We start from the raw sequence: 57,671 nt of genomic DNA, 5'->3' as shown, positions 1-57,671 counted from the left end.
AGATACTGACATCACGATTAAAGCTACCGAAGGTCAAGGTTTTGAGATTTTAGATATTTTGCCAAGTCAGAAAATTGATGGTTGTACGGACCCAATGTCTTGCAGTTATAATCCTGAAGCGACACTAGACGATGGCTCTTGTACGTATTTAGAATCGCAAGCCATAGTAGGTAATACCAACAGCTCGTTTTTACAAACAGAAACGTACACCTATAATATTGCTCAAGAATCAAGTGCAAATTGGCAAGTTGAAGGAGGTGAGATTTTAAGCGGACAAGGCACTAACGAAATTACCGTAACATGGGGAATTTTTGAAAGTGGTTCCGTTTCGGTTTTAGAATCCGATGCGGAATGTTCTGGTCTTTCAGTTTCAATAGATGTTGCTTTAGGTGTGGAAGATATACCAGAAGATATTTCTATTGCCAGACTCTGGAATGAAGCGCTATTATTCGCCATAAGAAACGATTTTGCAAGGCCAACCATTCATGCCAGAAACCTATTTCATACGAGTGTAGCCATGTATGATATTTGGGCAATTCATGATGAAGCGGCAAAACCTTATTTAATAGGTAATACGGTTGATAATTTTACCAGTGAAGTTGAAGATTTTATACCCATTGAAACCAGAACAGAATCTCAAAAACGAGCCATAAGTTATGCGATGTACAGACTACTAACACATCGTTTTCAAAATTCGCCAGGAGTAGAAGTTTCTCAGGCAAAGTTTGATTTAATCATGGAGAAATTAGGATATGATATTAACGTATCGTCCTTATTATATCAATTTGGAAATGCTGCGGCTTTAGGCAATTACGTAGGTCAGACTATTATTGATTTCGGATTGCAAGATGGCTCTAGAGAAGCCACAGGTTATGATAATGCTTATTATGAACCTGTTAATGTACCATATGCACTCGATGCTAACGCAGGTGTAAATCCGCCAATAAACAATCTCAATCGCTGGCAACCGCTAGCTTTAAACATCTTTATAGACCAAGGAGGTAATATTGTTGATGAGGATACTCCACCTTTTTTAAGTCCAGAATGGGGAAATGTCTCTGCTTTTGCACTTACTGATGAAGATAAAGTCACTTACCAAAGAGATGGTAATGATTACCATGTGTTTTTAGATCCCTCAGATCCACCTTATATCAGTCTCACTGAAAATAACAGTATGAGTGATGCTTATAAATGGGGATTTTCCATGGTGTCGGTTTGGCAATCTCATTTAGATAGTAATGATGGTGTCCTCTGGGATATTTCTCCAAATTCCATAGGAAATGTAGATATCAGTACCTTTCCAACAAACTATGAAGACTATCCAAGTTTCTATGATTTTTTTGAAGGAGGAGGCAGCAGTAATGGTCATACCTTAAATCCTGTAACACAAGCTCCTTACGACGTTAATTTGGTGCCTCGTGGAGATTACACGAGAGTATTGGCTGAGTTTTGGGCAGATGGACCAGATTCCGAAACTCCACCAGGCCATTGGTTTACGTTATTAAATTATGTGAGTGATCATCCACAGTTTGAAAAACGTTTTCAAGGCGAAGGAGATGTATTGCTTCCGTTAGAATGGGATGTAAAATCATATTTCGTTTTAGGAGGTGGTATGCACGATGCAGCGATTTCCGCTTGGAGCGTAAAAGGTTGGTACGATTATATAAGACCAATATCTGCATTACGTGGTATGGCAGCACTAGGGCAAAGTACAGACCCATCCTTAGACAATTACCATCTTGGTGGAATTCCATTAATTGAAAATTATATAGAAGTGGTAATACCTGGAGATCCTTTAGCAGGTTTTGCAGGTCAACATTTGGGTAAGATTAAACTCTACACTTGGAAAGGTCATGATTTTATTGGTGATACCGAGACCGATCAAGCTGGTGTGGACTGGATTTTAGCCGAAAATTGGTACCCTTACCAAAGACCAACCTTCGTAACTCCACCATTTGCAGGATATGTTTCCGGACATTCAACATACTCCAGAACCGCAGCAGAATTATTAACCATGATGACTGGCAGTGAGTTTTTTCCAGGCGGACTTGGTGAATTTGTCGCTAAAAAGAATGAGTTCTTAGTATTTGAAGAAGGCCCTTCTGTTGATGTGGTTTTGCAATGGGCAACTTACAGAGACGCGTCTGACCAAACCAGTTTAAGCCGAATTTGGGGAGGCATCCATCCACCAGCAGATGATATTCCGGGTCGTTTTATTGGGCAAGCTGTTGCAGAAAAAACATTCAGTTTTGCAGTGCCTTATTTTAATAATAATGCATCTGTAATACCACTTTTAGAAGAACAGAAAATTTATCCCAATCCAACAGTGAATAGAGAACTGTTTATAACCAATTCAGCAGCTACAGACCTTATTGAAGTATTTGATATTAGAGGACGAAAAATAGAAATTACCAATAGACGTTTTAACGATCAAAGTAATACAACGTCAATAGAACTCAATGCAGCAGCTATAGGTTTGTATATGTTGAAGGTGAATAATAATAGTTCGGTGATTGTGGTTAAGGATTAAAAATCGTGTTTAGTAAAATCAATTTTTATTGAGTTAACAGTTAACCCTTCTATAGTTATAGCTTTCTTTTTTATTATGGCTTTTAAACTATCTGTCCTCTCTATGTTGTTAGTTTTTAATTTATAAGTGAAATTAATGTGTGATGTAGAATCATTTATAATTTCTATGTTGCCCAGCTGTTTTAAATCCTTTATGGTTATGGTACTTGGATTTTGTTCACTATTCAAAACTATATTCTGGGTAATTATAGAACTTATTTTTGCAGATGATTCAAAATCTTCATTTTTTTCTAAGAAGTAAACTAAATCATAAGTTTCTTGAAGTTTTTCTTCTATAACATTTAATTCGCTATAATTGGGTTTGTTAAAGTCAAATTCAATAGGAGACGAATCGTCTGTAGATATAGTTTCCATTTCGGAAAGTTCAGTTGTATTGTTACAGCTAAATACTATTAGAATTAATAGGAATAGGTATCTTTTCATTCTACAATAAATTTTAGTTTTACAATTTTACCATCAACATAAGATTTACTTAGAATTTTCATCTGTTTTAAGCTTTTAGTTGGTATTGTAAGCTTATTTATAAATTCGTCTTTTGTATATAATTCAATTCCTAAATTATTTGGATACACTTGGAAGATAACAGCATTACTAGCAAAAATAAAGTCAAGATTTTTTCTGTGTTCTTTCCAATTAATGAGTTTTTTATTAGAATAGTAATCGAGCATCAGAGCATAATCGTCTGTGCTTAATTTTACGGTACCATTGTTAAGGTTGTTAATAGATTTTATAACAGTATCTGTTTTATGGTAGGGAGATTGTACAACAAACGTAACGTAATCTTTCTTTGTTTTATAAGTAATACAACCATTACTGTCAGATTTTAAATAAATAGGTGTTTCATTGCCATTGATAATTTTCACATCCAACGTTATGTTTTTTATGGGTAAACCATTAATGTCATTTACAAAGCAAAAATTATAAGTGTTAGATTTGTTTAGCGTCCAAAAAGTAATTACAGAAACAATTAATAATATAGGTAATGCATAAAACAACAAAGACTTTGATTTTTGATTGTTTTTCTGAGTTGAAGACAGCTTAAATTCAGACCAATTCTCAAATCCAACATATTGACTTAATAAGTTGAGCATATCAACTCGAGGTAATTTTTCGGCTTCATTTTTAAAGTAGGTGTAAAACCATTTTTCACTAACACGCGTTTTTACTTTATCTAATAAATCTTCTTGAAATAATACAATATCATCACCAGTCCATTGCTTAACATCTTTAGAAACCTTATTGGTTTCTGAGAATGTTTTAACAACAGATGCTTTCAGCAGGTTTAAATAATATAAGTCGTTAGACTCCAAATAAGAATGGTTTTTAATGGTTTTGAGACTTGTAAAGGATATACAATTGTTTTACAAAAGCTTTACAGTCGGTTTTTTCTATTCACTTATAGATTTGATTAAAATCTTAAAAATAGAAAATTATGAAACGTAAATCATTAAAAATTGTCTTAAACTTATTTTTAGCCGCTTTAGTGTTAGTTGCTTGTAATCAATCCGAAATGTCCGAAAAACTTGCGGTAGAAAGTGTTGATGTAACTACAAATTTTAAAGCGATTGAAACAGATGACATTTTAGACAAAAAGCCAAGGGAAGAATTTAAAAACTTAAAAATCATCAAATCTGCAAATGTAAGGTATAAGGTAACAGATGTGAAACAAGCAATGGCAAAGATAAAACGCATCTCTAGAAACTACAGTTCTTATATTTCGGATTTAAGATTTGAAAATAATCTTTATAAAAAAGAAAATAGATTCACTTTAAAAGTACCTTCAAAAGATTTTGACGAGATTATGGATTCCATAAGTACTGTTGCTGAATTTATTGAGTATGAAAATATGACTACTAAAGATGTGACTTCAGAATTTATTGATGTAGAGGCTAGAATGAAAACCAAATTAGAGGTTAAAGAACGATATGAATCCATTCTTAGAGCTAAAGCAAAAAGTGTAGACGAGTTATTGAATGTTGAAGAAAAATTACAGCATATTCAAGAAGAGATTGAAGCCAGTCAAGGACAATTAAAGTATCTTTCAAATAAAGTTGCTTTTAGTACTATTCAAATCGATTTATATGAAACTGTTGCTTTCAAAGAAGAACCTAACACATATGAAAAATCATTTTTTTCTGAACTTAAAGAAGGTTTTGTTTCTGGGTGGGATATTTTAAAAGTAGTTTTTATTGGTCTGGTTTATATTTGGCCATTTATAATCATTGGAATAGTAGGTTTTGTTATCATCAAAAAAAGAATTAAAAAATAAGGATTTATCCCTTATTTTTGTTTTGATGCAAACACCACTTCTAAACTTCATTCCTATTTCGGCAAAACCAATGATTACTACTCTTTTAGCTGTGGATGGTTTAACGGTTAAAGTCAAAAATGAACGCAAAACGCGTCATGGTGATTATAGAGCTTTACCAAATGGGAAACATCAAATTACCGTGAATTCTAATTTGAATTGTTATCGATTTCTTATCACACTAATTCATGAAATCGCGCATTTTGAAGCTTATAAAACTTACGGAAGATTCATTAAGCCGCACGGAAAAGAGTGGAAGCAAACCTTTCAGCATTTAATGTTACCGTTTTTAAGTCCAGATATATTTCCAACAGAATTATTGCCTTTATTAGCCAATCATTTTAAGAATCCAAAAGCGTCTAGCGATACAGACACGCAACTCGCCTTTGCCTTAAAGCAATTCGACGAAAGTAATGATAAGACCTATGTGTTTGAAGTATCTTTGAATCAAACTTTTAAACTCTATAATGGTAGAATTTTTAAAAGAGGAAACAAAAGAAGAAAACGTTACGAATGTGTTGAGGTTAATTCAGGTAAATTATATTTGTTTAACCCAAATGCAGAAGTGGAGGTTTTAGATAAAAACATAAATTGATGGATAGCAAAAACAAAAATTATTACGCCATATTAATGGCAGGAGGTGTAGGTTCAAGATTTTGGCCAGTAAGTACACAAGATTTCCCGAAGCAATTTCACGATATGTTAGGAACAGGAGATACCCTGATTCAGAAAACATTTCATCGTTTGGCACAATTAATTCCCGAAGAAAATATATTCATATTAACCAATGAGCGTTATAATGATTTGGTTTTTGAACAATTACCGATGGTCACAAAACGCCAAGTCGTTTTAGAGCCAGCGATGCGAAACACAGCACCTTGTATTTTGTATGCGTCTTTAAAAATTCAGAAGGAAAATGAAGATGCACTTATGATTGTAGCACCTAGTGATCACTGGATTGAAGATGAACACGCATTCTCAAATAACGTAAAAACAGCCTTTGATTATTGTGAAGCTAATGATGCATTAATGACTTTAGGCATCACACCTACATTTGCAAATACAGGTTATGGCTATATCGAATATGATAAAGAGCGGTCACTGAGCGTAGCCGAAGTGAAAGCAGTCAACCAGTTTAGAGAAAAACCAGATTACGAAACGGCAAAAACATTTTTAAATCAAGGTAATTTTTTATGGAATGCCGGAATTTTTATGTGGAGTGTGAAATCAGTGATTAAAGCATTTAAAAATAATCAACCCGAATTATTTCAACTGTTTGAATCTGGCATAAGCGTCTACAATACAGAATTTGAAGACGACTTTATTAAAGAAAATTATGGCAAGTCGGAGAACATCTCGGTAGATTATGCACTCATGGAAAAGAGTGAGAATATATATGTAATTCCGGCAACATTCGATTGGAATGACTTAGGAACTTGGGGAAGTCTTTACGATAAATTAGATAAAGATGACAATAGTAATGCTGTGGTAAATTCTAAGGTATTACTAGAAGATTCTAGCGGAAATATGATTCGTTCCAAAGAAGGGAAAGTCGTCGTTGTCGATGGACTAAAAGATTACATAATTGTTGATAAAGACGAAGTTTTACTTATCTTTCCTAAAGCTAAAGAGCAAGACATAAAAAAAGCACTTCAGAATGTGAAAGCTAAATTTGGAGCATCTTACGGCTAGCCTTGCAGGATTTTAGAACCATAACCTCTTTGATGTCAATTTTCAAATTATGGAATTTGGGATTTAAAAATTGGAATTTTTTAAAATTATGAGTGACGAAAGTAAATTTAATTTTTCTGAAGAAGAAGAGCAGCAACAGCAAATCAATAAAGATAAAGCTGTTGAAGAGAAAAAAGACGCTGTAAAAAAAGATGCTCAAGGTTTATTTGCGAGTATAAAAACCTTTATGAGTGAACTTCTTGATTTTAGGGATGACACTGATAGAGACGCGACAATTACAGCGATAAAAGCTGATATTCCTTTTAAAGGAGCAACCGCTTGGATTTTGGTGTGTTCTATTTTTGTGGCCTCTATAGGTCTTAATGCAAATTCTACAGCAGTCGTTATTGGTGCCATGTTAATTTCGCCTTTAATGGGACCTATTTTAGGTGTTGGTATGTCACTAGCCATTAATGATATTGATACTTTAAGAAAGTCATTAGTGAACTTAGCAACGATGATTGTGTTGAGTTTACTAACTGCTTTTCTATTCTTTTGGTTATTCCCGTTGAGTGAAGAAACTTCAGAACTTCTGGGAAGAACACGTCCAGATATTAGAGATGTACTCATTGCCTTTTTCGGTGGTTTAGCTTTAATTATTGCCCGAACCAAAAAAGGAACTATTGCCTCAGTAATTTTTGGTGTTGCTATTGCCACAGCATTAATGCCACCATTGTGTACAGCAGGTTATGGTCTAGCAGAAGGGAATTGGAGTTATTTTGGTGGAGCTATGTATTTGTTTACCATCAATACGATATTTATTGCCTTGGCGACATTTTTAGTATTAAAGATTTTGCGTTTTCCTATGCTTAAATATGCAAATTCAGCAAAGCGTAAACGTATTTCTAGAGTGGCAACACTTGTGGCCATAATTGTAATGGTTCCTGCAATTTGGACGTTTTTATCAGTTCTAAAAGAAAGTACTTATAAAAGAGACTTTGAGAATTTTGTTAAAAACAATATTGAGAATAATGACAATCTCTGGTTACAGCGAAAAAAGGATGATTTAGATCCTGATACAAAAACCATTCGTTTGCATTTTAATGGTGACGTTAGTGATGAAATGGTTTCAGCTTTGCAAAATCATAAGTTGCAATATGAAAGCATTAAGGATTTTGAATTAATTATTAATGCGAACAAAACCAGAAGTGCAGATCGTTTAAGTCAATCTCTTGATCGCGCGTATGCTGATTTAGATCGAAAAGATAATGTCATTGATGGGCTTCAAAAACAAATAACACAATTAGAAACTAATATTTCTAATCTCAATAAAGTTATAGAATCTAAAAACACCAACCAGAATGCGGTGTCATTTAGTGCTTTGTCTCGCGATGCAAAAGTAAGATTCAATGATCTTGAGTTTTTTGGCTATGCTAAGATGTTAGAATCTAAAGATTTTATAAATATTGATACAGTAGCTGTGGCTAATGTGAGATGGAAAGTCGCCTTGTCTGATAGTATGGTTGTTATAAAAGAACGCGATTTACAGAAATGGTTAAAGAACGAACTTAAAGTAGATACGGTATTAATCCGAAGAAACTAAATTATGCGTTTTCTTCCAGATACATTTTGCGTACTTTTTTAAATAAATTAGAAGAATAAACAAAGTCGGTTACCACTTCATTATCGGTTCTAAAGATGGTTTCATTAGACCCTTCCCAAGCTTTTAAACCATCTTTAAGAAAGACGATTTTTTCACCAATTTCCATAACAGAATTCATATCATGAGAATTGATAACGGTTGTAATACTAAATTCGTCTGTAATTTCCTGAATAAGGTTATCAATAACAATGGCTGTTTTTGGATCTAAACCAGAATTAGGCTCATCACAGAATAAATATTTTGGTCGGTTAACAATGGCTCTCGCAATCGCCACACGTTTTTGCATACCACCAGACGCTTCACTCGGCATCTTGTGATGTGCATTATCTAAGTTAACACGTTTTAAAACTTCATTGACCCGATCTTCCATTTCGCTTTTACTCTGTTTGGTAAACATACGCAACGGAAACATGATATTTTCGGCAATGGTCATAGAATCAAACAAAGCACTGCCCTGAAAAACCATGCCTATTTCGGCACGTAAAGCACGTCTTTCGTTAGGACTTAAATTCTTAAAAATTTTTCCATCATAAGATATAGAACCTGCTTCGTATTCAAATAAACCCAATAAGCATTTTAAAAACACTGTTTTTCCCGAACCACTTTGACCGATAATTAAGTTGGTCTTACCTTTTTCAAAAGACGTGGTGATGCCTTTCAAAATATGAGCATCTCCAAACGATTTTTGTAAATCCGTAACTTGTATCATAATTAGCCGAGCAATAAACTGGTTAGTAAAAAGTTGGTAAGTATAATCATTACACTCGTCCAAACGAATGATGTGGTACTTGCTTTTCCAACTTCTAAAGCACCACCTTTCATAAAATAACCGTAGTAAGAAGGTATGGTTGCTAATAAGAAGGCAAAGATAAACGTCTTTAAAAATGCATAGATAAAATGAAAGGGTATAAAGTCCATTTTCACACCTTCAATATAATCTTCCATGGTGCCATAGCCACCGTAAATACAAGCAATAAGACCACCAACAACGCCTAAAAACATGGCGATAGAGATCACAAAAGGATAAAGAATTAATGCAATAAATTTAGGAAACACCAGGTAGTTTATCGCATTAATGCCCATCACTTCGAGCGCATCAATTTGTTCTGTAACACGCATGGTACCAATACTAGATGTAATAAAAGAGCCCATTTTACCAGCCATAATTACAGAGATAAACGTAGGAGCAAATTCTAAGATGATGGATTGTCTCGTTGCAAAACCAACTAAGGATTTTGGCATTAGAGGACTCGTCATATTCAATGACGTTTGTATGGCAACAACGCTACCAACAAAAAATGAAATAAAAGCTACAATACCTAAAGATCCAATAATTAAATCATCAATGTCTTTTAAAATTAAAGGTTTCATCACAGACCATTTGGTAGGTCTACGAAATATATCCTTAATCATTATAAAGTAAGTGCCTATATTATGAAGGTAAGTTGTTGGGTATTTCATTACTGTAAAAATATAAAAAATGATTAGGATATTGCCTTAAAATAAAATTAAGATGATTTAAAAATTGTATTTTTGAAATGAAAATTAATACCCTATTTAAATGAAAAAGAGCCTTGTCTTAATTGTATTTTCACTTTTATTAATGTGTTGTAATGCACAAAATACAGCAGTTGATTCCGTAGATAAATCGGAGATTTTAGAAACCAACGCGAGGCCAAAATTAGTAGTAGGTATCGTAGTAGACCAAATGCGTTACGATTATTTAACAAGATTTGACGCTAAGTTTGGTGATGGAGGTTTTAAACGTATGATGAGTGAAGGGTTTAATTGTAAAAACAATCACTTTAATTATATACCAACGTATACAGGTCCTGGCCATGCATCGGTTTACACAGGTACCACACCAAAATATCACGGTATTATAGGGAATAATTGGTACGATAAGGACACTAAAGAGATGGTGTATTGTGCAGGTGATGATAGCGTAGCATCTATAGGTACCGAAGATAAAGCAGGCAAAATGTCGCCACGCAGAATGCAAACCACTACTTTTGGTGATGAAAACAGGTTGTTTACACAAATGCAAGGTAAAACGATTGGTATATCTTTAAAAGATCGTGGTGCAATTTTACCTGCAGGCCATGCCGCTAATGCTGCTTATTGGTTTCATGGTAGAGACGAAGGATCTTGGATTTCGAGTTCATTTTATATGACGGATTTGCCACAATGGGTTAAAGATTTTAATACGTCGGAAGCTGCCGAATCCTATTTAAAAGAATGGAACACCGTTTACGATATTATGACCTATACAGAAAGTGGTCCTGACGAAAACACCTTTGAAGGCGGTTTTAGAGGAAAAGAAAAAGCGACTTTCCCTTATGATTTAAAAGCCTTGAGTGCCGACAATCGAGGTTTCGACATTCTTAAGGCGACACCTTACGGCAATAGTTTAACAGCAGATTTCGCCATGGCAGCGATTAAAGCTGAAAATTTAGGACAAGACGCCATCACAGATGTGTTAACCGTGAGTTTTAGTAGTACGGATTATGTAGGTCATAATTTTGGTGTGAATTCTAAAGAGATTGAAGATACCTACATTCGTTTAGATAAAGATTTAGAACGTTTCTTTAAATACTTAGACACAACAGTTGGAAAAGGAGAATATACTGTATTCTTAACCGCAGATCATGGAGCTGTAGATGTACCTAATTATTTAACATCTGTTAAAATTCCAGCAGGTTATTTAGATAATAGGGCCAGAAAGGAAAAATTTAATCTATTTTTAAAGGCTACTTATGGTACGGAAGAGATCGTAGAAAATATTAGCAATGATCAAATATTTTTAAATCGTGAAAAAGTAAAAGCTTTAGGCTTAAATCTAATTGATGTACAAAATGAAATTGCTTTAGAACAATTGAGTTATGAGAGTGTGTCTAAAGTGTATACAGCAACTACAATGAGTACCACGAGTTTTTCCACCGGAATTGAAGCGCTATTGCAAAATGGCTTTAGCCAAAAACGCTCAGGTGATATTATTTTAGTGAACGATTCTGCTTTTATTTCTTACGGCAAAACGGGCTCTACACATGGTAGTGGTTTAAATTATGATACACACGTACCCTTATTGTTTTTTGGAAAAGGGATTAAGCATGGCGAAACTTATGATAAAACGGTAATTCCCGATATTGCGCCAACCATCTCTGCGCTTTTAGGTATTAGTTTTCCTAATGGAGCTACAGGTAGTGTTTTGGGGTTTGTTATTGATTAAAATAAGGCCACCTATTTTGTATAGGTAGGCCTTATTAATGGAAGTATTAGCAAATGTATTCAAGTGCCCAACACCCACTATTACTACCATCATCATTTGAACGATCTGGAAAACCAGGCTCATCAGGACATTCTTCAAGATATACCTGACTATAACATGCTCCACCATCTGCTTTGGTTAGCCTGTTTGGACCAAACCCTCCAAAAACTTGCTTTTGTTCAGCTTTGTTTAAAGCCTTTCCGAAATTCATTAAATTTTTCATAATTAAACTGTTTAAAAATTAAATTAATCTTGGTCATTTAAAGACACCCAAGAGTTGTGTCTATTTCTTGGGTGTAATTATCTTTATTGAAGATTATAAATTTATTTTCTAATTTTTCAATAAAAAGAGTTTGACCTCATCCTTCTTAAATATTATGCCGTACAAAATCCAGAACTACTACCGCCCGTAAAGCAGGTCATTTGAACTTGTTCTGAGGTATAACCGCAACTACCAAATTGCCAACCAGGTGGGCAATCTGCTGGAACTTGAATAGTAGCCATTCCACAATCTGCATCCGAGGTGCAATATCCACTACCTGGAATCCCAGCGCCACCACCTCCGCCTCCGCAGTTTGGATCGATGTTGGTATTACAAGGCTCGGAATATTGAGTTAATTTGTTATTCCCTCCAAAAATTTGTTTTTGTTCAGCTTTATTTAAAGCTTTTCCTAAATTCAATAAATGTTTCATAATTAAACTATTTAAAAATTAAATTAATCTTGGTCATTTAAAGACACCCAAGGCTTATGTCTATTCCTCGCGAGAGAATATCTTTAATGCTTAAAAATATTTTTGAGCTGATAAAAGAAGCGCTCTATTAGCCTTAAGTCTTCAGTGATAATTTGTGCCTGTCCGCGCATTTCATATTTAAAATCAATATTTTTATTATAAGAGGTTGTCAATTTAGATGGGAGAGATACAGTTACTAAATAGAACCCATGTTCATCTGTAAAAAGGGATATAGATTCAATTTTACCCTTAAGTGTACCGAATTCATTATCTGGATAATTTTCGAGTTTAATATTTACAACTTGTCCTCTTTTTATTTTTCCAGAGTTTTGAGCTGGTGTTTTCAGTTTGGCTATAAAAGCCGAATTTTCTTTTGGAATTAAGGTAAACAATAAATCATTTTGATTAATGGTTTGGTTTTCTGTCCAAAGTTTTGAAAACGCTACTTTTCCGTCTATATCCGCAATAATGGCATATTTCATTTCCCAGTCTTTCAAGGCTCTTTTTAGTTGATTAAAGGATTGAATTACATTTTTAAGAAGACTTATATCTTCTCTTGTTTTTTTTATTGAAGTATTTACAGAATTTGTGTTTGCGTTGTTGATAGACTCCTTTAGTTGAGAAATTGAAGCATCTATATTAGCAAAATTTCGTTCGGCTTGGAGATAGTTTAGTTCCTTAGACTCTAAAGTTTGCTTTGCAATCACCCCTTTTTTAAACAGATGCCGTTGTCTTTCCAAGTCTTTTTTCTGAAATACTATTTCAGATTGGTTAATTCTTTTTTGAGATTTAAGTGTTTTGAGTCTTGAGTAGAGTTGACCTTTTGCAAACATATTGCCACTTTGTTCATTAGCAAATGGATCTAGGGTTTTATTTAATTGGTATTGGATATAGCTATTTTCGAATATCGCATATTGCGCATCTATATCACCTAAGAATAGAATAGGTAATTCGTCTAAAGGAAATTCAAAGTTAGTATTATCGACTTTAATGGTGTCAACAACAGATTTTAGTAAAAGGATGTGTTCAAAATTGGCAGTGTTTTCAATTATCGCTAGAATATTTCCTTCATTTACAGAATCATTGTCTTCCATTAATAGAGCGTCTAATTTGCCATTAACTTGGGCGTATTTTTTTTGAGGAGGTAGTTTAGTTGTAATTTGCGCTTCTGCGGCAATAACATCTGGATATTTTATAAACCACGATAAGAATAGAAACATCATAATAAATGCTAGTATGAGTACATTTCCATAACGGATCATCCAATTAGGAACTGCTTCTAAAAGTTCTTGCACATGTTCGCTTCTTAAGTCCACATGTGTGCTGTTAGCTTGTATATTTTCCATATTATTCACCGAGTTCTAATTGATTTTTTACGAGGTTATAATAGCTGGCTTTGTTTTCTGTCAACTCTTTATGATTTCCTATTTCTACAATCTTTCCATCATCCAGTACAACGATTTGATGTGCGTTTTTTACTGTGCTTAATCTATGCGCAATGACTACGGCTGTTTTATCTTTTAAAAACTTATTAAGTTTTTCCATAATAACTTTTTCATTATTTGCGTCTAAAGCAGAGGTAGCTTCATCAAAAAATAAAAGTTGTGGATTTTTATATACGGATCTAGCGATGAGTAAACGTTGCTTTTGCCCAGTACTCAGACCATTACCTTCACTACCGATTTTTGTGTTATAGTGTAGTGGGAGTTGTTCTATGTAGTCTGATATATTTGCAACATCAATCGCATATTTTAATCGTTCAGTGTCAATATAATCTTCTCCAACTGCAATGTTTTGGGCAATAGTGTCATTAAAAATATAACCTTCTTGCATCACCACACCACAATTTGAGCGCCATGCGCGTTGGGATATGTTATTTAAGTTAAAGTTTCCAATTGAGATTTCACCACTATCAATATCATAGAAACGAAGGAGAAGTTTCATGAGTGTTGTTTTTCCACTCCCACTGGTACCTACTATAGCAGTAGTTTTATTTGGTGGGATAGTTAATGATAGATTTTTTATAACGGGATCTAGTTCTCCTTGATATTTAAAAGAGATATTATTTAACTTTATATCTTCGAGTTTGGGTATTTCTGTGATTTTATGATCTTCTGGTTTTTCTTCATCATCCATATTTTGTATTTCACCTAGTCTTTCAATTGAGATTTTTGCATCTTGTAGTTGACGCAAAAAACCAATGAGTTGTACAATAGGACCATTTAACTGCCCAACCATATAGCTTATAGCCATCATCATCCCTAGAGTGATTTCTCCTTTAACCACTAAAGTAGCAGAGAGTACCGTAATAATCATATTTTTAAGCTGATTTATCAAACTAGATCCAACACTTTGGGTTTGTTCTAAAGCCAAGCTTTTGGTAGCAATTTTAAAGAGTTTGGCTTGCACGTATTCCCAGTTCCAGCGCATACGTCGTTCTGCATTGTGTAGCTTAATTTCTTGCATACCATTAATAAGTTCAATGACTTTACTTTGTGAGTCACTGACTTGCGCAAAACGTTTGTAATCAAGTTCTTTTCGTCTTTTAAAGAAGAATAGAACCCAAATAATATATATGCAACTACCAATTAAGAAAACACTAAGAATTTGTACACTATAGTGCGCCAAGATAAAAGCGAAAATGATAAAATTGAAGAAAGAAAAAATAATGGTAAGTGAGGATGTTGTGAGTATACTTTCTATTCGACTATGGTCTCCAATGCGTTGCATTAAGTCTCCTGTCATCCTAACATCAAAATAGGAAATGGGAAGTTTCATAAGCTTTATAAAGAAGTCTGAGATTAAAGAGATATTAATACGAGTGCTTAAATGCAATGAAATCCAGCTTCTTACAATCTGAAGAGATGCACCTCCTACAAATAATGCTAATTGTGCAAAAAGGATGAGATAAATAAAATCGAGATCTTGATTCTGAATACCAATATCTACAATACTTTGTGTTAAAAAAGGTGTAACAAGTTGCAGTAAGCTCCCTGCAATTAAACCAATGATTAATTGAACTATAAATTTTTTGTATTTAAAAAGATATTTAAACATAAAACGGAATCCAAATTCTTCATCTTTATCAAATTCTGTTTGATAAAAATTTGGCGTGGGCTCAATTATGAGCGCTATTCCTTCTTCCGTATTTTCATCTGCATTTTCTCCTATCCAAGATTTAATGAACTCTTTTTTTTTGTAGGTTATTAATCCATAAGCCGGATCAGAGATATAAATTTTACCATTCTTTATTTTATATAAAACAACGTAGTGGTCATTATTCCAATGTAATATGCATGGTAGAGGTGCTTCCGTTAATTTGCTATAGGCTAATTTAATTCCTAATGATCTAAAACCTATAGATTCTGCAGCATCGCTTAAGCTCATTAAGTTGCTTCCTAAACGTGTAGTTTCGCTTAATAGTCTAAGCTCTTGCGTATTAATTGTTTTTCCATAATGTTTAGCGATTATTTTAATACACGTAGGGCCGCAGTCTTTTGATTCGGTTTGTAGATATGTAGGAAACTTATTTTTCAAATCGGATGTATTTTATGTGTTTCAGACTATAGTTATAGCGATAAGTGAGCATACTAAATTCGTTGTGTCTATTATTCGCGAGAGAATTATTCAATATAAAGCTCTTTTTTAAGGGCTTTATTTGTCAAACTTCATGTTTTTCGACAAAAGGAGTGCTGAAGTTATTGGTTTCAAACTGCTCTATTAAATCTTCTATAAAGTGTATAAGCTCTCTACGGTCATACATTTTTGGATACGATTGTCCGTTGATTAGAATTTCTGGGGTAAAAGTGATATTGTTTTCTGAACACCAAGAATACTCATTTTGTAGAATTGATAAATATTCTTTTTGCTCAGAACACTCTTTCCATTTTTTTAACCAACCTTCTGTGGAGTAATCGCCATAGATATCGTTCATAGCTTGTAAACTCATCTTAGTATTTTGAGAATGGTGTATTTCTAGAAGTCTTGTCGTTACTTTAACGGCTGAGTTTAGAGGATCTTTGGGGTTTACGTTAAACCTTATGGATAGCTTTACCGAGTTAGAATAGTGTTTTAAAATTTCGTTTACTAATTGATGTACAGCTTTACAATGACCACACATTGGATTTGAAATCATAACAATATGGAAATAGCTATTAATATTCCCAAAAACCATTTCTTTAGTATCAGTTAAGTTAGTATTAATAATTTTTGATTTACTGAATTGATTATTAAACAGTTCAAAGTTTCTTTTAAATTTAAAATACTCAAGTTTTACAGTATTTAAAGCTTTATTTTCTCTTTGGAATTTTGATATTACTAACCAAAGTATACCTATACTAACTAATGATAACATTGTAATTAATATAGGTGTAAACTGATAGTTGGGCGAGAATTTAACTACAGAAAGAGCCGCTTGAGACCACATTAAAGTAACAACGCACAAACAGAGAAAGCACCATTTTTTAATAACAATAGCCTGGTAGTAGATAGAATATAATGTGATCGGTAGAGCAATAAGGCTAATTATTTTTGGGATAAAAATAGAGGTATTGCTCAGGGTTAAAATAATGGTTGCCGCAGTTAGCCCAGTGAAGTAGATAAAGCTTAAATCACTCAATTTTATATCTTTATATAGGGTTGCACCTTTAGAAGACAATACGGCATTACAGTTCTTTTTTTCAGTAGGGTTTGAGCAAAATGTACTCCCAAGCATTGTTGATTTGCCTTGCTCTTGTTTAAGGATAGTTGCTGTGATATAAATTCCAAATACAGCTAAAACAATAAAGAGGTAGTTTGTTAATTCAGCCTTAGAATTAATTAAGAGTAAAATCATTAAAATTACTGAGGTAATTGTAAGGCCTTTAATTAAATTGGATGTTGATTTTGAATTATTAATTTTGAAATTAGATTCAGCCTTGTCAACAGCTAATACAATACCAGTAAATTGTTCCAAAAATTCGGATTCTGATACCGATTGTTTATTTGTTTTATTAAAGATAAGAGAATATTGATTTTTGGCTTTAGTAACAACAACAAACTGCTTTGTTGAGCCTTTTTTAATTTGGGCTAAAAACGAATTGGGAAGTTGGACTAAAGTTTCATTAGTTTTTGGTACATCTAGCGCTATATTTTCTATGCTGAAATGATCTAAGACTCCAGTAACAGCATGTAAGCTTGGATAGGTAGGGTGTGTTTGGATTTGAAAGCTTAACTCATCAAAGTCTATTGTGAGCTTATTTTCTTTTAAGAGTTGTTGAACTTGGTAACTTAGTGCGTCTTTCACAGTAGTAAGATTTTTAATTCAACCTACTGTTCAGTAAAGATTAATTTGTTACCCTATTTTTTTAGTTTTTTTATAAATAGTATTAAAAGTGTAACTAATATTAAGAATCCGATAATTGTCCATTGCAAAGTAGATAAACCATTGTCTAAATCAATGCTACTTGTATCACCTATTAATACAAAAGAAGCCCAATAATATGGTGAAGTTTCAGAAAGAGAATGTGTTTCTAAATATTTCAGTTTTGCCATTTGGAGAGCTTTTGATTTGGTTTGACCTTTTTTTAAATTCTTATAAAATTCTTCAATAATAAAAGTGGTAGATTTATCATTTGCTGTCCATAGTGTGCTGGCAACACTATTAGCTCCAGAGTGAAAAAATCCTCTAGCAAGACTAAAAACACCTTCACCTTCCTTAATTTGACCAATAGCTGTATTGCAAGCACTGAGTGTTACAAGTTGAGCATTGTTTTGCGTATTGTATAATTCATTTAAAAATATTTTTTCATTCTTGAAGGCAATCCATGGCGAAATAGAATCGTTAGCATTTGAATGTGTAGCTAAATGAATAATTTTTGAGTTATAAATACCGTCTATAAAGTGTTTTTTCGTAGCTAAACTATCTAAATAGTAATTTCCGCTAATTAATTTTTTAAGTGTATTGATTTCAATAGTTGTATGGTTAAGACTTGTGAGTCCATTATTAAAATTAATGGGTGCAAAACCAACAATATCCAACTCACTAGTTCTCTTTACTTTACTATTTTGGTTTAAAAAACTTAATGAGTATGCATACGATATTTCACAATTATTTATAAGAAAATCCTTTGATTTGTTATTAGGTTTTAATGCTTCAAACGAAAGTACTTGTAAGTTGTAATCTGGTATAATTATAAGTTTTTTAGTTTCGTCGACAGTTTTAGGTATAAGTATATTGTGAAGTTCAATTGCTAAAATATTATAAAGTTGTTTGTCTTTATTTGTGCTAAAAGGGCTTGATGTAAGTTGGTTAAAACGACTAATTTTTTCTATTAAATCTTTAGTGTTTTTAAGGTGAAATAATTCAACATTATCCTGAGTAATACTTAATACATAACTATCTGTTTTATTCATCACATATTCCAAAATCTGGGTATGGCTGTCTAATGTTTTTTGTATGTCCTCAAGGCTGATTATTTCGCTAGGCATTTTAGAATCGTAATAATCTTTATATTCAGTTTGAAGTGCCTTTAAAAAGTTGGTATGTTTAATCTTTAAACTATTAAGTGCGCTGCTTAAAGAATCAACATTGTTTGTTTTAGCATTATATAAATTGTTTTCTATTGAAGAAATGGCTTTTTTAATTGATAATTCTTTTTCAATAATACTGTCTGGTAAATTGATGTTTTCTCGTAACTCTTTGTCTGAGAGGTTTTCTAATAACAATACAGCTTTCTTTTTCTCCATAAAATAAAAAGCTTTATTTATATCATTTAGTAAATAGCAGGTATGTATTGCCATCATATAAACATGAGATGCCTCTTGTTGCCAAAATAATCTAGTTTGGGTAACGCTACTCTCTTTTTTTACTTCATCAATTAATTGATCCGCCAGCATTAAGATGTTATGTGAAATATTCAAATCTCTCCTCTTTTCGTGTTTTTTATATTTTTTAAGATGGTAGAGTGCTTTATTTCTTAAGGTAAAAATGGTATGTATTTTATCTTGAGATAAGGATAGTGCGTCAAAACTAGGGATATATTCATAATTTGTATCACTAGTATGAGGTAATAAAAGAGATAATTCTTTGTTGACATATTTAATTGCTTCATCGAAATCGCTTTTGTTGTTGTAGTATTCTCCGAGATTGTTATACAGTTTAACTAAAATGGGATCATCAGCCTTTGCAAACATGATTCCTTTAGTAGCATATATAAGGCTGCTATCATTTTGTATTAAATTATACAAATAGCTTAAGTTATTATTAATTTTAACTATGCTAAAAGTGTCCTTAATTTCTAAGGCTTTTGTTAAGGCTTTTTTAAAGTGATATCGTGCTTTTTTAACATCTAAAACCTCTTCATTGCTATAATAATTTCCAAAATCAATTTCATTGTCTATGACGCCGAAATCATTTCCTACAATAAAATCATTTAGAGAATCTACGCGATGTAGAAGTTTTAATTTTTTCTTTAAAAAATTAGCTATATTAGTGTCGTAAGTATCATAAAAATCTGATAGGTTCGTATAGTTTATGACCAATTCCTTGTTAGAAAAATATTTGGGTTGAGAAACTCCCTTTTCAAAATAGATTAGTGCTTGGTGAAAATCTCCGAGTTTCTGATAACTTCTTCCTAGCTCGCAATATGATTGCAATGTCTTTTTGTCTAAATTAAAACTGTCTATTACTTTTTGATAAGCTTCAATAGCTTGGTAATAATTACCATTTCTGTAATAAAATAAACCCAAATTAAATATGGCATTTTTGTAAGCTAAACTATCTAATACTTTAAGACCAATGTCAACTTCTTTCTTTGCGAATTTTATTGCGCTTAAATAGTCTTTTTTACGATAGAAATCAATAGACATCTTATGATAAAAATCAACTAAACTATCTAGCTGTTTTTCTTTTATTAGTTCACTTGTAATACTATCACTAAATTTTACATCTGTTGGCTTTACCTGAGCGTTTAACTCAGGTAAAGCAACAGATATAAGACAAAAGGCAAATATGGTTTTTGTTATACCAAACTTAAAAATTAAACTTTTATTCACAGTGGATACCAAATCTATAATGTGCGATGTAAGGAATACCAGTCATAGATTCTATAGCAGGATCAAGATCTTTACCAGAAGACCCACTGCCTCTTCCTGTCCCTTCTATTATAAAGTTCTGGGTAAAGCTCATAACAATAATATGAGGACTATTAGGGCACGTAAAATAATTTACTGGGTTTATAATATTTAATGCATCATTAATTTCTTGTTGTGTTGTGCCAATATTAAATGTTACGGTTATAAAGTTTGTGGTATTTGTTGTGTTTATACTATTTGTCGTGTTCAGATCTGTTGTATTTATACCACGATTGTCCAATGGGTCGTTATTTACTAAAGAGTTATTGGTGCGATCATCAGAGTTTAGCTCCTCATTTGGCGTCTTTGCTTCACTAGGCGCAATAATTTTAGTAGAAATTTCAGTTTCCAAATTGTTTTCATTCAAAGATTCTTCAACAGAACAGCTGAACGCGAGAACCATAATAATGAGGCCTAAAAATCTAAATTGTAGTGTTTTCATAATTCTTAATAATTTTAAAGTTTATAACATCCTGTTCATTCAAAACAAATTTGTTACCCTATAAATATAAAAGTTTATTTTTGTAATTCAAGATAAAAGCAGACGATTGACAGATGATTCTCATTATTTAAACGCCTTACTAAATAACGATGCTAAAGTTATTAAAGCGATTTATAAAGATAACTTTTACAAAGTAAGGTTGTTTGTATGCAGTAATAAAGGACAACAAGAAGATGCCGAAGATATCTTTCAAAAAGCCTTGATGCAACTCGCGGTAAGGTATAAAAAGGAAAAATTTGTTATAAAGTCTAGTTTTGAAGCCTATTTGTTTACCGTGTGCAAAAACCTTTGGCGTAGAGAATTAAATAAATCTAAAATTAAGGTAACAAAAGATGCCATTATAGAACTAAAGGATGACAACCATGATATGGCCTTGGCAGTTTTAGAACAAAAACGATGGGAATTATTTACAGAAACTCTAGAATTAATTTCCGAGAATTGTAAACAAATATTGAAATTATATTTTGCTAAGACATCTTATGCAGAGATGATGGTGAAGTTTAATTATAACTCAGAAACTGTGGTCAGACAGCGCGTTTTTAAATGTAAAAACAGCCTAAAAGAACATGTTAAAAAGGATAATCGATTTAAAAATCTGATAGAATTGTAATGGAAGACGCTATTTTAATAGATAACTATCTAAAAGGATTACTATCTGAGAATGACCAAAAAGCATTTTTAGAACGCTTAAAATCTGATGCGCTTTTTCGTGAAAATTTTAAATTAGAAGCAGAACTTTTTAATGCTTTAGATGACAATAGTTGGAATTTTGTAAAGGCCGAAAATGACGAAGTAAAGGATTACGTAGAGCTTCTGGAAGCAGACGACCTAAAAAATTTGAAAAAAACCTTAGAGCAAACTAATACTGAATTCAACAACGAGAAAAAGGAGACTTCAAAACGTTTGTTTTACTATCTAGCCGCAGCATCGGTTGTTTTGTTTTTAGGATTCCAATTGTTGTTTAATAATAGTGTAACGAATCAAGATTTGTATAACGACTATGTAATGTTTAGTGATTTACCATCTTTCGTGTCGCGAAGTGATGACGCAAATGTGCTCATTGAAGCGGAGCGTTTGTTTGAAAACAAGAATTATTCAGAAGCGTTAGTCTTATTTAATAGCGTTAAGGCTACTCAGAAATATGATGGTACATTGATGATTTACACAGGACTTTCTGAACTTGAGTTGGGTAATTATGAAGCAGCGCTATTTACTTTTGATTATCTTACGGATAGTGATTTTTTAGATGCTGAAAAAGGCTATTGGTATAAAGCGTTAGCGCTTTTAAAGTACGATCAAAGTGAAGAAGCCAAAGTGTTATTAGATTATATTGTATCCAATAACCTGTTTAAAACTAAAGAGGCTACAACACTTCTAGACCAACTGTAATTTTGAAAAGAAAACCATTATACACCATCATAGCTGTTATCATTCTCATTGGTATTTTTGGCTACGAAATTTTTTTAAATAGTGAGGAAAAAACAGGACTCGTAAAAGAAGGCGAAACCGTCAAAGAAAACACCAATACGTTTTACCTGCCAACCAGTACGACCAATCAAATTGTGCATCATCAAAATTATTCGTTATCGTATAGTGAGTCTCACGAGCAAGCTGAATGGGTGGCTTACGAATTGAAAGCGTCACATATAAGTTCTACAAACCATAAACGACCTTATTTTGAAATTGATAAAGCCGTAAAAACTGGTGCAGCACATTGGCGGAATTATAAAAATTCGGGTTACGATAGAGGGCATTTAATTCCCGCAGCTGACAGACGATTTACAAAAGCAGCGCATGACGAAACTTTTTTAACCAGTAATATTAGTCCACAGGAACACGAATTTAACGCTGGTGTTTGGAACCGATTAGAGCAGAAAGTACGCTATTGGGCAAAAAAGAATAACGGTATTTTTGTTGTAACAGGTGGTATTTTAAAAGATGATCTAAAAACCATTGGCGATGAGAATGTCGCTGTACCCAATCAGTTTTATAAAGTGATACTAGACCACACTAATGGTCACTATAAAATGTTAGCGTTTTTATTAGATCATAAAGATTCTGACTTGCCCTTGTATAAATTTGTGGTTTCCGTAGATGAGGTAGAAGCCTTAACAGGCATTGATTTCTTTCCAGAATTAGATGATAGCATAGAAGATAAATTAGAAGCGTCTCGCAGTTATAAGCGTTGGAGTTTCTAACCAAATTCCTGAGAACGCAGGAATCTCAAAGTTGAAACGCAATAACTCAGTGAAAAGCCTTAGAATTTAGAATTTTATCTTTGGAATTTGGTTTTTATCCCGTTCCAACGCAACTCCCGAATAAATTTCCCCTCATCCTCAGACACCAAAAATTCAACTTTATCAGATTTAGCCTTATAATAACCAGCCATATAATCTCTAAACAATCGCAAACTTCCTTTTTTGTAAGCTAATTTTAAAGCAGAAATAAAAGTAATCCGAAAGCCATAACGCATTTTGTACATGGCTTCGCCTTGCAGATATTTAGAAGCCTTATTATAAGATTGTCCTGTGGGTTTCAGATGCTTTACATGAAGTGTTTCATCAGTTAGAATTTCCCAACCATGAAATTTAGCCAGCAACTCATCAACCGTATCCCAACCCATCGCTGGTTTTAGTTGTCCTATTTGGTTAAAGCAGTCTTTTCTGTAAGCTTTTAAAGCGCCTCTAATATGATCTTTGTTAGTGAGGTTTTCTAAAACCCAATTGCCATTTTTTTCAATATAACAGAAACCAGAAGCCATGCCTAATGTTGTATTAGCTTGGAAATGATTTGAGATTTGTTCTAAATAATTTGACGTAAAAATAAGATCTGCATCAAACTTGCAGATGATATCGTAGGCATCATCAAGCGCGTCTAAACCTTTATTAAAAGCATTTATAATTTTAGAACCAGGTAAATGGGTGTCTGACGACGTGCAATTCACAACGGAAACCCAGTGATATTTTGCAGCATAATCTTCAGCAATCTGTTGTGTATGGTCTGTAGAATTATCATTTACCACAACTACAGCCTTGGGTAGCAAAGTTTGTTGCACCAAAGATTCTAAAGTTTTACCAATATACGCTTGTTCGTTGTGCGCTGGTATGATGATGTAAAAATTCAAGATTCTAAATTTAGAATTTAAAGTTAAGCTATAAATATAGCTTTAGATACGTTGTAGCATCTCAATTTGTAATTTAGGAATTGGAGGTGGTTATCTTTTCCGCATAAACAATATAATAGCGCGGAGTAAAGAGACGAAGTAAAGGCCTAATTCCAATTTTTTTCACAGGATTTGTCCATTGTTGTCTGTCTTTTATAACCCAACCTGTTTTTTCTAAGAGCCAATTGAGTTGCCAAGCTTCAAACTCGTGGTAATGTCTATCGAGCATATCGGTTTTACTTCTATAAGCAGAAGAAAACCATAATTTTAAAGGCACACTAATGATAAGTTTATTCCCTTTTATTGATTTTAAAACTTCATAAGGAGACAATAAATGTTCGAAAATTTCAAAAGCAGTAACGACTTCTGCCGATGAATTTGTTATTGTCGATCTGTCTTCATCTAAATCTTCACCTGATGTATTCTTTACCTGATAACCTTCAGAAATCATAATGTCTGAAAATGGGTTTTTAACACCTAAATCTAAAATAGATTCTGTGGGTTTGATGTGTTTTTTTAGAAACTGAAGGCTGAGTTTAAAGCGTTTGTTTGGATATGTTTTTTCGTACATTAGGTTTTGAGAATCAATCAATACTGATAAACAATAGCATTAATATTCATACCAGCACCGACACTTGCAAACATAATAATGTCTCCTTTGTTGATGTCGTGATCTGTTAATTCACCTTTTAAAATCATATCAAATAAGGTCGGTACGGTAGCAACACTAGAATTACCAAGTGTATTAATACTCATTGGCATAATCCCTTCTGGCATCTCCATATTGTATAGTTTGTAAAACCTCTCTACGATGGCTTCATCCATTTTTTCATTGGCCTGATGGATCAATATTTTTTTGATATCAGTAATAGATTTGCCACTTTTTTCAAGACAAGATTTTAGAGCTGTTGGCACGTTGGTTAGGGCAAATTCGTATATTTTACGACCATACATTTTAATATATTTGCGTTTCTCTGTAATTTCAGGATGATTGGTTTCTCCAAAGAAAATAAAATGAGCTTCATCTAAAGCATAAGTAGCCGTTTCGTGTGCTAAAATACCACCTGCTTCGTCACTTTCTTCTACAATAACAGCGCCTGCACCATCACTATAAATCATAGAGTCTCTATCGTGTTTATCAACAACTCTTGATAAGGTTTCCGAGCCAATAACTAAACAGCGTTTGGCAATACCTGAAGCGATAAATGCTTTGGCCTGTATAACACCTTCGATCCAGCCAGGACAACCAAATAATAAGTCATAACCGACACATTTAGGGCTTTTAATTTGCAATAAATGCTTCACTCGCGATGCAATACTTGGTACGGTATCACTTTGTTCTTCATTGTGTTTTACATCACCATAATTGTGAGCAACGATAATATAATCGAGACTTTCTTTATCGATTTTTGCATCTTCAATTGCCTTTCCTGCAGCATAAAATGCAATGTCAGAATTTAATAAGGCTGCTTTGATATAGCGTCTTTCTTGAATACCAGTAATTGCTTTAAACTTTTTTACAATAACTTCATTCGGACTATTAATAGCAGAGCCATCAGCATTTAAAAATTGATGATTATAGAAATCTTCATTTTTTTCAACAATGCTTGGTATATAACTTCCTGTGCCTGTTATTCTAATCGTCATGGTTATTTAGTTTCAAGTATACGAAATTAACTAATATTATAGAGTTTTCAATAATTTACGGTTTTAAAGCTTCAATTTTTAATGAATTCTTAATAATTGGTATTTTTAATTTATAAAACACAAAAAAAGTATTCGAAATGAATACTTTTTTTAATGTTTATAGATAAGGTAGGTTATGCTTCCATATATTCTTCAATAGGAGCACAGCTACAAATTAAATTACGATCACCATAGGCATCATCGACGCGTCTTACACTTGGCCAGAATTTATTGTCTCTAACAAAGTCTAACGGAAATGCAGCATGCTCTCGACTGTATGGCAATAACCATTCGTCTGACGTTAGCATGGCTAAAGTATGTGGTGCGTTTTTCAAGGTATTGTTCGGTTCGTCCTTAGAGGCTAAGTCAATTTCTTTTCTAATAGAAATCATAGCATCACAAAAACGATCCATTTCAGCTTTATTTTCGCTTTCGGTTGGCTCAATCATCATAGTGCCTGCAACAGGGAATGACACTGTTGGTGCATGAAAACCGTAATCCATTAAACGTTTAGCGATATCTGTAACTTCAATACCATTGGCTTTAAAATCACGACAATCAATAATCATTTCATGAGCTGCTCTACCATTTTCACCTGAATATAAAGTAGGGTAGTAACCTTCTAAACGTTCTTTAATGTAATTTGTATTTAATATGGCAACTTCAGTGGCTTTTTTAAGTCCTCTATAGCCCAACATTTTAATATAACCGTATGAAATTAAACAAGCTAAAGACGACCCAAAAGGGGCTCCAGAAATTGCAGAAATCGCTTGGTGTCCTCCTGTTTTTATAATTGGATTACCAGGTAGAAACGGTACCAATTGTTTGGCTACGCAAATTGGGCCAACACCAGGTCCACCGCCTCCATGAGGAATAGCGAAGGTTTTGTGTAAGTTAAGATGACAAACATCTGCACCAATATTACCAGGATTAGTTAAACCAACCTGAGCATTCATGTTTGCTCCATCCATGTAAACTTGTCCTCCATTATCGTGGATGAGCTGTGTGATTTCTTTAATTGCCGATTCAAAAACACCATGTGTTGAAGGATAAGTGACCATTAAAGCAGCCAAATTATCTTTGTGTAATTCGGCTTTTTCTCTTAAATCATCAACATCAATATTTCCGTTTTCTGAAGCTTTGGTTACCACTACTTTCATACCAGCCATAACTGCACTTGCTGGATTTGTACCATGAGCAGAAGATGGAATTAAACAGATTTTTCTGTGATGATCGCCACGAGATTCGTGATAGGCTTTAATAACCATTAACCCAGCAAATTCACCTTGCGCACCAGAATTAGGTTGTAAGGACGTTGCTGAAAACCCAGTAATTTCTGTTAATTGATTTTCTAATGCATTCAGCATTAATTTATAACCAATAGGCTGATCTAGTGGTACAAATGGATGCATATTTCCCCAACTGCTCCAACTTAGTGGTAACATTTCGGAAGCTGCATTTAATTTCATCGTACAAGAACCAAGAGAAATCATAGAGTGGTTTAAAGCCAAGTCTTTACGCTCTAAACGTTTAATGTAACGCATCAATTCGGTTTCGGAATGGTACTTATTGAAGACCTCGAAACTTAAAAAATCAGATTGACGTTCTAAGGATTCAGGAATGGTATTACTGTTGGAAATAGATTTAATTTTATCAGTCGTTTCTCCTGTGACACTTTCAAAAATTGAAATGATCTCATTTAGATCTTCAATATTTGTGGTTTCATTAATTGAAATGGTTACAGTATTGGTATCTGGATAATGAAAATTAACTTCACTTTTTTCAGCTTCATATTTTACCTTAACCGCATCTGCTTTTATTTGAAGCGTATCAAAGTAATGAGAATTTACTTGTTCTAAACCTAAGTTTTTTAAGGCATTGGCAAGCGTAGAAGTTGCATTATTTACTTTGTTAGCAATAAAAGCTAAACCTTTTGGGCCATGATAAACGGCATACATACCTGCCATAACCGCTAAAAGTACTTGGGCGGTACAAATATTAGATGTGGCTTTATCGCGCTTAATGTGTTGCTCTCTCGTCTGCAGTGCCATACGCAAAGCTCTGTTGCCATTGGTATCTTTGGTAACACCAATAATACGGCCAGGAACATCACGCTTGTAAGCTTCTTTAGTGGCGAAAAAAGCGGCATGTGGTCCACCATAACCCATCGGAATTCCGAAACGCTGTGTGGTACCAACCACTACATCTGCACCAAATTTCCCTGGTGCTTCCAGTTTAATTAAACTTAAAATATCCGCAGCAACAGCGACTTTAATATGCTCAGCGTTTGCTTTTTCTATAAATGATTTTATATCAGTAATCTGTCCGTTTTTACCAGGATATTGTAATAAGGCACCGAAGTACTCTTCAGAAAGATTGTATTCTGCTTCATTTCCAATGATTAATTCAATACCAATAGGATTTGCTCTCGTTTCTAATAAGGCAATGGTTTGTGGTAATACTAAATCAGAAACAAAAAACTTATTGACATTCGCTTTTTTCTGAGCACGATCTCTCACTGCAAATAATAAGCCCATAGCTTCTGCCGCAGCAGTACTTTCATCTAAAAGCGATGCGTTAGCAATTTCCATACCTGTTAAATCGATAACCATAGTCTGGAAATTTAACAAAGCTTCTAATCTGCCTTGGGCAATTTCAGCTTGGTAAGGTGTGTATGCCGTATACCAACCTGGATTTTCTAAAATATTACGCTGAATAACTGCTGGTAAATTAGTGGGATGATAACCTAAACCGATATAAGATTTATAAACTTTATTGAGTTTAGATAAATCGTAAATATGATTTAAGTAGTCTTGTTCGCTCATTGCAGCATCCAAGTTTAAATCTTCTTTTAAGCGAATACCATCAGGTATCGTCTCAGCAACTAATTGTTCAATACTTGTAACACCGATAGTGTTTAACATGGCTTTTTGTTCGTCTGAATTTGGGCCAATATGTCTAAGTGCAAATGAGGTCGTATCCATTAAAAAATAGCGTTTAAGTTTTATCGAAATCTTTAAAACAATTTCTGTGCAAAAATAAGGATTTAGCCTTTCTTTTTAGTTAAGGAAAACTAAAGTTTTTAACCGAAACTAGAGGTTATTAACACAATGCCTATTTTTGTTTTATGCAAGTGTTAAAACGCCTTTTCAATTTTTATTTAAATAGCAGTATCCATGTCGCATTTGCAGCATCGGCTTTGGTTTGGGTTACGTTGATTAAATTGGGAATTAGGTTCGATAAAAATCTCGTATGGTTTGTGTTTTTTGCAACCATAACAGGCTATAATTTTGTAAAGTATTTTGGAATGGTAAAGTTTCATCATCGCAGTTTAACGGGTTGGTTAAAAGCCATTCAGGTATTTTCTTTCGCAGCCTTTTTAGCCCTTTGTTATTTTGCGTTTTATCTTGAAGTTGAAACACTATTGTTGATCAGTATTTTAGGACTTGTGACGTTTTTTTATGCGATTCCTGTGATGATTCCGAAGCGTTATTTGTTTGATGATTACAAAAATTTAAGACAAATAGGTGGCTTAAAAGTGTATGTGATCGCTTTGGTTTGGATGTTTACGACGGTTGTTTTACCTCTCGTAAATAATGACATGAACATGAATCTCAATATGGTAATTATCAGTATTCAGCGTTTTTGTTTTGTGTTGGTATTAATGCTACCGTTTGAGATTAGAGATCTGAACTATGACAGTTTGAAACTTGCCACCATTCCGCAGAAAATAGGCATAAAAAAAACCAAGATTATTGGTGTTTTGCTGTTGATGCTTTTTTGGATGTTAGAATTTCTTAAAGATGAATTGAGTGAAAATGCGATTATTTCAACTCTAATGATCACGTTCGTTACCACCTTTTTTATGGTATTTTCAAACAAAAATCAATCTAAATATTACAGTGCTTTTTGGGTAGAGAGTTTGCCAATTATTTGGCTGTTAATTTTGTTGTTCTTTAGCTAATTCTGCTTTAAATTGTTCTTCTAATTTATTTCGTTCTTCAGTTTTAAGACAATTTATGTCAACTTTATCTAATGCTTCTGATAGCTTGTAGTTTCTGCTGGAGTAGCTTTGAGTGATGCGGCAATAAGATAGGCGTATTTTTAACTTTATGATTTCCCATGCTGACGCTTCATCATATTGCGATTTATCACAAAGATGTTTGGCTTCTTCACAGCTAATAAATAAAAAACTTTTTTTCATTTTTTGATATGCTATTACAATGATAACGTCTTAATTAAACCAATTATCTTCCATGCACTCTGCAAGAGAGGTTCTGGCTCTATGTATGATTACCCAAAGGTTAGACGCAGTGATATCTAATTCATTACAAATTGTTTCTGTGTCGTAGCCTAAAATGGTTTTCATTTTAAAAACATCCGCTTGTTTTTCGGGTAATTTGGCTAAACAATCAAAAATAGCATTACCCAATTCTGAATTTACCAAAGTGTCTTCAGCCGTTTTATCAAAAGGATCTGCGACGCGTTCTTCTAGCCAATCTCCTTCAGAATCTTCACTATGGTTATAACTCATTCTAACTTCGGCTTTACCTTTATTAGAATTAATTTTACGGTAATGATCTATAATTTTACGTTTTAATATTGAAATTAACCACGTGCGTTCACTCGCTTCACCTTTAAAATTCTTCATAGACTTAAGACCAGCCAAAAAGGTTTCTGATATTAAATCTTGTGCAATATCTCTATCATTTACACGCGTGATGGTATAATTGAAGAGGTAATCTGAATATGAAGTCACCCAATTATTTGGGTCTATTTGATGCTTAGGCATTTTTGTTTTTCATTGCTGACTCAAAAATAGTCTAAAATTATGAGAATTAAATCACGATTTTAGAAGTGCGTTTAAAGCAGCTTCAATTTTTACATATTTAAATTCGAAACCTTTGTTTGTTAATTGTTCGGGAATCACATTTCGGCTTTTTAATACCAGTTCAGGTTCTGTACCGATGATTTTTGCACCAAATTTGAGTAACCATTTTGGGTGCGAAATTCCAAAAGGCATATGTAATACCTGTCTTAAAGTTTTCATTAAATGTGCATTGGTAATGGGTTTAGGCGAAACTATATTGAATGTGCCTTCGTGTTGCGCTTCGATTAAAAAATCAATAGATCGTGCAAAGTCGGTTTCATGAATCCAACTTACTTTTTGCCTACCATGCCATTGTTTGCCGCCTAAGCCAAATTGTGTTAGGCGTTTTAAAGGCAGCAAGGCACCACCATTTTTGCCCAATACTATGGATGTCCTTAAAATAACTTTTTTCGTTTTTGGTGTGGTGATGCTGTTAAAAGTCGCTTCCCAAGATTTGGCAATATTCATTGAAAAATCGTCACCAATAGTACCGTTTGTTTCGGTCATTTCCTTGGTGTAGGAATCTTCATAAATGGTTGAGGTGGACATATTCATCCAAAGTTTTGGCGGATTTTCACATAGGTTTACAGCCAAGCCTAAAGCGTGTGTGGAATCGATACGAGAATCGTGAATCAGTTTTTTATTCGCGTCTGTGTATCTACAATCTACTGATTTTCCGGTGAGGTTGATTAAGACGTCTGCATTTTCGAGTGTTTTGGTCCAATCGTCTAAGTCCTTTGCATTCCAATAGATATGGTTTTCTTTTGTGGGTTTTCGAGTTAAGATCCTTACAATATATTCCTTTTTTAAAAAATGAGTTTCTAAAACCTGACCTAAAAATCCGGTACCACCTGCGATGATTATAGTTTTCATAATTCTAAAATTTAAGTCGTTATGGTTTTTACTTGTTTGGATTTGCGTCTGCCTCTAAAGAATAAAAATAAATTCAAAAATAACATGATACCAAGATAAATGGTAAATCCGCCAATTTTTTTACTCAGAATTTCCATTAAGGTTTGGTAGCTGATGTCTGTGTTGCGATCGGTGTATATTTCCATAATAAAAAGTGCGAAACCAATATTGATAAGATAAAACCCTATTTCGAATAATTTATTGGTTGCCAAGGCAATGTCTTCCTTTCCTTTAAAAATATCGATCATAAATAACCGTCCGTTTTTAAAGAGTAATTTGGAAATATAAATGGTGAGCACAATAACAATTGGTAAATAAATGAGGTAGCCGATAATGATTTTTGAATTTTCCATGATGTATTAATTTAATAGTTTTTGTTTGTTAATGTATTTGAGAATAAGAATATTATTGTAATGCATTATAGCCAGCACTATGATAATACGACCTAAGGTGAAGCTTAGTGAATTAATGATATCGATTATACTTTCTAAATGGTCCCAGTAAGCAATGGTTAAAATGGCATAACCGATATTTAATAAATAGTAGCCAATGAGCAATAGGTTGTTAATACTGGTGACGAGCGCTTGGTTGTGTTGAAAAAGGTTCATTAAAAACACTTCGCCATTTTTGTAAAATAACCAACCCACTTTGAACATTATAAAACTAATAATGGGCAAGTAAATGAGATATGCGATACTGTTTAGGCTCATATTAAAAACTTAAAATTAGTATGAGAACTAGCACACGGTAAAGCACCCAAGTTGCGGATAAATATGTTGGTAGCTCTAGTAGTTTTATACGTCTTATATGTTCATAGAGCATCATTGTCACGGTGATTCCAAACCATCCAAGTAAGGCGAGATCTGGTAAATTAATTAAGGAATGCATCACTAAAGCAGGTATAAGAATTAAACTTCCCATTAATGAAATCGTCATAAGATGACCCATATAATTCACTTTTTTTTGAATGTTTAATTTTGAAATACATACCGTTTGAAATCCAATTTGTCCCATAGCAATCAGGCATTCTCTTAAAAAGTTAGATTCTGGAATTACACTTATTGTTTTACTAAACTTGAAGAGTACGATGCTCGTTACCAATGTCGCAAACAGGATGTAAAGCGTTCTGTATTTGTAACTAAAATCTGGCACACATTGAAGGGTTTCAGTTTTATATTCCTTACTCGGAATGATCACTTTTCGGTTATAAGAAATAAAAGAATACAGCTTTTTTAGACCAAATTTTATCGGTTTTAGGTTACCGACAAAACCTATCCAAGGTACAGCGTGACCGATAACTTTGAGCATGCTATCAATACCATAAATTACGGTTTTGTTTTTTGTATTCATAAGTGCGATTTCATTTGTAGCTCTTTTGAGATCTACAAACTGTTGGTCGTTACGGTCTAAATCACTATACGCTTTTCTGCCGTTTTGGTCTAAAATTTTTGCTTTTATAAAAGCACTAGTGTAGACATTACACAATGGACAATCGTTGTCGTAGAGTAGGGTTTGGTTTTGTAGTGTTTTCATCTTTTTTATATTTTTAAACTTTCAGAAAGTATTGAAAGTATGATTTAAAAAAATATAGAGTCTATTTTGAGTCGCTATATTTCTTGTTTAGGACTTTTTTGGTTAGGAGTTATTTTAATCATTTTTACGTTCATTTTGTTTTCTATTTCATCAATTTAAAGACCGACTTTGTTAACCAATTTTGTTTTTGGTTGACCATTTTATTCATTAGGGTGTCTAAATCTTGTGTCAGGTCATTTAAAGCTTTGGTTTGTTTAATGAGTTCTTTCGTTTTTTCGGTGCCATCATCTTTGATTGAAGAGACTTCTTGTAACACCTTAATCACTGGTCTAATTTCTCTACGGCTGCGTTCTTTGGCGATAATTCGTGCTAATTCTTGTACGTCTTTTTCAGTGGTGAAAAATTCTTTACGCTCACCAGAAATTAAAACTTTGGTTACAATTCCCCAATCCATCAGTTGTCTTAAATTCATACTGGTGTTACCACGAGAAATTTTAAGCTCGTCCATAACATCTTCCATAGATAAGGGCTTTGTAGAAATAAAAAGTAAGGCTTGTATTTGAGCCATGGCTTTGTTTATGCCCCAAAGTGTACCTAAACTTCCCCAAGTACTTATAAATTTTTCTTTTGCTTCTTGATATATCATATAACAAATATACAATAATTTTTAAACTTTCAATAATTATTGAAAGTTTATTTTCACTTATTATTTGGTTTAACAGTGGTACGACTCCTCTGGAGTCGTGTTCTATCAATCATGTAGTTTTTTACAAACGTTAGATGTCTCTGACATCTTTTGATAAGTATTTAATATTAACCGTCGATTTTTTATTCAAAATGGATAAAATTTGAGAAAATCTTGATAGCGCTTTGTATTTACTATTCCTTTAATATATCATTAGTTTTTTCGTCTGCTTCAACAACATAATCATTGACGGTTTAATAATCCCAGAGGGATTAAACGTTTATAAAAAAGACGCTATCGTATGACTTCGACTCTAGAAGAGTCGTACTTTAAAAGAAGTAAAATGTTACGAAGGCTCAATAAGAGAGTGCTGACAGTTCCCTTTAATCGATTAGCTAATCAAAAAGGTATTCTCATATCTTGTGACATATTAGGGTAAGACTCCTCTGGAGTCGTCTTCCATTCGTCATCTAGTTTTTTTACAAACGTTAGATGCCTCTGGCATCTTTTCAAAGTATTTTATATTAAACTTTGATTTTTGTATTTAAAATGGGAAATTTTGGAAAATCTTGATAACGCTTTACATTTACTTTGCCTTTAATATATCATTAGTTTTTTCATCTTCTTCAACGACTTTATCATTGACGATTTAATAATCCCTGAGGGATTTAACGTTTCTAGAAGGATATATGAGCTTTGTTTTACGACTCCAGAGGAGTCGCACATTGTCGCACATTAAAAAGTTGATTTAGATATTAACAACGAGAAAAGATTAAAGAAGTATTTTGCTAATTAGCTTCCAACCAATCAAAAAGATATTCAGATTTATAATCCACCTTAAATTTCTCTAAAAAGTCTAAATATTCTTCTTTAAAAGATTTCGTTCGATGGTGTTTTTTTTGATTCAATATGTAATGATAAACAGCATCAATTTGAGAGTGTCCATATGAAAAAGCACCAAAGCCTTCTTGCCAATTAAATTTATATGTAGATAGCTTTTCCGTATTGATATAGTTTGTGCTAGATTTCTTGATTTCACGCACCAAGTCACTGACGGAACAATCTGGTTTTATGCCAATAAAAATATGAATGTGATCTGGCATTCCGTTTATGGCAATAAGTTTTTGATGCTTTTGTGTGACGATTCCTGTAATATATTTATAGAGTTTTTCTTCCCAACTTGAATGAATTAGAGCCTTTCTGTTTTTAACAGCAAAAACAATTTGAATATAAATTTGTGAATAAGTGTTGGACATAGTCAAAATATCAATATAACGATTTTCAAATTATAAATATTTGAACACAAGCTATAGTGCTTATTGAAATTTCTTTTATTAAATTTTAATTGTTCAGTTGATTTGAAAATGAATATGATCATCATGCCTAACAGCTTGGCAGCCATGAAAGCGTATTTTAGGTTGGTCACTTAGGCCTAAAGATGTCTTAAGGTGTGGCTCGATAAATAATTTTTGAGAAGACTTGGTAGAAAGCAATTGCTTAATCAGAATTGCCGTTTTTTTCTTATCGAGTTGTAAGTTATTATAAGTGCCAAAGGTGATGTATTTAGTGATGTCGTATTGCCAATAGCCTTTCGTTAAACAGGTATTATTAGTGTAATTTTTATCGGAATTTACAAAAGCACCATACCCAGAAATAGAAGGTTTTTTATCCGTTGGCTCGCCTTGTTGATCTAAATACAGAAATGAAAGATCAATCTTTTTTCCGTCATTATGACTTAAATGTGGTAGCAGAGGAAAGCCATTGAGAAACGGAAAATTAGCATCTAAGTAAGTGATGCCAATGTCTGATTTCGATAATTTTTCAGATGAACTTTCAAGCGTATTTTTTAATTCAGGATTTACATAATTTCTGAAAGCTAGCGGATAAAACCAGTTTCTAGGTTTGAGTTTATCGTCTAACCAAGGCAATTTTTCTCTTCCAAAATATGAAGCAACGGGTGGGATTATAACTAAATTGAATAACAGATATACTGCGCGAAAAACAAAACGTTTTTTCTTTTTTCTTTTAAATGAAAGAACAACCGCAAGTAGCCATAGCAATCCGCCAACTTGGGTAAGTCCGGTTAAAAACAGAACTATGGCGAAATGGCCAAACCACTTTAGAAATCGCATAACTAGTTAGCGCTAAAATGTGTTAAGTTATTTCAACAAGCCAGCACGTCTCAATAAAGCTTCAGGTTTTGGTTCTTGTCCTCTAAATCTTTTATATAAAGTCATTGGGTTTTCTGTACCACCTTGAGATAATACAAAGGTTTTAAATTTATCAGCTACGGACTTATTAAAAATACCTTCTTCTTTAAAGTATTCAAAAGCATCAGCATCTAATACTTCAGCCCACTTGTAACTGTAATATCCAGAAGCGTAACCACCTTGAAAAATATGAGAAAATGACGTACTCATACAATTTTTTGCAACATCAGGATACAAGCTGGTATCACCAAAAGCTTCAGTTTCGTAGGTTTTTACATTGGTAATAGCCGAAGGATCCACACCATGCCAAGACATATCTAACAATCCGAAACTAATTTGACGTAAGGTTTGCATGCCTTCATGAAATGTTGCCGAAGCTTTAATTTTTTCAATTAAATCCATCGGAATCACATCGCCTGTTTCGTAATGCGTTGCAAACAATTCTAAAGCTTCTTTTTCGTAGCACCAATTTTCCATAACCTGACTTGGTAATTCTACAAAATCCCAATACACGCTTGTGCCAGATAAACTTGGGCAGGTGGTATTTGCAAGCATGCCATGAAGCGCGTGGCCAAATTCGTGAAACAAAGTCGTGACCTCATTAAACGTTAATAGCGACGGCTTGCTTTTTGTAGGTTTGGTAAAGTTACAAACGATGGATACATGTGGTCGTTCATTTTTACCGTCCTTTATCATTTGTGGTTTGTAAGAGGTCATCCAAGCACCATTGCGTTTGCCTGCTCTTGGGAAAAAGTCAGCATAGAAAATAGACACTAATTCGCCTTCAAAATCTGTGACTTTATAGGTTAAAACATCTTCATGATATTTATCTACAGTATCAATTTCTTCAAACTGTAACCCGAACAACTTCTCTGCAATTGTAAACGCACCATTAATCACGTTTTCTAATTTGAAATAAGGTTTCAACTGTTCGTCATCCAAACTGAATAATTTTTGTTTCAACTTTTCAGAATAATAACCTGAATCCCATTTCTGTAATTGATCGATATGATCTAAATCTTTTGCAAAATTTTCAAGCGTTGAAAATTCTGCTTTCGCAGCAGGTTTGGCTTTGTCTAAAAGTTCGTTTAAAAATGTGTTGACTTTATCTGGTGTTTGCGCCATGCGTTCTTCCAGAACAAAATGAGCATGGGTTTTGTAGCCTAAAAGTTGCGCACGATTGTAACGCAGTTGTGCTATTTTTAAAACGATAGCTTGATTGTCTAATGCGTTGTTTTGAAAGCCTTTTCTACCAAAAGCTTTAGATAGTTGTTCTCTTAATGCTCTATTGTCAGCATACGTCATAAACGGAATATAGCTTGGGTAATCTAAGGTGATTAACCAACCGTCTTTGTCTTTGCTTTCAGCCAATTGTTTGGCAGCTTCTTTGGCACCTTCTGGCAAACCTGAAAGATCAGCTTCGTCAGTAAGATGCATTTCAAAGGCATTCGTTTCGGCTAAAATATGCTCACCAAACTTTAATTTGAGTTGGCTTAATTCTTTGTCAATAGCGCGAAGTTTTTCCTTTTTATCATCAGGAAGATTGGCACCATTTCGAGAAAAGCCTTTATACTTCTTATCTAAAAGTGTGGTTTGCTCTGTTGTTAAATCTAAGTCAGATTTTGAATTGTAAACCGCTTTTACACGTTTAAATAAATGGTCATTCAATGTAATGTCATTACTGAATTCTGAAAGCAAAGGCGATACCTCTTGTGCTATTTTCTGAATGTCATCATTAGTTTCAGCTGAATTCAAATTGAAGAAAATACTTGACAGACGATCTAACTCCTCACCAGAAAAATCCAAGGCTTCAATCGTATTCTCGAAAGTTGGTGCTTCATGATTATTTACAATAGCATCAATTTCTGCTTTCGCATTCTTAATACCTAATTTAAAAGCAGGCAGATAATCTTCCGTTTTTATTTGCGAAAAAGGTGCTGTGTTGTATGGTGTGTTGAAGGGTTTATTTAGGATAGTCATTGTTATTTAAAGTATATTTTTATGCTTTGTATTCCTGTTTGTATGTCTGGTCGAGCGCAGTCGAGATCTCTAGTTCCGTTGGCCTAAATTTAGAATGTGTAAAGTTTCTGCACTCTGCTAAAATTTGCAACATATCAAAATCATCACTTGCCAAAGCCAGTTTCTTTTTAGAGCTCCACTTTTTTATTTTCTTTTCAAAATAGATAGCTTGCTTAACATCATTAAATTCTTGGTGAAATATTAATTCTAAAGGTCTTCTCTTATATGTAAAGCATGTTTTATTTAAACCTTTAGAATGCTCATTGAATCGTCTAGCAACATCATTGGTGAAACCAGTATATAACAAATTATCTGAACATTTTAATATGTAAATAAAATAGGATTTCATTTATTGTTAGAATAATGTTGTTTCTATTATTACTATTTTATTGTTTGGTCAAGCATTGATGAGATAAAAATACATTTTTATTGAAAGCTCATTGCAAGGCGATACGAGACCTGTTTTCACCATAAGATTTTAATTACACCAATAGTTCTCGACTGCGCTCGAACGGACAATATGTGTTAATTGTGATAATGTTTTTAGATATTTGAATATTCAATTTAATGCTGAATTAAACTATATCAAACCCTTAGCCGATTCCTCAACCTTAACTTTTAGCCCTTCTTTGTAAACTATAACTTTATCTAAAACACATTGATCAGACGATCCAATAATTTGAGCAGCCAAAATACCAGCATTTTTTGCACCATTTAAAGCGACAGTAGCTACAGGAACACCTCCTGGCATTTGTAAAATAGATAATATAGAATCCCAACCATCTATAGAATTGCTGCTTTTTACAGGTACTCCAATAATTGGCAAAGGCGATAAAGAAGCTACCATTCCTGGTAAATGTGCAGCACCTCCTGCACCAGCAATAATGACTTTGACACCTCTTTTGTGAGCATTTTTACTGAATTCGAATAATTTTTCTGGTGTTCTATGGGCTGAAACAATATCGACTTCAATTTCAACATCAAAACCGTTTAATATGTCTATAGCGTCTTGCATTACAGGCATGTCGCTTTTGCTTCCCATTATTATGGCTACTTTACTCATGATTTATTTACTAATTACTTCAATAGTTTCTTTTACTTTTTCGGCAATTTCTCTTGCCTTATCAATCTCCGAATTCACAATAGTAACATGTCCCATTTTCCGGAAAGGTCTGGTTTGTTTTTTTCCATAAATATGAGGTGTAACGCCATCCATTGCCAAAATAGTTTCAATGTTTTTATAGACCACGTTTCCAGTATGGTTTTCTGCACCTACGAGATTCACCATGACACCTGCAACTTTACTTTCGGTATTGCCTAATGGTAAACCTAAAATGCATCTAATGTGTTGTTCAAATTGTGAGGTGTAACTCGCTTCAATACTGTAATGACCAGAATTATGAGGCCTCGGTGCGACTTCATTCACTAAGATGTCATCGTTTTCAGTTTGAAACATTTCTACGGCTAATAAACCAACATGTTTAAATGCTGCTGCTACTTTCAAAGCAACCGATACTGCTTTTTTGGCAATAGCATCAGGAATTCTTGCCGGACAAATCACATATTCTACTTGATTGGCTTCAGGATGAAATTCCATCTCAACCACAGGATAGGTTTTTAAATCGCCTTGTTCATTTCGGGCAACAATCACAGCCAATTCATTTTTAAACGGAATCAATTGTTCTGTAATACATTCTACATTTGGTAAATCTGAGAGATCAGCTTCTTGTCGTACCACTTTTACACCAGTACCATCGTAACCAAATCGTGCACTTTTCCAAACAAAAGGATAATTTAAACCACCATTATCTACTGCTTCATCTATTTCAGACGTATAGGCAAATCTTGAAAATTCGGCAGTCGGAATCTCATGATCGCGATAAAATAATTTCTGTGTCGCTTTATTCTGAATGGTTCGCAAGGTTTTAGAGGACGGAAACACGTTTACACCTTCCTTTTCAAGCGTTTCTAAAGCATCAACATTAACGTTTTCAATTTCAAAAGTAAGGACATCCACTTTTTTTCCGAAGTCAATAACCGTTTTGTAATCCATTAAATCACCAACAGTAAATTCGTCGCAAGCCAAGCGCGATGGTGCGTCTTTGCTTGGGTCTAAAACACAGGTGTAAATATCAAATTTACGTGTATCATAAAGCATCATTTTACCGAGTTGACCACCACCAAGAATACCGAGTTTGAAATTTGAAGAAAAATAGTTCATGTGTACTTCCCTTGAAAACGGGAATGGTATTTTAAAAATTCAACTTAATTCATAACAAAAATACACTAAATAAGGTATATCCTTATAAATTCGTAAATCAAAAAATCGTCAATCGTCAATCAATTGATTATCTTTGCCATTCTAAACTAATTATGCTGTGGTAAAGCTTCACGATTTATATTTTAAACCCTTTATATCTGAACAAGAAATCGATGCTATCGTGCAACAGATGGCAGACCAAATTGCTACAGATTTAGGCGTTGAAGTCCCAGTGTTTATTGGTATTTTAAATGGTTCATTTATGTTGGTGAGCGATTTTGTGAAGAAATACCCAAAACCGTGTGAAGTGACCTTCATAAAATTAGCATCTTACGAAGGTGTAAAATCAACAGAAGATATTCAACGTTTAATTGGTTTAACACAAGATTTAACAGGAAGAACAGTCGTTATTTTAGAAGACATTATAGATTCAGGAAACACGCTAGAAGAGGTACATCGTATTTTCGAAAATGAAAATGTTAAGCAATTATTAATTGCCACATTGTTTTATAAACCTGAGGCTTATAACAAAGATTTTAAACTTCATTATGTAGGTAAGGAAATTTCCAATAAGTTTATCGTAGGCTATGGTTTAGATTATGACGGATTAGGACGCGACTTGCCAGACGTATATCAACTTAAAACCACACAACACATGACAAACATAGTGCTATTTGGCCCTCCAGGCGCAGGTAAAGGAACACAGGCTAATTTCTTAAAAGAAAAATACGATTTAATTCACATTTCTACAGGTGATGTGTTTAGATATAACATTAAGAACGAAACCGCCTTAGGCATGTTAGCAAAGTCTTTTATGGATAAGGGTGAATTAGTGCCAGACCAAGTCACTATTGATATGTTGAACAAGGAGGTGGAAAAAAATACAGGTGCTAATGGTTTCATTTTCGATGGTTTTCCCAGAACGAATGCACAAGCAAAGGCTTTGGACGAATTAATGGACGATAAAGATTCTCAAATCAATGCCATGGTTGCTCTAGAGGTTGATGATGAGGTATTGGTAACACGTTTACTAGAACGCGGAAAAACAAGCGGAAGAGCAGATGATGCAGACGAAAGTATTATTAGAAACCGTATTAAAGAATACTACAATAAAACCGCTATTTTAAAAGATTACTATGCAGCACAAAATAAATATTTTGGTGTTGATGGTGTCGGTAGTATCGAAGATATTACGCTGCGCCTGAATGCGGTAATCGATAAATTATAGCATATTGAAGGGTTTAATCTTAGAACTCTAAACTTTGAATTTTAAACTCAAACATGACTGAAGGAAATTTTGTTGACTACGTAAAAATGCACGTCACTTCTGGAAACGGAGGAAAAGGATCAGCGCATTTACACCGCGAAAAATACATACAAAAAGGTGGTCCAGATGGAGGAGATGGTGGTCGTGGAGGTCATGTGATTCTCCGAGGGAACTCAAACCTTTGGACGCTTATTCACTTAAAATTTAAACGTCATTTTAAAGCTGGTCATGGTGCACATGGTAGTAAAGGTAGAAGCACCGGAGCCGATGGTGAAGACATATACATTGAAGTGCCTTTAGGAACCGTTGTTAGAGATTCTGAAACAGATACTATTTTGTTCGAAATTACTGAAGAAGGCGAAGAACGTATCGTTGTTGAAGGCGGAATGGGAGGTCGTGGTAACTGGCATTTTAAAAATTCAGTGAACCAAACTCCACGTTATGCGCAGCCTGGTATTCCTAACGAAGAAATGGATATTACCTTAGAGCTTAAAGTTTTGGCAGATGTTGGTTTGGTTGGGTTTCCTAACGCAGGGAAATCTACGTTATTATCTGTTTTAACTTCAGCAAAACCTAAGATTGCTGATTATGAGTTTACCACTTTAAAACCCAACTTAGGGATTGTTGAGTATCGCGATTTTCAGTCGTTTGTAATGGCAGATATTCCTGGTATTATTGAAGGTGCTGCCGAAGGTAAAGGTTTAGGCTATTACTTTTTAAGACATATTGAACGTAATTCTATTCTTCTATTTTTAATTCCTGCAGATGCTGAAGATATTGTAAAGCAATACGAAGTTTTAGTGGATGAATTAAGACGTTACAATCCTGAGATGTTAGATAAGGATCGGTTTGTTGTGGTTTCAAAATCCGATATGTTAGATGATGAATTGAAATTTGAAATTTCTACAATTTTAGATAAAGATTTGGAAGCTGATTACATGTTTATTTCTTCAGTTGCACAACAAGGCTTAACGGAGTTGAAAGATAAGCTTTGGAAGCTATTGAATTAGTAAATGTGAATGACGAAGCATATTTAAATCATAATAGAACAAAGGTAATTAGATCCTAAAAAGCCCTTCACTAAACGCTTACGTATGTAAATTTTAATCATGAATTTACTTTATCAAAACTATATCAAACAAAGGTCGATTAACAAAACGTATTATAAAAGAATGATTTTTGGTTATCTTTAAAATAAAAAAGATGAAAAATTTAAAACTTCTAGGCGTTCTATTGCTCATAACATCTTGTGGAGCCATAGTTAACTACGATTACGAAACCACTACAGATTTCACCCAATACAAAACCTATAGCTATTTTGATGATATGAAAACGGGTTTAAGCCAATTCGATAGTTTGCGTTTAACAACAGCTATTGATGCTAAACTCGCTATGATGGGACTTGCACGTTCTGAAAATCCTGATTTTTATATTGATATTCAAAGTCAAGAGGTGATGAATAGAAATAATCCAAACATTGGCGTAGGTGCTGGTGGAGGCGGAGGAGGCGGTTTTGGAGGTGTTTCTGTTGGGATACCTATAGGAACAAATAAGAACACACGCGAAATAATTATTGATTTTGTAGATAAAAAGCAAAATGATAGACTCTTCTGGCAAGCCGTGAGTGAAAGCACTTATAGAACCAACGGCAGTGTTGAAAATAGAGAAGCAACACTTACAAAGTTAGTAGAGAAGATATTTTATGAGTATCCACCAGAAAAATAAGTGTCGTTCTGAAGCTAAGCGATAAGGCTAAAACAGACTTGAAAGACCAACTCATGTTTTTATTCTATTTACAAACATGAAGCGCGTAGACAAAAATCAAAAGCCTTTTTTAAAATAAATAACGGCAAAAGATGGCTGTATTTTAGAAAGCTTTAAGTAAAAATTGCGCTCGGTTTTAAGTTACGGAACCTCAAACCAATTATGCAAGAGGCATTACGTTTACGATTTACATAGTTCTACACAGCAGCATTGTGCTTCTTTGTCTTAGCAATAGCTAAGCACAACCTTTATTCCACCACAACCCGAACTCCTTCACTATGACCGCTAAACTCTGGTGCATACATACTCTGAATGGTGCTAATGCCATTACTCATATCACCAGCATTATTTACGCGTAAATCATATTCAAATACATAAACACCTTTTGGTAAATAATCCATAAAGAAATTAGTAGCTGCATCTTTAGTGCTTTCGTAATAGCCAAGACCATCTTGATACTTGTACCGCGAAATAACATTTATAGGTTCAAAACCAGCAGCACGCATGTCTTTAAGATGTACAAATTCCATGGTGCGATCGGTTCGTAATTCAATTCTAACTCTAACTAAATCACCAACCTCTAATTTGGTTTCTGACGTGATTTCTGAAATTTCCTCGCCTTTATCAGTGTTCGTTTTCAGGAAGAGTTTCTTACTTAGTTTTAATGGTGTTTCGGCTGAGGTGATGTTGTCTAAGTCCTCAAAATATTGCCAATACAATCCTCCCCAAGCAATCCCTTCTCCTTTTTTAGTGATAGTAACATTGGCTTGTTCGGGTTTTATTTCAGAACCTGTCCAGGATGTTTTATAATAACCTGTTCCAGCTTCAACTTTTACGTTTTCCAAGGTTTCTGGTGAAATAGTTTCGTTACCAACTTTAACGTCCACTTGTTCGGTAACACTTAGCCAATCACTGCCTTGTAATAATAAGGCATAAACCGCTTCGGACGTTGCTTTTGTGGTTTTCCAGCTATTGGTTTGTTTGTTTTTTAGTAACCAGATTTTTAGGTTGTCGATGTCTTCGAGATTTTTTGTTTCACTCTGAATGCTATTTCCAACTTCAGCAAACGCCTCAATCATTAAGGCCTGTGTTTCAATTGGAGCTTGATACCAATGCCAAGAATTGGTGTTGTCCTTCCAATACATCCCTAATTCTTCAGAAGTAATACTGTTTTCTTTTAAAGATTTTACAATTTTACCAGCCGTTTTGGTGTCATTCATTCGGTTCATGCTTAAAGCCATTAAACCTTTGGCGTATAATGAACGACTTAACCAATATTTTTCAATCTGACCTTGGTAATAATCCATAATATTCTGAACCTCTTTTGAAGGAGTCATTTCAGGATAAAAACTTCGTGTGTAGAGATAATGCAATTGTATTTGCGACAAATGATCTTTACTTAAATCTGCCTCTTTATTGTATTTTCTAATGTCTTTATATTCCTGAACGAATTGTGCATCTAAGTATCTTAATGCGTTTTGAATTAGAGATTCTTCGCTGTCGCTCTGAATGACATTTAGTTGCTTTAAATGACCAAAACCAGCAATAATATGTTGCGTGATGTAACGATTATCACGTCCTCCATTAAACCAAGGCCAAGCTCCTGAACTTTGTTGATTGCTTTTTAATTTACGCATGGCAGATTGCAATTCGTTGTTCATTTTATTAAGATCGAACAATAAGGCAATCCGTTTTTTCTGTTCCGTTTCCGATTGTGCATCACGCAACCAAGGAGTTTCTTGAATCAATATGGATTTCAATTCTTGATTCTTTTCTAAGTTGCTTAATAAGGCATCTGTCGATTTCCATTGATTAAAAACCGCTTCAATTTTTGGATTCGATTTTACAATATGTTGCGCCAAAGCATTCGCATAATAACGTGAAAAGGTTTGCTCGTTACAGTCATAAGGATATTCCATTAAATATGGTAATGCTTGTACAGCATACCAGGCTGGATTCGAGGTCATTTCTAACGTCAACTTATGATGACTTAAGGTCGAATTTGGGTCGTTGAGCGAAGTCGAAGCGAGCTTGTCTAAAGTAAATGTTTTGGTCTCGTTTGAACGAATCCACATCGGTAGCGTTTCCGTGACTAACATTCTATTAGATAAAACTGGAAGTGCATTTTGTTCACCATCACTAAAGTCACCTGCTTTGGCAATGATTTTATATTGCACAGCTTGAAGACCCTTTGGGATTTTTAAAACCCATGACGCTTGAGTATTCCCTTTGGGATTGACTGTGAAATTTTGGTTAACTGAAGAGGTCTCGACTGCGCTCGACCAGACAAGTTCTGTAGAAATATCTTTTCCTGAAACCGCATCTGTTAAAATCAATTGCGCAATACCAGATAACTCATTTTCTGTAAGGTTTGCAATCTTAGTGCTAATTGTAATTTGATCTCCTTCTCTTAAAAAACGTGGCGCATTAGGTATGACCATCAACTCTTTTTGAGTGACGGCTTCCAATTGTGTGACTGTACTTTCTAAAGTTTTAGTATGTGCTAATAATTGCAGTTTCCATTTGGTTAAGGCTTCTGGTGCTTTAAAATTGAAACTGACATTACCTTCTTTGTCTGTTTGTAATTGTGGAAAGAAGAAGGCGGTTTCGTTTAGGTTTTTTCGGATTTGGATGTTGTCTGAATCTAAAGGTTTTTTCCTAGGTTCGCCAAATCCAGTTTTTAATAAAAGACTGTCTGCATCACTATTTTCTAGTCCAGCAATTTGCCCAGATAGGGTTTGAGTAAAACTTGCATTTGGTTTTGTTCCGTAACCCACAACTACGCTTTCTTCCAACTCCATAGAATCATCCATGGCTATCATATTATCAGGCGCATAAAGTCTCTTGTTTTTTGTTTCATATTGATAATAATTCCCAAAATATAATCCAAACCAATTCAACTGGTCATAACCTTGATAAGGATAACTTGCGGTCATGCTAAAACGGTTAAATAACCTAAAGTTGGTCGTCCTAAAACTTTGTCTCGAGTTTTTATTGATTCTACCGTAATACTGCGGATGGTTTATAGGATTGAAACTCCAGTTATGAGCAGTGAATTCATCTAAAGATGCATCGTACATACTGGCTAATAATTCAGCAGACACTTTATCTCCTTTTGGTCCTTTTATTTTAAAGCTCCAAGTTTCGTCTTGTCCTGGTTGTAATTTATTTCTAAACGTTGTGGTTTCAATTTCTAAGTCTGTTTTAGGATAAGGGACATTCACTTTAAAACTTCGAGACACAAATTCGTTAAAAGCTGCAAATGTGGTGTGTACTACAAAACCGCCCAAATCACTTTCTAAAACCGGAATGGTAATTGTTTTTTTAGAGTTATTCAAGTTCACCAATTGCGTCATTATGATACGGTTATCCTTTTCAATTTCTACAGTAACGGCTATGTTTTCCGCAGAAGACCCTAGAGTCAGTTTAGCCATCGAATTAATGTCATAGCTCGCTTTGTCTAATTGAGCTTCGTACAATTGTTGGTCGGCAACGGTTTTATCTTTAGAACTGAAGAGTGCTGTGAAACGTTCGTCTTTTACCGTTTGCCCAAATTTATCTTTGCTTTCAGCAACAATAAGGTATTGACCAGAATCCCATTTGTTGAGACGTTTTAAGCGTATATTTTTGTCTTTTTCGGTATCAAACTCAGTACTAAAAATTACTTCTCCTCTTTTCCAATTGGTAAGTTCACCTTCGTTATCATAAGGCTCATGTGGAAAAAGTGTTATAAATTCTTCTTCAGAGAGGGTTTGATAATCTGGTGCTTGCCAAGATCTTGTTCTTAAAACACGCTCTGGAGCATTCAGTTTATAAATTTTTAATGCACCTTTTGCAGGTACAAACTGGCCATTTAGATTTTGTGACGTTAAAGTTAATGCGATATCTTTTTTGTCTTTATCAATCGTTTGAGGTGCACCTATATTTAAAGTCATGGCGTGATAACCAACATTTACAAAAGTAGAGGTGGATCTGGTTTCTCCATTAATGTCCGTGATATCTGCGCTAACTTCATAATTGAAAATGGGAAGATTATCTTTAGAAACACCTTCGTCAGGTAAGGCTTTAAATGTAATTTCAAATTCTCCTTTTGCATTGGTTTTTGTTTCACCAAATGTAATTTCTTGGGCGTCCACATTATAATAAGGTCGTCTCCAATAATGCCAGCTCGGAAATTTCACATTTCGAGTGACGCGATACACCACTTTAGCATCTGTAATATAACTCCCAGCAAAAGCAACAGCAGTACCATTTACAGTAATGCTATCGTTGACTTTATAGGTTTCTGTAATGGGTTGAAATTCGGGTTTAAATTTTGGACGCTTATATTCTTCAACCGAAAAATATTTATAACTACTTTGAACACCATTTAAAAAGCTTAGAATATAAAATTCACCTGTTAGTCCATTATTGGGTAGTATAAATTCGCCATGAAATGATCCAAATTCATTAGTTACAAATCTCAATTCTGCTACTTTTTCTCTATTGACTTTATATAATTCTGCTGTAATATCTTTTGCAGATGATACAGAAGATTTTCCATCTTTATATTCTGTAGAAATACCCTTAAAAAAAACAGTTTGTCCTGGTCGGTAGATACTGCGATCTGTAAATAAAAAGGTGTTATATCTGGTGTCGTTATTTGTGTTTTCGGTGTAGGTTCGGTTGATGTAATAGTCGCCAAAATAACCAGTATCATCGTTAGATTTTACTTTTATTTGAACGTTTCGATAATAATTATTGTCTTTTTTAAATTCAAATTTACCATAACGATCTGTGGTGAATGATTTGGTATAACGCTTATCGTTTCTATTGTCGGAATAGCTCAATTCTACCGTTGCGCTAATTTTTGGAGCACCATTTTTTCGGTCTATAATTTGATAAACGTGCGCTGTGTTTTCGGTACTTTCAATCAGTGCTAAATCTGTAACTTGGATGTGGGTTGCTGCAAAAACATTGGAATCTGACTGTGTTTTTGCTTCAACTAAATATAAACCATTGCCTAATCTAGGCATTACAATTTCAGTACTATGAAGTTGGTAATCTCCTTCAGATTTTAAGGTGCTCGAAAATGTTTCAGTAGGCTTTAGTTTCTTGAAAAAAGCGGCTTTTTTATCTGCTCTATAAATACGGTTATAACTATCTAATTGCTTTTGTGATACTTTATAAATATTGACAGCTAACTGGTTTAAATTGTTATAAGTCACTAATATTTTAGAAGGTGAATTAATAGCGATAAAGTCCTCTGTTTGTAGCTGTAAACTCGGTTGATTAATTTCAGCAATCAAAACAGTACATTTTTGAGCACCAATACTTTTTGGGAATTTAGAAATCGCAGAATTACAGACGTCCATGGCTTCTTTTAGTTTCCAACGATTTTTACTATTATTGAGATTGATTCTAAAATTTATATCATAAAACGCGCCTTGTGATACATAAACCGACGCTATTTCAAAATCATATAAGCTGGATAATTCAGAAGCTCGTAATTGGTTTGATTTCAACGTTAAGGTTTCCATTAGCAAAGTGTCTGCGTCGGAAAACGTAGCATGCTGTTTTACAAAATTTAATCGCTCAATATCAATAGCTACAAAAGCTTTAGATGCTTCGTCTTTTCTATGAAATTTTAATAAATTTTGATAGATTTTTAAAGCATTACGTTGCAGCGACAAGGTGTCTTTTGAAGCTAAATCTACATTGATAAAGTGCTCACTGTCCGAAATAAACGCCTCATTATCAATAGTGAATTTGTAGGCTGGCTGTGTTATTGAATTTTCATCAGTTTTATAAAAACTTAGCGCATTATGGCTTAATAAATCGTACAAAGTAGGTCTGTATGTTTTCGAATTTTCCTGTTGTTTTAATAAGACATTATAGTTACTGAGAGGTTCTTGTTGTAACAAAAGACCATTGGCAAGCGAGCGCTGGTAATACCTGTGAATTTCGTTAAAAATAGTTTCTAAATCCCAAGTTCTGAAATCATCGCTTACTTTTTCAGAAGTCTTTGTTCTGTTATAAAACTGGTAACGACTTTGTTGAAAATACTGCCAATACATGGTGGCTAACATGTTTTCTAAAAGGTGTTTGGTAGGTAGGTCTTTGGCACTATCAATTTCAGATTTAAAACGCTTCACAATAGTCAGTTGGGCATCTTCCTCTAGCGTTAGCATGTATTTGCTGATGTACAATAAAGCCTTAATGCGTTGTGTGGAATTTTTAGTGTCAACCGCTTTTTTGTAAATCGTTTCAGCCAAATCAGAAGCACTTTTTGTGAGTCCCTCGTTCTCAAGTTGGGTGATTTCTTGCCACTGATTGTCAAAATCATTTTGAGCATTAGAAAAAGAAGCGAAACAAATAAGCATGAGAAGTGGTATGTAGTTTTTCATTTTTTTAATTGTTGGTGATCTCAATAATTTTCGAAGTCAGCATTAAATTCGGCAATGGTAAAACAAGCGACCGCTTCTAGTATTTTCAGATCGTGTAATGATATGTTCTGCAAGATACCTTCAAAAGGCATTCCAAAAACAGTTCTAATGAGTGTTGTACCCATTTCGATGAGTGAAGTTACACAATTTGTTAGTGAAATCAACCGTTATTAAATCGTATTTTTGCAAAAATAATTCTTTAAAATATGTTTAGGTTTTTGTTTGTTTTATTGCTGTCGTCTTGCTGTTTTGCACAATCTTCCATTGCATCTGCAGAAGCCTTTATAGCAAAAAAAGCGTTTGTCAGTGCAGAGAATGAAATGACCTCTTTTTTAGAATCAAATCCAAATAATCTAAAGGCAATAGAGTTGTTAGGTGACGCTTATAGTTACCAAAAAAAGTGGGACGATGCTATTTCACAATACCAAGCGCTCACCCAAAAACGACCTAATAATGCCAACTACCATTATAAATATGGTGGAGCTTTAGGCATGAAGGCATTAACGATAAGTAAGCTCGAAGCTTTGACGATTATAGGTGATGTAAAAGACGCATTTTTAAAAGCAGCACAATTAGATCCAAAACATATTGAAACGCGTTGGGCTTTGGTAGAATTGTATGTGTCCTTGCCAGGTATTGTTGGTGGTAGTTTTTCTAAAGCTTTAGATTATGCTGAGCAGTTAGAGGAATTGTCTCAGGTTGATGGTTATTTAGCAAAAGGGTATGTTTATGAGTATGATGACGAACCAGAACTAGCTGAGAAATATTATAAGCTGGCCATAAAAGTGGGTGGTTCTGTAACCTGCTATGAGAAATTAACTAATTTCTACGACCGACAAAATGAACCTGAAAAAGCGATTAATAATATTGAGGAAGGGCAACAAAAGTTACAGCGTAACGCTATGCATTACCAAATAGGTAAAGTTTGTGCAGATTATAACATTCAACTAGAAAAAGGTGAAAAATGCCTCAAAACGTATTTGTCGCATCATTCGTCTAGAGACGGAGTGCCAAAGGCTTGGGCTTATTACCGATTGGCACAAATTTACAAGCACAAAGCGAATACTGAGGAAGCGTTAAAGTGGATTAATAAAGCAATTGCAGATTTACCTAAAATTGAAAAATTTAAAGAATTTAAAGCTTCTATTTAATCGATGATCTATGTGATAATAGCATTACGAGCGACTAAAAAAAGAAGTGCGAAATAGGTTTTTTTTTGCTATTGCTTTATGATATTAAATATATGTTAATTATTTTTAACTAATAGTATTACTATTATATTTGCAATCAAATATAATAACTATGTTAAACTTACTATCAAATTTAAAGATTTCCGTGCCAGACAAGATCTTTATTAAAGATCCTGAATCTTCTGATTTAGGTAAGCGCATCATTGAGCACAGTATATTATTAATCGATGAGATTGGTTTTGACAGTTTTACTTTTAAAAAGTTAGGAACTAAGATAGGTTCTAATGAGAGTTCAATTTATCGTTATTTTGAAAGTAAACATAAGTTACTATTATACTTAACATCTTGGTATTGGGCTTGGGTAGAATACCAATTGGTACTGTCTACCTTTAATATGCCAGATAAGAAGCAATTGTTTAAGGCTATAGAAGTGGTGACTCAAACGATTCAGGAAGATTTAGCCTTTTCGCACATTAATGAAGTGATTTTGAATAGAATTATCATCAATGAATATTCAAAATCTTATTTAACAAAAGAGGTGGATAGTGAGAATAAAGAAGGTTACTTTGTAGTCTATAAGCGTCTAATTAAACGTTTAAGCGAAATGATATCAAACGTAAGAGCCGATTATGAATTTCCATCTAGTTTAGCAAGTACTATTATCGAAGGAGCATTGCATCAACACTTTTTAAAAGTTCATTTTAGCTCAATAACAGACTGCAATAAACAAACCACACCAACCGATTTCTTTCAAAATTTAACTCAAAAAGCATTAAACCTATAATTCAATGGATCAAAAACAATCGCTTTTAACACCTTGGCAACGCTTTGTTGGGATTTTAAAATTAGAACGTAAAGACGTTACGCAAGTCTTATATTATGCCGTTTTTTCTGGTTTAATAGCATTAACATTACCACTCGGTATTCAAGCCATCATTAATTTAATTCAAGGAGCTCAGGTGAGTACCTCTTGGATTGTACTTGTGGTATTAGTAACTTTAGGAGTAGCATTTGTAGGTATATTACAATTGATGCAAATGCGAATCATAGAAACCATACAGCAACGTATTTTTATGCGTGCCTCTTTTGAGTTTACCTATCGCTTTCCTAAAATAAAAATGGATCAGTTGCTTAATTACTATCCACCAGAATTAGCCAATCGGTTTTTTGATGTGCTTAATATTCAAAAAGGACTTTCAAAATTACTTTTAGATGTACCAGCAGCGGTCTTACAAATTACATTTGCACTAATTCTGTTATCATTCTATCATCCCTTTTTTATAGCTTTTGGTATCTTACTGATCGTGTTGATTTATGTGGTTTTCAAATTCACAATTCAGCGTGGTATGCAAACCAGTCTTTTAGAATCGAAGCAAAAATATAAAGTAGCGCATTGGATTCAGGAAGTAGCGCGTACAATTTCAAGTTTTAAAGTGTCAGGTAAAACATCTTTGGCGCTAGATAAGAATGATTATTTGGTAAACGGTTATTTAAATGCAAGAGAAAATCATTTTAAGATTTTAGTATTACAGTTTATTCAAATGATTGGTTTTAAAATCATTGTGACGGCAGGTTTGCTTGTTATTGGAGGTTTATTAGTTTTAAATCAAGAAATGAATATTGGTCAGTTTGTGGCTGCGGAAATTATTATTCTATTAGTCATCACCTCAGTAGAAAAGCTTATTTTAGGATTAGAATCGTTTTATGATGTACTTACATCTCTGGAAAAAATGGGACAGGTTGTAGATAAAGAAATTGAAGACCAAACCGGAGAAGCTCCAAACTTTGGCGACAATTTTAAAATTCAGCTGGATAATATTAGCTATAGCGTACCAGATAGAACCATCCACATCCTTAAAAATATTTCTTTAGTCATTAAAGCGAAAAGTAGAGTGCTTATTAAGGGTGAGAGCGGAGCTGGAAAATCGAGTTTAATCCGACTTATTGCAGGTGTTATAAGACCTACAGATGGTAATGTGTACCTTAATGATGGTAATTTAAAAAATGTAAACCTTAATAAATATCGAGCTGCATTAGGCTTAGCATTATCTGATGAAACACCGTTTGAAGGTTCAATTAAAGATAATATTACATTTGGTGATTCAGATATTACGCAAGAACAAATTGATGCTGTCATTAAAAACACAAGGCTTTCTCAATTTATAAAAGAGAGCGATAGAGGTATCAACACCATGATATACCCAGAGGCAAAGCAAACCTCTTACACGGTTGCCAAGAAAATAATTTTGGCAAGGGCTATTTTAAAACAACCAAAAATATTAATCTTAGAAGATCCGTTAGAGCATTTTGAAAAAGACGAAGCTTTAGAATTAATTAAATTTTTAACTGATCCATCACATCCATGGACGCTCATCGTGGTTAGTTTTAATAAGGATTGGGAAATTAATTGTACGGAGACCATTACGTTAAATAGAGGTCAAATTATTTTAAATAAAAAGTAATATGCTGAATATATCTAAAAATCCAATAAATGCACACGTCGATTTAACGAAGTATAAATCTGCTGAGCGTGTTTTTGATAAAACGTATTACAAATATTTCAATCGCTTTTTGTGGGTGTTTGCAATCGTTGGTATTATCATCTTATTTTTACCATGGACCCAGAATATTACAGGTCGAGGTAATGTAACGACCTTAACGCCAGATCAAAGACCACAAACGATTCAGTCGCAAATTCCAGGACGTATAGAGCAATGGTTTGTGCGCGAAGGTGATGCCGTAAGAAAAGGTGACACGATAATGAAAATATCCGAAGTAAAAAGTGAGTACTTTGATCCTGATTTGGTAGAGCGTACAGCGCAACAACGCGATGCAAAGGCGTTTTCTGTAGTATCTTACAAAGGTAAAGTTGATGCACAAGATATACGTATTGGAGCCCTTATAAAAGAGCGTCGCTTAAAGTTAGAAATGGCAGAAAATAAAATTTTACAAGCCTTGTTAAAAGTAAGACAAGATAGTATGGATTTAGTTGCTGCTAGAACAAATCTTAGAATAGCACGAACTAAATATGTACGGTCAGATTCTTTGTTTCAGGATGGTTTTGCAGCACTAAAAAATGTTGAAGATGCTAAAGTTAAATTACAAGAAACTGAAGCTAAGGAAACATCTCAAGAAGCAAAATTATTACGGAGTAGAAATGAAGTGCTTAATTCTAAAATTCAAATTTCAACTTTAAAAGCAGAATATGCAGATAAAATCTCTAAAGCCGAAAGTGAAAAATTCAGCGCACAATCGAGCCAATTTGATTCGGAAGCACAGGTTTCTAAATTAGAGAACCAAGTATCTAACTATACCATAAGAAATGGTCTACTTTATATTACAGCACCTTACGACGGTTTTATAAATAAAGCGATTAGAGGCGGTATTGGACAAACATTCAAGGAAGGTGAAGAATTAGTAGGTATAATGCCAGCAAATATAGATTTAGCGGTAGAAATGTTTGTAGAACCTATAGATTTACCACTGGTACACAAAGGTGAAAAGGTGCGTGTACAGTTTGATGGTTGGCCTGCAATTATCTTTAGCGGTTGGCCAAATGTATCTTATGGTACGTATGGAGCTGAAGTTGTTGCGATAGAGAATTTTATAAGTGCAAATGGTAAATTTAGAGTATTATTAGCTCCAGATGAAGACGATCATAAATGGCCAAAAGACATTAGGGCAGGTTCTGGTGCTTACACTATGGCCTTATTAGAAGACGTACCAATTTGGTTTGAATTGTGGAGACAATTAAATGGATTCCCACCAAATTATTACCAACCAGTAGATGCTGGCAAATCTAAAAAGAAGTAAAACATGCGAAGTTTATTGTCAGTTATTCTTATTGGGTTTAGTTTTATAGGTGGTGCACAAACAGATCCTTTATCTAATGTATTGCGTTTTGATGAGTACTTAGGTTTTGTAAAAAAGTTTCATCCTATTGTAAAACAGGCGGAATTGGTTATAGACGAAAGTCAAGCTAAACTCATGAAATCTCGTGGTGCGTTTGATCCTAAATTAGAAGTCGATTACGATCGCAAAAAATTTAAAAACACAGAGTATTTTGATCAGTTAAACGGAACCTTTAAAGTTCCAACGTGGTTTGGTGTAGAGCTTAAAGGAACGTTTGAAGAAAACACAGGAGATTTTTTAAATCCTGAAGCGTTTGTCCCAGATCAAGGTCTGTACAGTGCAGGTCTTATGGTGCCATTAGCAAAAGGTTTACTAATTAATGATCGTATGGCTGCTTTAAAACAAGCCAAGCTCTTTAGAGAACAAGCCAAAGCAGATCGCGATATTTTTGTCAACAACATTTTGTTTGAAGCTTCTTTGGTTTATTTCGATTGGTTGAAAGCTTATAATGAATTAAAACTTTTTGAAGATTTTCTCGTCAATGCAGAATTGCGTTACAGAGGAATTGTAAGAGGAGTAGAGCTTGGTGAAAATGCGCAAATAGATGCTACGGAAGCCAGAATTGCATTGAACAGTAGAAAATTGAGTTTAGAACAATCTAAAGTAAAACTGATGCAGGCGGCTTTACAATTGTCTAATTTTTTATGGTTAGAAAATAATATTCCGGTAGAGTTACAACCCGATGTTATTCCAGATGTCGATACTGAGCCTATCGTAGACAGTACGTTTAACATTAATCAATTGCGAAGTGATGAAGTGATTTTAGAAGAGCACCCTAAACTATTGTCATTAGGTTACAAGTTAGATGGATTGGAAGTTGATACACGTTTAAAAAGAAACCGACTTTTACCAAGAGTAGATGTAGAATATAATTTTTTGTCTGAAGCACCAGATGTCGCCAGAACTTTTAATACAGCCGAGTATAAAGGTGGATTGAATGTCAGTTTCCCTTTGTTTTTAAGAAAAGAACGAGGTGATTTAAAATTAGCCAAAATAAAATTGCAAGACACGGAGTTTGAATTTGATGCCACACGCGTTAGTCTTCAAAATAAAATAAACGCCATAAAACAAGAATTAGAATCTTACGTGGCACAAAATGAAATCACGACGGAAATGGTTACCGATTCTGAATTGATGCTGGTTGCAGAGGAGCGTAAATTTCAATTGGGAGAAAGCTCTCTGTTTTTGGTAAATTCGCGCGAATCTAAACTAATTGAAAACCAATTAAAAGCTATTTCAATTCAGAATAAATTCTTCTCTACAAAAGCAAAATTGTTTAATAGTTTAGCAGTGAATCCGGATTTGTAAGAATAAAAGCCCCTTTTTAATTTCCCCATAGTGGAAAAATAAACCATACTAATACTTGCTCATAAATTATTGTTTTTTTCTTTATGAAGCTGCATGCTTTCTTAGTGTACCTTTGTGTAACAACTATATCCTACTATTTTGAGAAATAGTTGGCTTTATTTGGAATTTGCAATTTCTAATTTGATATTTGTTTTATGAACGTACATTTTATAGCTATTGGTGGTGCAGCCATGCACAATTTAGCCTTAGCACTTCACAATAAAGGTGACAAGGTCACAGGAAGTGACGATACTATTTTCGAACCTTCAAAATCGAGATTAGACGCTAAAGGTTTACTACCTGAAACGTTTGGTTGGTATCCAGAAAAAGTCACTTCAGATTTAAATGCGATTGTTTTGGGTATGCATGCCAAAGCTGATAATCCTGAATTGCTGAAAGCCCAAGAACTCGGTATAAAAATCTACAGCTATCCTGAATTTTTATACGAACAAGCCAAAAACAAAACACGTGTAGTCATTGGCGGAAGTCATGGAAAGACAACAATTACCTCTATGGTTTTGCACGTAATGCATTATCACAACAGAGATGTTGATTATATGGTTGGCGCGCAACTCGAAGGTTTTGACGTGATGGTAAAACTCACTGAACACAATGATTTTATAGTTTTAGAAGGTGATGAATATTTGAGTTCTCCTATAGACATGCGACCAAAATTTCATCTGTATAAACCTAATATTGCCTTGTTAAGCGGCATTGCTTGGGATCATATTAATGTGTTTCCAACTTATGAAAACTATGTAGAGCAGTTTAGCATTTTTATCGATTCTATCGTAAGAGGTGGCAGTATTAATTACAACGAAGAAGATGCCGAAGTAAAACGTGTGGTTGAAGCTTCAGAAAATCAGATAAGGAAACTACCTTACCAAACACCAGCATACACAGTAGAAGATGGTGAAACACTTTTAGAAACTCCAGAAGGACCGATGCCAATTGAAGTTTTTGGTGCACACAACTTAAACAATTTAGCTGGTGCCAAATGGATTTGCCAGCACATGGGAATTGATGAAGACGATTTCTACGAAGCCATTTCTACCTTTAAAGGAGCCAGCAAACGTTTAGAGAAAATTGCCGAATCTAAAACGAGTATAGCGTACAAGGATTTTGCACACTCACCAAGTAAGGTAGAAGCGACGACCAAAGCTTTAAAAGAACAGTACAGCGACAGAACTTTAGTCGCTTGTTTAGAATTACATACTTACAGTAGCTTAAATGCTGAATTCCTAAAAGAATACAAAGGTGCTTTAGATGCTGCAGATGTTGCTGTTGTGTTTTATTCTCCACATGCTGTTGAGATTAAAAAACTAGAAGAAGTTACGGAACAACAAATCGCTAATGCTTTTGAGCGCGACGATTTAATTATCTACACCAACCCAGAAGATTTTAAAAACTTCTTATTCTCTCAAAGCTTTGATAACAAGAGCTTGTTATTAATGAGTTCTGGTAATTATGGTGGTTTGGATTTTGATGAGGTGAAGGGATTGATCAAGTAGTTTTGTTTCTTGAACTAATTTCAGGATATAATTTCTAAAATAAAGTGTTAGAGCAAACGCTACTTAACCGTT

At 33.9% G+C, this 57,671-nt stretch carries 49 protein-coding genes (1 of these 49 running past the window's edge); 19 read left to right on the top strand and 30 right to left on the bottom strand.

Annotation, left to right across the window (positions count from 1 at the left end):
- Nucleotides 1-2,530, top strand: the 3' portion of a protein-coding gene (locus tag AB8B52_RS06995) for an FG-GAP-like repeat-containing protein (RefSeq protein ID WP_406026572.1). It extends 1,454 nt beyond the left edge of the window; only the last 2,530 of its 3,984 coding nucleotides appear in the window; its start codon lies beyond the left edge, outside the window; its stop codon occupies nt 2,528-2,530.
- On the opposite strand, the gene AB8B52_RS06990 is transcribed toward AB8B52_RS06995, so the two are convergent.
- Together AB8B52_RS06990 and AB8B52_RS06985 are read right to left on the bottom strand one after the other, a co-directional pair.
- Nucleotides 2,527-3,012 carry a hypothetical protein gene (locus AB8B52_RS06990; RefSeq protein ID WP_406026570.1) on the bottom strand — a complete coding sequence of 162 codons (486 nt, stop codon included), beginning with the start codon at nt 3,010-3,012 and terminating at the stop codon, nt 2,527-2,529. The genes AB8B52_RS06995 and AB8B52_RS06990 overlap by 4 nt on opposite strands.
- Nucleotides 3,009-3,899: a hypothetical protein gene (locus AB8B52_RS06985; RefSeq protein ID WP_406026568.1), complete on the bottom strand. Its 891-nt coding sequence runs from the start codon at nt 3,897-3,899 to the stop codon at nt 3,009-3,011. The genes AB8B52_RS06990 and AB8B52_RS06985 overlap by 4 nt, the downstream gene beginning before the upstream one ends.
- Nucleotides 3,900-4,021: 122 nt before the next feature.
- Here AB8B52_RS06985 and AB8B52_RS06980 point away from each other — a divergent pair, with 122 nt between their 5' ends.
- The 4 genes from AB8B52_RS06980 to AB8B52_RS06965 all read left to right on the top strand — a co-directional run bounded on the left by AB8B52_RS06980 (nt 4,022) and on the right by AB8B52_RS06965 (nt 8,171).
- A complete protein-coding gene (locus AB8B52_RS06980) occupies nt 4,022-4,858 on the top strand; it encodes a DUF4349 domain-containing protein (protein WP_406026566.1) in 837 nt (278 codons plus the stop codon).
- 25 nt (nt 4,859-4,883) lie between these two features.
- On the top strand, nt 4,884-5,492 hold the full coding sequence (locus AB8B52_RS06975) for a SprT-like domain-containing protein (RefSeq protein ID WP_406026564.1): 609 nt from the start codon (nt 4,884-4,886) through the stop codon (nt 5,490-5,492).
- Nucleotides 5,492-6,589 carry a mannose-1-phosphate guanylyltransferase gene (locus AB8B52_RS06970; protein WP_406026562.1) on the top strand — a complete coding sequence of 366 codons (1,098 nt, stop codon included), beginning with the start codon at nt 5,492-5,494 and terminating at the stop codon, nt 6,587-6,589. Before AB8B52_RS06975 ends, AB8B52_RS06970 begins: the two co-directional genes overlap by 1 nt.
- Before the next feature lie 88 nt (nt 6,590-6,677).
- The gene (locus tag AB8B52_RS06965) at nt 6,678-8,171 is read left to right on the top strand and encodes a DUF389 domain-containing protein (RefSeq protein WP_406026560.1); all 1,494 of its coding nucleotides are present in this window, start codon (nt 6,678-6,680) and stop codon (nt 8,169-8,171) included.
- 1 nt (nt 8,172) lies between these two features.
- Here AB8B52_RS06965 and AB8B52_RS06960 read toward each other — a convergent pair whose 3' ends face one another.
- Together AB8B52_RS06960 and AB8B52_RS06955 are read right to left on the bottom strand one after the other, a co-directional pair.
- Nucleotides 8,173-8,940, bottom strand: coding sequence for an ABC transporter ATP-binding protein (locus tag AB8B52_RS06960; RefSeq protein WP_406026558.1), 768 nt, complete (start codon nt 8,938-8,940; stop codon nt 8,173-8,175).
- Between the two features lie 2 nt (nt 8,941-8,942).
- The gene (locus AB8B52_RS06955; protein ID WP_406026556.1) at nt 8,943-9,692 is read right to left on the bottom strand and encodes an MlaE family ABC transporter permease; all 750 of its coding nucleotides are present in this window, start codon (nt 9,690-9,692) and stop codon (nt 8,943-8,945) included.
- A gap of 100 nt (nt 9,693-9,792) precedes the next feature.
- On the opposite strand from AB8B52_RS06955, the gene pafA reads away from it, so the two are divergent.
- Nucleotides 9,793-11,460, top strand: a complete 1,668-nt coding sequence (pafA, locus tag AB8B52_RS06950; RefSeq protein ID WP_406026554.1) for an alkaline phosphatase PafA — start codon at nt 9,793-9,795, stop codon at nt 11,458-11,460.
- Nucleotides 11,461-11,506: 46 nt separating this feature from the next.
- On the opposite strand, the gene AB8B52_RS06945 is transcribed toward pafA, so the two are convergent.
- From AB8B52_RS06945 to AB8B52_RS06915, 7 genes are all read right to left on the bottom strand, one after another.
- Nucleotides 11,507-11,722, bottom strand: coding sequence for a hypothetical protein (locus AB8B52_RS06945; protein ID WP_406026553.1), 216 nt, complete (start codon nt 11,720-11,722; stop codon nt 11,507-11,509).
- A 152-nt stretch (nt 11,723-11,874) separates the two neighbouring features.
- On the bottom strand, nt 11,875-12,192 hold the full coding sequence (locus AB8B52_RS06940; protein WP_406026551.1) for a hypothetical protein: 318 nt from the start codon (nt 12,190-12,192) through the stop codon (nt 11,875-11,877).
- Between the two features lie 83 nt (nt 12,193-12,275).
- Nucleotides 12,276-13,577 (bottom strand): HlyD family secretion protein, encoded by a 1,302-nt coding sequence (locus AB8B52_RS06935; protein ID WP_406026549.1) that lies wholly within the window; start codon nt 13,575-13,577, stop codon nt 12,276-12,278.
- A gap of 1 nt (nt 13,578) precedes the next feature.
- Nucleotides 13,579-15,768 (bottom strand): peptidase domain-containing ABC transporter, encoded by a 2,190-nt coding sequence (locus AB8B52_RS06930; RefSeq protein ID WP_406026547.1) that lies wholly within the window; start codon nt 15,766-15,768, stop codon nt 13,579-13,581.
- A gap of 124 nt (nt 15,769-15,892) precedes the next feature.
- Nucleotides 15,893-17,515 (bottom strand): vitamin K epoxide reductase family protein, encoded by a 1,623-nt coding sequence (locus tag AB8B52_RS06925; RefSeq protein WP_406026545.1) that lies wholly within the window; start codon nt 17,513-17,515, stop codon nt 15,893-15,895.
- A gap of 53 nt (nt 17,516-17,568) precedes the next feature.
- Nucleotides 17,569-20,265: a CHAT domain-containing protein gene (locus tag AB8B52_RS06920; RefSeq protein WP_406026543.1), complete on the bottom strand. Its 2,697-nt coding sequence runs from the start codon at nt 20,263-20,265 to the stop codon at nt 17,569-17,571.
- Nucleotides 20,258-20,785, bottom strand: a complete 528-nt coding sequence (locus AB8B52_RS06915) for a hypothetical protein (protein WP_406026542.1) — start codon at nt 20,783-20,785, stop codon at nt 20,258-20,260. Before AB8B52_RS06915 ends, AB8B52_RS06920 begins: the two co-directional genes overlap by 8 nt.
- Before the next feature lie 106 nt (nt 20,786-20,891).
- Here AB8B52_RS06915 and AB8B52_RS06910 point away from each other — a divergent pair, with 106 nt between their 5' ends.
- Genes AB8B52_RS06910 through AB8B52_RS06900 form a run of 3 tightly spaced genes read left to right on the top strand, consistent with a single transcriptional unit; the run spans nt 20,892 to nt 23,043 of the window.
- A complete protein-coding gene (locus AB8B52_RS06910) occupies nt 20,892-21,455 on the top strand; it encodes an RNA polymerase sigma factor (protein WP_406026540.1) in 564 nt (187 codons plus the stop codon).
- On the top strand, nt 21,455-22,234 hold the full coding sequence (locus AB8B52_RS06905; protein ID WP_406026538.1) for a hypothetical protein: 780 nt from the start codon (nt 21,455-21,457) through the stop codon (nt 22,232-22,234). Before AB8B52_RS06910 ends, AB8B52_RS06905 begins: the two co-directional genes overlap by 1 nt.
- A 2-nt stretch (nt 22,235-22,236) precedes the next feature.
- On the top strand, nt 22,237-23,043 hold the full coding sequence (locus tag AB8B52_RS06900; protein WP_406026537.1) for a DNA/RNA non-specific endonuclease: 807 nt from the start codon (nt 22,237-22,239) through the stop codon (nt 23,041-23,043).
- A gap of 74 nt (nt 23,044-23,117) precedes the next feature.
- On the opposite strand, the gene AB8B52_RS06895 is transcribed toward AB8B52_RS06900, so the two are convergent.
- From AB8B52_RS06895 to gcvP, 4 genes are all read right to left on the bottom strand, one after another.
- On the bottom strand, nt 23,118-23,969 hold the full coding sequence (locus tag AB8B52_RS06895) for a glycosyltransferase family 2 protein (RefSeq protein ID WP_406026535.1): 852 nt from the start codon (nt 23,967-23,969) through the stop codon (nt 23,118-23,120).
- Nucleotides 23,970-24,042: 73 nt separating this feature from the next.
- Complete coding sequence (locus AB8B52_RS06890; RefSeq protein WP_406026533.1) at nt 24,043-24,579, bottom strand: methyltransferase; 537 nt, start codon at nt 24,577-24,579, stop codon at nt 24,043-24,045.
- A 17-nt stretch (nt 24,580-24,596) separates the two neighbouring features.
- Entirely contained in the window at nt 24,597-25,655 is a 1,059-nt protein-coding gene (locus AB8B52_RS06885) for a 3-oxoacyl-ACP synthase III family protein (RefSeq protein WP_406026531.1), read from the bottom strand.
- A 173-nt stretch (nt 25,656-25,828) separates the two neighbouring features.
- On the bottom strand, nt 25,829-28,678 hold the full coding sequence (gcvP, locus tag AB8B52_RS06880) for an aminomethyl-transferring glycine dehydrogenase (RefSeq protein WP_406026529.1): 2,850 nt from the start codon (nt 28,676-28,678) through the stop codon (nt 25,829-25,831).
- Nucleotides 28,679-28,821: 143 nt separating this feature from the next.
- Here gcvP and AB8B52_RS06875 point away from each other — a divergent pair, with 143 nt between their 5' ends.
- Nucleotides 28,822-29,658, top strand: a complete 837-nt coding sequence (locus AB8B52_RS06875) for a hypothetical protein (RefSeq protein ID WP_406026527.1) — start codon at nt 28,822-28,824, stop codon at nt 29,656-29,658.
- Here the strand turns inward: AB8B52_RS06875 and AB8B52_RS06870 are convergent.
- From AB8B52_RS06870 to AB8B52_RS06810, 13 genes are all read right to left on the bottom strand, one after another.
- Nucleotides 29,635-29,898 carry a hypothetical protein gene (locus AB8B52_RS06870; RefSeq protein ID WP_406026525.1) on the bottom strand — a complete coding sequence of 88 codons (264 nt, stop codon included), beginning with the start codon at nt 29,896-29,898 and terminating at the stop codon, nt 29,635-29,637. The genes AB8B52_RS06875 and AB8B52_RS06870 overlap by 24 nt on opposite strands.
- 30 nt (nt 29,899-29,928) lie before the next feature.
- Nucleotides 29,929-30,486, bottom strand: a complete 558-nt coding sequence (locus AB8B52_RS06865) for a sigma-70 family RNA polymerase sigma factor (protein WP_406026523.1) — start codon at nt 30,484-30,486, stop codon at nt 29,929-29,931.
- A 51-nt stretch (nt 30,487-30,537) separates the two neighbouring features.
- A complete protein-coding gene (locus tag AB8B52_RS06860) occupies nt 30,538-31,437 on the bottom strand; it encodes a TIGR01777 family oxidoreductase (RefSeq protein ID WP_406026522.1) in 900 nt (299 codons plus the stop codon).
- An 11-nt stretch (nt 31,438-31,448) separates the two neighbouring features.
- Nucleotides 31,449-31,829 carry a hypothetical protein gene (locus tag AB8B52_RS06855; RefSeq protein WP_406026520.1) on the bottom strand — a complete coding sequence of 127 codons (381 nt, stop codon included), beginning with the start codon at nt 31,827-31,829 and terminating at the stop codon, nt 31,449-31,451.
- A 6-nt stretch (nt 31,830-31,835) separates the two neighbouring features.
- Nucleotides 31,836-32,186: a hypothetical protein gene (locus AB8B52_RS06850; protein ID WP_406026518.1), complete on the bottom strand. Its 351-nt coding sequence runs from the start codon at nt 32,184-32,186 to the stop codon at nt 31,836-31,838.
- A 1-nt stretch (nt 32,187) separates the two neighbouring features.
- Nucleotides 32,188-33,009 carry a DCC1-like thiol-disulfide oxidoreductase family protein gene (locus AB8B52_RS06845; protein ID WP_406026516.1) on the bottom strand — a complete coding sequence of 274 codons (822 nt, stop codon included), beginning with the start codon at nt 33,007-33,009 and terminating at the stop codon, nt 32,188-32,190.
- Nucleotides 33,010-33,151: 142 nt separating this feature from the next.
- Entirely contained in the window at nt 33,152-33,655 is a 504-nt protein-coding gene (locus AB8B52_RS06840) for a GbsR/MarR family transcriptional regulator (protein ID WP_406026514.1), read from the bottom strand.
- 827 nt (nt 33,656-34,482) lie between these two features.
- Entirely contained in the window at nt 34,483-34,950 is a 468-nt protein-coding gene (gene tnpA, locus AB8B52_RS06835; RefSeq protein WP_406026512.1) for an IS200/IS605 family transposase, read from the bottom strand.
- Nucleotides 34,951-35,043: 93 nt separating this feature from the next.
- Nucleotides 35,044-35,826, bottom strand: a complete 783-nt coding sequence (locus AB8B52_RS06830) for a hypothetical protein (protein WP_406026511.1) — start codon at nt 35,824-35,826, stop codon at nt 35,044-35,046.
- 27 nt (nt 35,827-35,853) lie between these two features.
- A complete protein-coding gene (locus AB8B52_RS06825) occupies nt 35,854-37,884 on the bottom strand; it encodes a M3 family metallopeptidase (RefSeq protein WP_406026509.1) in 2,031 nt (676 codons plus the stop codon).
- Between the two features lie 19 nt (nt 37,885-37,903).
- The gene (locus tag AB8B52_RS06820) at nt 37,904-38,272 is read right to left on the bottom strand and encodes a GIY-YIG nuclease family protein (protein ID WP_406026507.1); all 369 of its coding nucleotides are present in this window, start codon (nt 38,270-38,272) and stop codon (nt 37,904-37,906) included.
- 231 nt (nt 38,273-38,503) lie between these two features.
- Entirely contained in the window at nt 38,504-38,986 is a 483-nt protein-coding gene (gene purE, locus AB8B52_RS06815) for a 5-(carboxyamino)imidazole ribonucleotide mutase (protein WP_406026505.1), read from the bottom strand.
- Nucleotides 38,987-38,989: 3 nt separating this feature from the next.
- A complete protein-coding gene (locus tag AB8B52_RS06810; RefSeq protein WP_406026503.1) occupies nt 38,990-40,144 on the bottom strand; it encodes a 5-(carboxyamino)imidazole ribonucleotide synthase in 1,155 nt (384 codons plus the stop codon).
- Nucleotides 40,145-40,301: 157 nt separating this feature from the next.
- On the opposite strand from AB8B52_RS06810, the gene AB8B52_RS06805 reads away from it, so the two are divergent.
- The 3 genes from AB8B52_RS06805 to AB8B52_RS06795 all read left to right on the top strand — a co-directional run bounded on the left by AB8B52_RS06805 (nt 40,302) and on the right by AB8B52_RS06795 (nt 43,175).
- Nucleotides 40,302-41,411 (top strand): adenylate kinase, encoded by a 1,110-nt coding sequence (locus tag AB8B52_RS06805; protein WP_406026501.1) that lies wholly within the window; start codon nt 40,302-40,304, stop codon nt 41,409-41,411.
- Between the two features lie 53 nt (nt 41,412-41,464).
- Nucleotides 41,465-42,460: a GTPase ObgE gene (obgE, locus tag AB8B52_RS06800; protein WP_406026499.1), complete on the top strand. Its 996-nt coding sequence runs from the start codon at nt 41,465-41,467 to the stop codon at nt 42,458-42,460.
- Nucleotides 42,461-42,653: 193 nt separating this feature from the next.
- Entirely contained in the window at nt 42,654-43,175 is a 522-nt protein-coding gene (locus AB8B52_RS06795) for a DUF4136 domain-containing protein (RefSeq protein WP_406026497.1), read from the top strand.
- A 287-nt stretch (nt 43,176-43,462) separates the two neighbouring features.
- On the opposite strand, the gene AB8B52_RS06790 is transcribed toward AB8B52_RS06795, so the two are convergent.
- Both AB8B52_RS06790 and AB8B52_RS06785 read right to left on the bottom strand, forming a co-directional pair.
- Entirely contained in the window at nt 43,463-49,600 is a 6,138-nt protein-coding gene (locus AB8B52_RS06790; RefSeq protein ID WP_406026495.1) for an alpha-2-macroglobulin family protein, read from the bottom strand.
- A 20-nt stretch (nt 49,601-49,620) separates the two neighbouring features.
- Nucleotides 49,621-49,764, bottom strand: a complete 144-nt coding sequence (locus tag AB8B52_RS06785; protein ID WP_406026493.1) for a hypothetical protein — start codon at nt 49,762-49,764, stop codon at nt 49,621-49,623.
- Nucleotides 49,765-49,845: 81 nt separating this feature from the next.
- Here AB8B52_RS06785 and AB8B52_RS06780 point away from each other — a divergent pair, with 81 nt between their 5' ends.
- The 6 genes from AB8B52_RS06780 (at nt 49,846) to murC (ending at nt 57,599) form a co-directional block, all read left to right on the top strand.
- Nucleotides 49,846-50,790, top strand: coding sequence for a tetratricopeptide repeat protein (locus tag AB8B52_RS06780; protein WP_406026491.1), 945 nt, complete (start codon nt 49,846-49,848; stop codon nt 50,788-50,790).
- A gap of 151 nt (nt 50,791-50,941) precedes the next feature.
- A complete protein-coding gene (locus tag AB8B52_RS06775; protein WP_406026489.1) occupies nt 50,942-51,613 on the top strand; it encodes a TetR/AcrR family transcriptional regulator in 672 nt (223 codons plus the stop codon).
- Nucleotides 51,614-51,617: 4 nt separating this feature from the next.
- Nucleotides 51,618-53,291 carry a peptidase domain-containing ABC transporter gene (locus AB8B52_RS06770; RefSeq protein ID WP_406026487.1) on the top strand — a complete coding sequence of 558 codons (1,674 nt, stop codon included), beginning with the start codon at nt 51,618-51,620 and terminating at the stop codon, nt 53,289-53,291.
- A gap of 1 nt (nt 53,292) precedes the next feature.
- Nucleotides 53,293-54,642 (top strand): HlyD family secretion protein, encoded by a 1,350-nt coding sequence (locus AB8B52_RS06765; protein ID WP_406026485.1) that lies wholly within the window; start codon nt 53,293-53,295, stop codon nt 54,640-54,642.
- A 3-nt stretch (nt 54,643-54,645) separates the two neighbouring features.
- On the top strand, nt 54,646-56,049 hold the full coding sequence (locus AB8B52_RS06760; RefSeq protein WP_406026483.1) for a TolC family protein: 1,404 nt from the start codon (nt 54,646-54,648) through the stop codon (nt 56,047-56,049).
- Between the two features lie 194 nt (nt 56,050-56,243).
- Nucleotides 56,244-57,599 (top strand): UDP-N-acetylmuramate--L-alanine ligase, encoded by a 1,356-nt coding sequence (gene murC / locus AB8B52_RS06755; RefSeq protein WP_406026481.1) that lies wholly within the window; start codon nt 56,244-56,246, stop codon nt 57,597-57,599.
- Nucleotides 57,600-57,671 lie beyond the last annotated feature (72 nt).

Source organism: Winogradskyella sp., from assembly GCF_045105575.1.
GTDB lineage: Bacteria > Bacteroidota > Bacteroidia > Flavobacteriales > Flavobacteriaceae > Winogradskyella.
Note: the sequence above shows the minus strand (reverse complement) of the source record. Positions and strands in the feature narration are given on the sequence as shown.

Coding starts and splice junctions, on each gene's coding strand:
- gcvP (WP_406026529.1), bottom strand. CDS start 28,678: ATGGATACGACCTCATTTGCACTTAGACATATTGGCCCAAATTCAGAC.
- AB8B52_RS06945 (WP_406026553.1), bottom strand. CDS start 11,722: ATGAAAAATTTAATGAATTTCGGAAAGGCTTTAAACAAAGCTGAACAA.
- AB8B52_RS06870 (WP_406026525.1), bottom strand. CDS start 29,898: ATGAAAAAAAGTTTTTTATTTATTAGCTGTGAAGAAGCCAAACATCTT.
- AB8B52_RS06955 (WP_406026556.1), bottom strand. CDS start 9,692: ATGAAATACCCAACAACTTACCTTCATAATATAGGCACTTACTTTATA.
- AB8B52_RS06790 (WP_406026495.1), bottom strand. CDS start 49,600: ATGAAAAACTACATACCACTTCTCATGCTTATTTGTTTCGCTTCTTTT.
- AB8B52_RS06770 (WP_406026487.1), top strand. CDS start 51,618: ATGGATCAAAAACAATCGCTTTTAACACCTTGGCAACGCTTTGTTGGG.
- pafA (WP_406026554.1), top strand. CDS start 9,793: ATGAAAAAGAGCCTTGTCTTAATTGTATTTTCACTTTTATTAATGTGT.
- tnpA (WP_406026512.1), bottom strand. CDS start 34,950: ATGTCCAACACTTATTCACAAATTTATATTCAAATTGTTTTTGCTGTT.
- AB8B52_RS06760 (WP_406026483.1), top strand. CDS start 54,646: ATGCGAAGTTTATTGTCAGTTATTCTTATTGGGTTTAGTTTTATAGGT.
- AB8B52_RS06865 (WP_406026523.1), bottom strand. CDS start 30,486: ATGCCTAAGCATCAAATAGACCCAAATAATTGGGTGACTTCATATTCA.
- AB8B52_RS06785 (WP_406026493.1), bottom strand. CDS start 49,764: ATGGGTACAACACTCATTAGAACTGTTTTTGGAATGCCTTTTGAAGGT.
- AB8B52_RS06885 (WP_406026531.1), bottom strand. CDS start 25,655: ATGACGATTAGAATAACAGGCACAGGAAGTTATATACCAAGCATTGTT.
- AB8B52_RS06830 (WP_406026511.1), bottom strand. CDS start 35,826: ATGCGATTTCTAAAGTGGTTTGGCCATTTCGCCATAGTTCTGTTTTTA.
- AB8B52_RS06855 (WP_406026520.1), bottom strand. CDS start 31,829: ATGGAAAATTCAAAAATCATTATCGGCTACCTCATTTATTTACCAATT.
- AB8B52_RS06890 (WP_406026533.1), bottom strand. CDS start 24,579: ATGTACGAAAAAACATATCCAAACAAACGCTTTAAACTCAGCCTTCAG.
- AB8B52_RS06825 (WP_406026509.1), bottom strand. CDS start 37,884: ATGACTATCCTAAATAAACCCTTCAACACACCATACAACACAGCACCT.
- AB8B52_RS06975 (WP_406026564.1), top strand. CDS start 4,884: ATGCAAACACCACTTCTAAACTTCATTCCTATTTCGGCAAAACCAATG.
- AB8B52_RS06810 (WP_406026503.1), bottom strand. CDS start 40,144: ATGAACTATTTTTCTTCAAATTTCAAACTCGGTATTCTTGGTGGTGGT.
- AB8B52_RS06840 (WP_406026514.1), bottom strand. CDS start 33,655: ATGATATATCAAGAAGCAAAAGAAAAATTTATAAGTACTTGGGGAAGT.
- murC (WP_406026481.1), top strand. CDS start 56,244: ATGAACGTACATTTTATAGCTATTGGTGGTGCAGCCATGCACAATTTA.
- AB8B52_RS06775 (WP_406026489.1), top strand. CDS start 50,942: ATGTTAAACTTACTATCAAATTTAAAGATTTCCGTGCCAGACAAGATC.
- AB8B52_RS06940 (WP_406026551.1), bottom strand. CDS start 12,192: ATGAAACATTTATTGAATTTAGGAAAAGCTTTAAATAAAGCTGAACAA.
- AB8B52_RS06935 (WP_406026549.1), bottom strand. CDS start 13,577: ATGGAAAATATACAAGCTAACAGCACACATGTGGACTTAAGAAGCGAA.
- AB8B52_RS06860 (WP_406026522.1), bottom strand. CDS start 31,437: ATGAAAACTATAATCATCGCAGGTGGTACCGGATTTTTAGGTCAGGTT.
- AB8B52_RS06795 (WP_406026497.1), top strand. CDS start 42,654: ATGAAAAATTTAAAACTTCTAGGCGTTCTATTGCTCATAACATCTTGT.
- purE (WP_406026505.1), bottom strand. CDS start 38,986: ATGAGTAAAGTAGCCATAATAATGGGAAGCAAAAGCGACATGCCTGTA.
- AB8B52_RS06970 (WP_406026562.1), top strand. CDS start 5,492: ATGGATAGCAAAAACAAAAATTATTACGCCATATTAATGGCAGGAGGT.
- AB8B52_RS06980 (WP_406026566.1), top strand. CDS start 4,022: ATGAAACGTAAATCATTAAAAATTGTCTTAAACTTATTTTTAGCCGCT.
- AB8B52_RS06875 (WP_406026527.1), top strand. CDS start 28,822: ATGCAAGTGTTAAAACGCCTTTTCAATTTTTATTTAAATAGCAGTATC.
- obgE (WP_406026499.1), top strand. CDS start 41,465: ATGACTGAAGGAAATTTTGTTGACTACGTAAAAATGCACGTCACTTCT.
- AB8B52_RS06960 (WP_406026558.1), bottom strand. CDS start 8,940: ATGATACAAGTTACGGATTTACAAAAATCGTTTGGAGATGCTCATATT.
- AB8B52_RS06845 (WP_406026516.1), bottom strand. CDS start 33,009: ATGAAAACACTACAAAACCAAACCCTACTCTACGACAACGATTGTCCA.
- AB8B52_RS06765 (WP_406026485.1), top strand. CDS start 53,293: ATGCTGAATATATCTAAAAATCCAATAAATGCACACGTCGATTTAACG.
- AB8B52_RS06990 (WP_406026570.1), bottom strand. CDS start 3,012: ATGAAAAGATACCTATTCCTATTAATTCTAATAGTATTTAGCTGTAAC.
- AB8B52_RS06850 (WP_406026518.1), bottom strand. CDS start 32,186: ATGAGCCTAAACAGTATCGCATATCTCATTTACTTGCCCATTATTAGT.
- AB8B52_RS06820 (WP_406026507.1), bottom strand. CDS start 38,272: ATGAAATCCTATTTTATTTACATATTAAAATGTTCAGATAATTTGTTA.
- AB8B52_RS06780 (WP_406026491.1), top strand. CDS start 49,846: ATGTTTAGGTTTTTGTTTGTTTTATTGCTGTCGTCTTGCTGTTTTGCA.
- AB8B52_RS06965 (WP_406026560.1), top strand. CDS start 6,678: ATGAGTGACGAAAGTAAATTTAATTTTTCTGAAGAAGAAGAGCAGCAA.
- AB8B52_RS06915 (WP_406026542.1), bottom strand. CDS start 20,785: ATGAAAACACTACAATTTAGATTTTTAGGCCTCATTATTATGGTTCTC.
- AB8B52_RS06905 (WP_406026538.1), top strand. CDS start 21,455: ATGGAAGACGCTATTTTAATAGATAACTATCTAAAAGGATTACTATCT.